The organism is Veillonella denticariosi JCM 15641 (genome assembly GCF_002959855.1).
In the GTDB taxonomy this organism is placed as follows: Bacteria; Bacillota; Negativicutes; order Veillonellales; family Veillonellaceae; genus Veillonella; species Veillonella denticariosi.
Genome location: NZ_PPDB01000003.1, coordinates 285,918 through 343,588, shown reverse-complemented (window position 1 = coordinate 343,588; position 57,671 = coordinate 285,918). Strand labels below are relative to the sequence as shown.

Below are 57,671 nucleotides of genomic sequence, written 5' to 3'. Positions count from 1 at the left end.
CGTCAAAGAAGCGGCCCTCAAGGCTGAGGAACAGCGTATTCTCTATGTTGCGTTGACGCGGGCTCGGGATAAACTCTTCATGACGGGCTTTATTAAAGGTCTGTCGAGTGAAAAGGGCCTGACCGCTGCGGGAAAACTGGTGAAAGCCGGTGCCTCGGTAGATACGCAGACATTGCCGAAGGACCTCATTACACAGGCGAACTCCTACTTGGATTGGGTCCTCATGGGGACAGCGCGACATCTGGACGGAGGGAATCCGTTGCGGGCAGGCATTGAATATGAAGGCTCTACATGCTTTGATTTAAAGGATAAACAATGTCGTATCAAGGTTGAAATACATGACGGTGCGGCGTATGGCGATTTGGATTACAAAGCCGATATAGACGAAACGACAATCGGCAAGGTGCGCGAATTGGCGGCGGTCAATGAGGTAGCATTGCCGCAAGTTATCGTCGATCGGTTCAACTATACCTATCCCTACGAAGATGCCTGTCGCAGAACCGCTAAAATATCCGTCAGCGAGTTGAAGCGACGCTTTCAGGAACGGGAGGAAGAAGCGGGCGATATCGATTCTCTGCCGCGGTCAGAACCTGTCGAAAGAACGTCTGAGAGGATTGGAGCGCCATGTAACGTTCAGTCAGAGCCTAATAGTGAGGTCGCTGACAGTGGTGATATAGATTCTAGTGTTGAGGCGGTATCTAAGACCGATACCATTATGGCCTTACAGCCTTCTGTTGTAGTAGATGACGATGCATTAGCAAATTCCGTGTTCGGCAGAAAACCGCGGGTGTTACAGTCCGAAGAGGACGTGTTGACCGGAGCTCAATGGGGGACCCTCATGCACGAGGCCATGCAGTGGCTGCCGATTGATGCCTATACGCAGGACTCCCTGTCAAAACGGTTGGATGAACTGGTATTGAAGGGGACTTTCACGGCGGAAGAACGGAATTTACTGAACGATTCGGGCCTGTATCGATTCTTCACATCGGATCTGGGTAAGCGTTTAATCGCATCAAAGCGCGTGGAACGGGAGTTGCCGTTCAGTATGCTCTTTGAAGGAAAACGCGTGTACGATACTCTTGAAGAGGGCGAGAATCTGTTCCTTCAAGGGATTATCGACACCGCCTTTGAAGAGGACGGCGCATGGGTTCTCGTGGATTACAAGACCGACCGCGTTCAATCCGGCGATGAACTCATCAGGCGCTATAAAATACAAATGGACCTCTATAAAGAGGCCCTCTGTCGGCTCACCGATATGCCGGTGAAAGCATGTTATATTTACAGTTTCAGATTGCATGATGCAATTATAGTATAAGCGAAAATCCTTACGTTATCTTAAATACGGGGAATATTCGCCAATAACGGTTTTTTCTTTTTGTGCTTGATCGGTGCGAATACCTTGAGCACCTGCGGTAATACCTCGATGTCTACCGGCATGTATGGACCTTGATCGCCGTCCATATTTGTCGGTAAGTTATCGACTTGCGATAAGAGTTCGATGTGCGCTTTTTTTACGGTCAATGTCGTCGTATACCGTGAATTATATATGGCACCGCTCAGGATGAGCGGTAATACGCTTAGAATGTCCAGGATGAAATATTCCTTGAATATGATAATGCGCATATAGCCGTCATCGACGGATGCTTCCGGCATGAACCGTTCAAAGCTGGATACTACATTTGTAAGCAACGCCAGAACGAGCGGCGACTTACAGATAAAGTCGTCATCTTCCGTCTGGATGCGGTATGTGTAGTCTTTCGTAGTGAAGAGCGCCTGACCGGCTCGCAAGAAGTAGGCGAGAGGACCTAAAATGCGCTTTTCCTTCGGCGTTACCTCTTCGATAACCTTCGGAATGACACCGGCGGCGATGTTATTGCAAAAATATTTATCATTACAACGACCGATATCGATGCTGCGCGTCTGGTTGATGTCGAGACGGCGTATAGCCAGCATCGGATTTTGCGGCATGCCCAATGCGCGGGACATGTCGTTGACCGTTCCTACGGGGATGAATCCGAACGTACAGGTGAAGCCCCCTTGGGCTATGCCGTTTACGGTTTCGTTTACCGTTCCGTCCCCACCCATGCAGAATACGGCGTCGAAGCCGCGATCGCAGGCGTTCTTTGCGAATCTGGTGGCATCGCCTTCACCGGTGGTGAATTTGACTTCGATCGTATCGAATAAGGTACTCAATTTCCATTGTAAATCGAGGGCGTAACGGCGTGCCGCACCGCCCCCGGATACGGGGTTGATGATAACCAGACAACGGCTCATGGTGTAACTTCCTTACTTTCAAAAAATGATAAATCTCTTGGCTATTGCTAAATTGACAGGCTTATAAGCGAGTTTTATAATTATAGTGTATACAACGATTATATATACAAATTATTTTATAGAGTAATTTGTCTTATACTTTATTATACTCATTTTATGCGTTCTTTGAAAGTGTGAAAGCTGAGGAACGCGTGAGGGGATGACTATGGGCAAGAGTGAATCAAAAGGGAAATATAAATTATCGTCCGTGGACGCCATCGAGCGATTGCCGCTGAGCGAGCAGGTATATTTAACACTGAAAACGGCTATTTTAACAGGAGAACTGATGCCTGAGGAAAAGCTGAATGAAGTGAGAATTGCGGCGCAGCTGCGGGTCAGCGCGACGCCGGTACGCGAGGCGTTCCGTAAATTGGCAAAGGATAATCTCGTCGTTATCGTTCCGTGGAAAGGTGTTACGGTAAAATCCGATACGCCGGAGGAAATCATAGCGCTCTACCAATGCCGGGAGGTTATGGAAGGCCTTGGGGCACGCCTTTGTGCACGTAACGCGACAAAGGCACAAATTAAAGAACTAAAGGCTTTATGCAAAGAAATGCATGCCATTGAAGATGCGACCGAACGCGTTGATGTGAACAGCCGCTTCCACTCCATGATCGCTCAATGTTCCGGCAACGAGCGCGTTGTGGAATATTTGGAAAGCTTTCGGGAGCGGGTCAACCGCGATATGTATCTGAGTTCTTTTAATGCCGTGAGAACCCATGACTGTGATGATGAACACGATCAGATCGTAGATGCCATCGAACGCCATGATGAACTGGCCGCGGAAGAAGCCATGCGTAAACATATAACAAATGCATTCATCTTCAAAAAAGCGAATGCGGAAGTACAAGATAAAAAAATCAATGAAGTATAGAAAGAGCCCCGCAGCTGATGAACTGCGGGGCTTTTTATAAGATTTTTCTTTTCCGTTGTAGAATGGCAATGCATATTTGAGGTCCTACTCTTTATGCCGATTAAGAAACTCCATCCTCTTATAATGCGCTGTCAGGTGTGCATTGCATGTTTTGTAGTCTTTTATGCGCAGATGCATCAGTTTTCCGATGTTGATTTGCAGCGATTGAGCGATTTTAAATAAAATTTCCACGGAGACGCCTGATATGCCGATGCCGCATTCGAGCTTGCTCAGATAACTGCGGCTGATTCCTACAAGATGAGCCAGCTCTTTCTGAGACATGTTCATGGACAGGCGGATGATGGCGATTTTATGACCCAAACACACATATTGATGCTGTAAAAACGGGTCTTCGTAATTGTTGATTTTCAGGTCGGTCAGTTTAACGGGGCTGGCTTTCATGACGACTCCTTTTCTTTTCCATGCTCTCTAAATATAGTATACTGAGATTATCAGGCTTTTGCTAATACGGGAAACTTGATAATTATCGGGTATTACCGATAATTACACGAATTGTGAAAGCAAATGGATGGAGGCATTATGGAAAAATATATAGCGGTGGCTCTCGGCGGAGCCTTAGGGGCGCTATTTCGCCTGGCTGTAGGTGAATGGGTGATGGGGAAGGTCGAGTCATTTCCGTACGGTACCATTGTGGTGAACCTCGTCGGCTGTTTGATTATAGGGCTCATTTTGGGGCTGTATATGCAGAAACCCGACATTCCGCAATGGTTGCGGTTTTTTCTCGTTGTGGGCGGCCTCGGGGCTTTCACCACATTTTCTACATTTGCCTTTGAGATGCTGCAGCTTGTGATGGCGGAATCCTATGTACAGGCGCTTTGGTATGGTGGATTGCAGGTTATAGGCGGCCTTATCCTGTGCTGGGCAGGTCTCGTAGTGGCTCGCATATTTTAAGTTGTATATACTATAATTTGTATTGCTTATTTTAAATTGATAATAACTTGAATTGAGGAGAACATATGAAGTCCATTAGAACGCAGGATGCCGTAGGGCATGCATTATTACACGATCTTGTGAGAATTGTCATCGGTGAGGTGAAAGACACGCCGTTCCGTCGTGGGCACGTGATTACGGAGGAGGATATTCCTAAACTCCTGGATCTCGGCAAGGAACATGTATTTGTGATGGAGTCGGAGGATGAGGGCTTCCTGCATGAAGAGGATGTGGCTCGTGCTCTTTATGATATGGCCGGCGGGAATTATATGCATGCGGGTCCTATGGCACAGGGGAAAATCGAGGCGATTGCGGACGCGGACGGTCTCTTCAAGGTGGATGTGGGACGTTTGCATGCCATTAATAGCGTCGGAGAGCTGACGATTGTTACGAAATTTAATAATACTCCGGTGAAAGTAGGCGATAAACTGGCGGGGATGCGCTGTATTCCGTTGCTTCTGGACGAAAAACAGGTTGAGGCGGCGCGAGATATCGCAAAGGACGAACCGCTTTTACATGTAAAACCGTTTGTACGTAAGACGATGGGCATCGTTACGACCGGATCCGAAGTGTTTGAGGGACGTATTAAGGACGCTTTCACTCCGATTATTGAGGAACGTTGTGGTGAATACAGTGTTACCAAAATTGTCCATGAGATTGTGCCGGATAATACCGATGATATCGTGGCGGCTATCGATAAGGTGAAAGCGGCCGGCGCCGATATTATTTTCTGTACCGGCGGAATGAGCGTCGACCCTGATGATCTTACACCGGGGGCGATTAAACGCTATGCGGACCGCGTTGTTACCTATGGTCTGCCCGTGTTGCCGGGTTCCATGGTATGCATCGCGTACTGTGCGGACGGCACACCGATTCTCGGCGTACCGGGAGGCGTACTGTTCAGCAGACCTACGGCATTTGACGAAATCGTGCCGCGCCTCGTTGCGGACGATGAAATTACCAAGGAAGACTGTATCCGTATGGGACACGGCGGATTTTTGGGATAGCCCGACGGGGACGTAAGCTATATTTTATATTCATAAGACTTATTAATCTATATATCTGAGATAAGTTCTGTAAAAATTGTTAATCCATAAAAATAGATATCTTCATCTGGTTTTTAAAAAACTCTTTACTTCATCTAAATTTTAAAGTACAATAATCGCAGGTAATGATAATAGATTGCCTGCGATTAAGTATATTTTATGAGGATTTTTTATCCTATATATACTACAAATGATAATAGTTGCATAAAATATTTATAATTTTAGATATGATGTAGGGAGGAATTTAGAATATATGAAAAGAAAACAGATGGCGTTATCATTGGCAATTGTGCTAGCATTAGGAACGGGAACCGTATTTGGTGCGGAAAAGGAGATGTCCGGTGCATCTCTTAATGCATCTACGGATGCAACATATGATAATAAGGTGTCGGTGACAAAGGTGGACGGACCCGGCAATGTGGCCGTAGGGCAGCAGAATATTGTCACGAGTCAATACGGAAGTTCTGGTGCTTTCGGCAATCAGAACTATGTGAACGGCAAGGATTCCGATGCATTCGGGGAAGGTAATGATGTATACGGGACATTGACATCTGTTGATGAAACGGGTGATAATCCGGCTGTTACGAAGAACGGTGACGGACAGGCTATGGCATTCGGCGACAACAACGCCGTGTATGGTGCGCAGGTAAGCGGATATGGCAGTAATAATATAGTGGGTGAATTTAAGCAGCATCCTAAACATGGAAAGTATGATGTGGAGGATAAACTGCCTGTAAAATCAGCGGATTATTCCAGTGCTTTCGGTACGGGTAATACCATTACCGCCGATCACGGATTGGCGGCAGGATTTAATAATAAGGTATCCGGTTCCTATTCAACCGCATTGGGGCAGTTGTCTGTTGCATCGGGAGAGCGTTCTGTTGCTGTCGGTTACAGCACAAAAGCTCAGGCGGGCGCTGTCGCTATTGGCAATAATGCTGATGCGGGTGCGGTAAATGCCGTGACTGTAGGTACAGGCAGCAAAATTTCCGCACAGGGGGCGATCGGAATCGGTAGCGGCAATACTGTTTCCGGCAAGGATTCGGGCGCTTTCGGTGTAAGAAATACCATAGCGCAGGCTAATACATATGTATTGGGCGGTAATGTGACGACTACACAGGAAAACAGTGTCGTGCTGGGCAATGCTTCTGCCGATAGAGCGGCGACGACGGAAACATCGGCTATAGTAAACGGTATCACTTATTCCGGATTTGCCGGGCAAGGATCGGCTGCGAATGGCGTTGTCAGTGCAGGTGCGGCAGGTAAAGAACGTCAGTTGATTAATGTGGCGGCAGGAAAGGTGTCTTCGGATAGTACAGATGCCGTAAATGGCAGTCAATTATATGCAGTGGCTGATACAGTGGGACATATAGCGGGCTCCGTAAAGAATATTTTAGGCGGTAACGCCACAGTCGGCAGCGATGGGACGATTACTATGTCCAATATTGGCGAAACAGGGGCATCCACCGTGCATGATGCTATAAAATCCGCTTATGATAAAGAAGCTTCTGTAAAGGCGGGCAGCTCCAACATTACGGTAACGAATTCGAATCGTAATGCTACAGGCGGCACGGAATATGTCGTGGATGTTTCCAAAAATTTATCGGTGGACAGTGTGACGACAGGAGGTACCGTTATTAATAATGGCGGTGTTACCGTAGGTGGCAATACTTATGTTACCGGTGACGGTTTGAATGCGAATAATCAGAAAATCACGAATGTCGGCGCCGGTGACATATCTCCTACGTCAACGGATGCGATTAACGGCAGTCAGCTGTATCAGGCGACTAACGGTATCAGCAGTAATATGGATCGGTTGAATCATAAAATCGGAAAAGTCGGTGCCGGTGCAGCTGCGCTGGCGGCAATTCATCCGTTGGATTTTGATCCTGATGATAAATGGAACTTTGCAGCAGGTTACGGTAACTATGCCGGCGAAAATGCTATGGCATTAGGTGCTTTCTACAGACCAAATGAAGATACCATGTTCAGTGTAGCAGGTTCCATGGGTAACGGTGAAAATATGGTTAATGCCGGTGTAACAGTGAAATTAGGTCAGAAAAATGGAGTGTCCACATCTCGAGTAGCTTTGGCTAAAGAGGTTCAGGACTTAAAAGCTATTGTAAAAGCTCAAAACGCTGAAATTCAGCAAATGAAGGGAGCCATGGGAATGGCACCTCAGCATGAAATGAAGGATGTGAACTTCCCTGATGTACCGGCTAATCATTGGGCTTATGAATATGTAAAATCTTTGGCGGACAGAGGTCTTGTTGAAGGTTATCCTGATGGCGAATTTAAAGGTGATCGTGCGTTGACTCGTTATGAATATGCTGCGATTATTTACCGCGCTTTACAATTGGGGGCACCTATTGACGGCAGAATGGGACGTGCTATTAACGAATTTAATCCTGAATTATCCCGTATTCGTGACTTGGATCGTACTCGTGTAGATCGAATCTCGGGTAAAGACAATGACCGTCATAAGGTAGAACGACTTCGTGTCAATAATAAGGACAATAAGCAAAATAATGATTACAGAGACGTTTACGGCAGTCATATTGAGCGAAATGCAAAGTAGGAATACTTGTTATGAAATAACTTTTTAGATTAAAAGATGATAATAAAATAGTTCTTTTATAAAATAATGGGAAAATAAAGGGGCGGTGATAAACAGCCTCTTTGTATCAAAATAGCGGATAGCTGATTTAATATACTAATCTGCACGTTCAGAAATTATATCCAATTTCTGAAGTGCGGATTATAATCAACTATCCGCTATTTTATTATTTGGGGGTCAATCAATTATGTAATTAAAATGATTTCTTACCCAATTTAGGGTGCGTGCAGCGCTTTAGTGAAAGCGTATCAATCATGTGCACCGCCTCATCCAGTGTGAGGTCCTCGCGCTTTGTAGGCGTTTCCAGGACTGCCAGAGGATGGTCCGTGCCGACTTCTCCGGACGGCAAGTAGATGTATTCTCCATTGACGGTATCGCCGAAGATATAGCCGGCTTGTAAATGCTCCTTGTGAATGCGACTCATCGTGTCTCCTTGATGATTAATAGGTTATTAATACTTGTTTGATATTTATGTTATTGAACACTTTATATCGAGAAATTTATAGGGCATATTTTATACAGTGCGTTTTATAGTGTGTATCTATATCGAGAAATTTATAGCGCACATTTTATAGTGTGTCTTTCAGTATTTTATAGAATGCATTGTAATGTAAATCCCATGTAGTCTGCCGATACGAGTTCCAGTTTTGTAGTGCCGAACTCCTTTGGAATCCGTTTAAATGAAATCTGGTCGTGTAAATGACCGAATATGCATATATCGACGTCATATCGAGCCATCAACTCCGTAAAGCCGGACGGTTCATTGCTGTCGTTAAACGGCGGGTAATGGATCAGTAATATTTTGGTTATCGGCAAATCGGGTAGCTGTTGTATGGCGGCATCCATTTCCTGTAAAGCCGATTCGGTTCGCATCAGTTCACGACTATAAATGGATTGGTCCGTATCGGGTACGAAGTGGGAATCCCCCGGGCAGAGATAGCCGCGCGTGCCGCCGAAGGCTATGATTTGAGGGCCTTCGGCGGTGTCGATGATTTCCGCTGTGCCGTGCCCCTGAATAAAGGTAATGGCGTCACTCATAAGCTGTTTCATTTTGTTGGCAGAGGCCCACCAGTAATCGTGATTGCCGCGAATCATATATTTTCTCCCCCGCATGGAGGCGATTTCCCGTAAATCATGAGCCGCTTCGTCAAGCCTTAAGGCCCAGCTCATGTCGCCTACGAGAAAGACGATGTCCTCATCGCTGACGTTGGCATTCCAATCCTCTTTTATGCGATTCCAATGGTTTGCCCAGTGAGGCCCAAAAATATCCATCGGCTTTGCAGGAGGTGTGCCCGATAGATGGAGGTCGCCGATGGCAAATACTTTCATATAGTTCCTTTCAAATTATATATTTCTGATTAATTATATTTACTGAATTCGGTATAGCTGTAAGCCCTGTTTCAATTATTGGGCGACTGTCATTAAGCATTATTTTGATTTAACTGTTACCGAAATAATATTTTTGTGATGATCTGATGTTCAAAAATGAAATTATTTTTTGTTCCCTTGCAGATAAGGCGCGATGTCCTGTATGATCTTGGCCGCTCTGTCATCGTCGCAGGTTTGGGGGATTTTATAGCCGATGTACAGCGGTGTCGTTACATATCTTGCTACAACCTTTATGTAATTGTAGCCGTCCTTTAAGTCGTAAAAGAAATAATTATAGGACTGCGTAAAGTTGGCAATGGTATGTAACAGATAGCGTAAAACCTGTTGTAATCGAAGCGCCACGGAGCGTGCCGGAGCATCCGGTTTAAAGCGTATATTATATTCGAAGAACCCGATGATCGGCTGTGTCGACAGGGTGATGCGCATATCCTGATCTTCATGCAGTAACCAGCCGTTCATGCTCTCTACGGGGATATCTTCGCAGTAATCGTAGTTTTTGAGCCCGATTATCTGACTGTGCGGATGTCGGATGGATCCGCCCGACATGGGACCGTGATTCTTGAAAAATAAAACGGACGCGAATTCGTTTGTGTGTATCGTTTCACGCCATTTATCGAGGCCGAACTGCATGATGCGGGTCGCTTCGTCGAGGGGTAACGTGGAAAATTCGCCGTCGTCCGTTTCCGTTTCGATGATGACCGTAGGCCATGTATCGTGCAACACGGGATATTTATTCATGAGCCAGATGATATGGCCGGATGTATCTAGGATATCCGTTAATTGCGATCTGTCGCAGAAGGGACACCGAACTTGTTCGTTGCGCATATTGACGGGCTTTGTGCGACCCAATGCGATGTCAAAAATGAGCGGTCTGTTCATGGTGCGCCTCCTTTCTTATCACAAAATCTATACTTTTAATCATACCACAACTAGTCCATTCGTACATAAAATAATGATATAATAATGTAATGTCATCAAATGGCCGTACGACGATCGTTTGAAATAGTTGTACGGCAAGTCATTTAGTTGATGCAATATTTAATTTATTAGAAATCAGCGTGTCAGTTCATTGCCGGGGAGGATATATGAGACCTACAACATTGGTGTTTCCCATCGATGAGGACAATCGCATATTGTTGGGACGTAAAAAACGCGGCTTCGGTGCCGATAAATATAACGGTTTCGGTGGCAAGCTCAATTCCGGTGAAAGCTTCCGCGCCTGTGCCGTTCGTGAATTGTTTGAGGAATCCGGCCTTTCAGCCCGTGAGGAGGATTTTGAATGCGTGGCTCTTTTCGACTTTCAGTTTCCCTTTGATGAAAGTTTAACCCATGTGAGTTATGTTTATTTTCTGCGTACTTTCACAGGCATTGTAGAGGAAACGGATGAGATGGAGCCGCACTGGTTCAAGCCGGAGGATGTGCCGTATGCGCATATGTGGGACGGCGATCGGCGTTGGTTGCCGCTGCTGCTGGAGAATAAAAAGTTGAAAGGGCCTATAGTGTTCGGCCGTGATAACAGTACGGTGGACAAGATGGATTTGACCGCGGTGGAATCCGTTATGGAAAGCGAACATCCGGCCAGAATTGATTTATACATTAATGAGTAGAGGTAGTATGACAGAGGTGAAGAACCCCAAGTGGGTACCACAGTTATTGGCGTGGTATGACGTGCATAAGCGTGAATTGCCGTGGCGCGATTGCGGAGATCCGTATAAAATCTGGGTGTCCGAAGTGATGAGCCAGCAGACGCGCATCGAAGCGATGAAGCCATATTATGACAACTGGATGCGTCTGTTTCCGACCTTGCAGGACCTGGCAAATGCATCCGAGGATGAAGTCGTTCATGCCTGGCAGGGGCTCGGGTATTACAGTCGGGCTCGCAACCTGCGGTTCGGCGTGCAGGACGTCGTTGAAAATTACGGCGGCGTCGTGCCTCATGACAGAAAGACGATGGAATCCTTAAAGGGCGTAGGCTCTTACACGGCGGGGGCTATCCTGTCCATGGCTTATAATGAGCCGGAGGCGGCCGTCGACGGCAACGTATTGCGCATTTACGCACGGTTGTATCGTATATTTGAGGATATCCTGAGCACGAAGGGTCGGAAGACGATCACCGCCATCGTGGAGGAAACCTTGCCTCACGACAGGCCGGGCGACTTTAATCAGGCCTTGATGGATTTTGGATCCGCCGTATGCATTCCCAAGACGCCACGCTGCGGTGAATGTCCAATTGCAAATCTTTGCGATGCTTATCAGCAGGGGGATACGGACAAACTGCCGGTGCGCATCAAGAAAACTAAGGTCGTCGATGTTCCCGTGTTCGTAGGCATTTTGCAATATGAGGATTACTATTTACTGCACAAGCGTCCGAACCGTGGACTGTTGCGGTCCATGTGGGAATTCCCGTCCGTTGAGGGTGTATCCGCTTTTGATGACGGTAAACAGGCTCTATCGGAACTGGTAGCGGACTTAGGCTTTGAATTGTCCCTGCAGCCCGTTCTCGTAAAGGAACTGACCCATGTATTTTCTCATAGAAAATGGTTTATGAAAGCCTTTCGCGGAACTTTGACGAAATCTATAGACAGCGATTTGCCGAAGGACTGGATGCTCATCAAACGCGAAGAGTTTTCCGATTACGCATGGGCGGGCCCGCACGGTAAACTGACGGAGCTTGCAAGATAAACTGCCTTGCAGTTGGGCATGAATATATTCTTGCATCATAGATATTAGATTGCATTGATAAATTGCGATATAATTAGATGAAATCGATGGTATTTTATCGGTATGTATGGCTGTATATGGAATATACGGCGCTGGATTGGCCGGTTTTGAATCGGCATAGTTGGAGAACGTATGAGACTACTATTTAATATAATCGTTTTCACCATCCTTTCTGTAGGATTGGTGGGCTTTTGGATTCTATTTCTCAATTTGTGGAAACCTAAAAAGAAGTGGCCTGCATGGATAGGCTATATTCTCATAATCGGTGGATGGCTTGCGGCGGTTGTATACTATATGATGTATCAGGCGGACCTGTTCGGCACGCAGTACTATCCGTTAATGAATCTGTTTAGAACTGAAAGCTACGGTTTTTTGATGGGCTTATTCCTGGCTATTCCCGTATTTATACTCTTAGGCATATTGTATTGGATTGTTAATAAGATATTTGACAAAACACCTGAAGAGAATCGAACGGGGCGCCGAGCCTTTTTCAGAACGGCGGCGACATTGGTGCCGTTGGCGACGGTGGGCGGCTCGAGTTATGCGGCCTTTGCTGGGCAGCATGAGGTAGTTGTTACCCATGAGTCTTTCGGTTATACGAATTTACCTGAGGGACTTAAGAACTATAAAATTGTACAGCTCAGCGATATTCATATCGGTCCATGCATCGACCTCGATGATTTCGATGAAATACTGAAAATGGCGCTCATAGAAAAACCGAATCGCGTCGTAATCACCGGTGATCTGATCGACAGATTGGATTGGTTGCCTCAGGTTTGTGAAAGACTGACGACTTTCACAAAACAAATCCCTGACGGTGTCGATTATATTCTGGGCAATCATGAATATCATCACGACGTGAATAAGGTGCTGGACGAGTTGAAGATGAACACGCCTATGAATGTTCTCGTGAACAGCAATATTCAAATCATGGGCGGCAGACAGCCGGTCTATATCGCGGGTGTTGCGTACGATAATAAACGCGAAAAGGAGGAACGGGAGCGGTTCATGGAAAAGGCCTTGTCCGGTATTCCCGACTACGCCTTTGTCATCCTGTTGGCGCACCATCCTGAGTTCTTTGAAGAAGCCATTGAACGTAATATACCGCTTACGTTGTCGGGGCATACGCACGGCGGACAGATTGTTCTCTTCGGTATGCCTATGGTGCCGATCGGAACACCGTACGTCAAGGGCCGCTATGTGGAAAAAAATAGCGTGTGCTATGTAAACAATGGATCCGGCCATTGGTTCCCGATTCGTATAAACTGCCCGCGAGAAATTACGGTCATTACATTCTTTGACGGGCTAGCGTAGAAATAATAGAACCCCGATACGGATTTGCCGTAGCGGGGTTCTTATACGTTCATTTGAGGTATGAGAGGATCTTATAGTTATGTCAAAGTAGAGAGGAGGTTATTTCATGCGAACTGCTTCGGCAAATTCGTCTTCGGTCATGAGTTTTTCTTCCAAGATGATTTCTTTAATAGAGCAGCCGCGTTTGTATGCTTCTTTTACGACCTTGGCGCTCTTATCGTAGCCGATGTACGGCGTTAAGGATGTAGCAATCATGAGGGACTGTTCAACGAAGAATTTGAGTTTTTCCGGTACGAACTCAACGCCGTCGATACAGTGGGTTGTGAAAGAATTCATTGCATCCGCCAGTAGACGACAGCTTTCAACAAAGTCATAGATCATGATAGGCATGTATACGTTCAACTGGAAGGCACCGCTGCCTGCACAGAGCGTCATCGTCGTGTTATGGCCGAATACTTGAGCGCATACCATGGCGAGGGCTTCGCATTGTGTCGGATTAACCTTGCCTGGCATGATGGAGGAGCCCGGTTCGTTTTCAGGTAGATGCCATTCGCCGTAACCGCAGCGAGGTCCGGAGCCTAGGAACCGCACATCGTTGGCGATTTTAAATAAGGTTGTCGCCAACGTATTGAGTGCGCCGTGGGCCATCATGAAAGCATCCTTCAGGGACAATCCTTGGAATTTGTTGTTTTTCACGCGGAATGGAGCGCCTGTTACCTCAGGTAACACGGTTTCCATAACGTCCAAATAGCCTTTCGGCGTGTTTACACCCGTACCGACCGCGGTGCCGCCGAGGGCCACATCGAGCAGGTAATCGGCATTTTGAACGAGCATAGTTTTGGCCGTTTTGAGACCGTCCACAAAGGCGCTGATTTCCTGATCCACCATGATGAAAGTCGCATCTTGCAGATGTGTACGACCTACCTTTTGGAGACCTTTACCTTTTTTCTGTAGTTTCTCAAATGATTTGATCAGGCCGTCCAATGCAGGGATAACGCGTTTAGTGATTTCAAAATACGCACAGATATGCATTGCCGTAGGGAAGGTATCGTTTGTACTTTGACCGCGGTTTACATCGTCATTCGGATGGAGCGGGTTGCTTTCATCCAATTGTTTAGCCCGGTGAGCGATAACCTCGTTCACGTTCATATTAGTCTGCGTGCCGGAACCGGTCTGGAATACGGTTAGCGGGAATTCTTCATCCCATTTGCCGTCCACGATTTCATCAACTACCTGAGCGATGAGTTTCGCTTTTTCTTCCGTTACGGCGCCACATTTCGCATTAGTTAAAGCACATGCTTTTTTGACAAGCGCAAGCGCTTTGATCTGTTCAATAGGGATGCGGTGGTCACCGATCTTAAAGTTATTGAACGAGCGTTGCGTTTGAGGTCCGTAAATTCGTCTAGCGTCGACTTCGACTGGTCCCATTGAATCGTATTCAATTCTTGTTTCCATAATGTTTACAACCTCCTTAAAAGACATGCCGACCCTACTGTCGGTACTTTAATTATATAAAATCCTGTATATTTGTACAGAATAAAAGAGAATGATTTCTGTTTTCATATAATTGATAGGTGTATATGCATAATGTGCATATAAGAAAGGGAAAGTATATTGCGCTTTCCTTCTCCCCATACCTTTATGATTTCAATCTATATGTAAGATTGATAATGCGTTATATGTAGAAAAATTATAAATTAAATATTTCATTTGGTGAATAATGAAAGGTCTATTCTTAGTGTAAACGATTAGGTATATATTAGCGTGGTGGTCCTCCAAAACTGACTTAGCGACCCTGCGAAGCAGGGTGGGTGGCTTTGGAGGCTTTTGGAGGGCTACCACGCTTAATAAAGTGTTTTGGATACAGAATAGACCTTTCAAGATATTTGTGGGAAAACTTAAATTTATAATTTTCATATGTATACATTATAAATACCGCATATATATTGAAATCATCGCTTTAACACGATAAAATGGAAGTAGCTTAGTATATTGTTTTAAGTTTATGGTTTCACAGAGGAGGTAAGTACTTATGAAACATGACTTTATGAGCCATGACCTTCATCTGCCGGAACTGACATTGCGTGGGATGCTACTTGGTGCATTGATTACTGTTATTTTTACAGCATCTAACGTATATCTCGGTTTGAAGGTAGGTTTGACATTCTCGTCATCCATTCCGGCTGCCATTATTTCTATGGCGATTTTGCGTTTTTTCAAGGACTCAAACGTTCTTGAAAATAATATGGTACAAACTCAGGCTTCTGCAGCTGGGACCTTGTCCGCTATTATCTTTATTTTACCCGGTCTGCTTATGCTTGGGTATTGGAACGGTTTTCCGTTCTGGCAGACATTCCTGCTCTGCGCCTGCGGCGGTTCTCTAGGTGTGTTATTCACCATTCCGTTGCGTCGTGCCATGGTGGTGAACAGTGATCTGCCGTATCCGGAAGGCCGTGCGGCGGCGGAAATCTTGAAGGTCGGCTCTCATAACGGAGATGAAGGTCCACAATCTAATTCCGGTATGAAGGATATCGTATCCGGCGGTTTTGTAGCCGGACTTATCAGCCTTTGTGCGAACGGTTTCAAAGTACTTGGCGACAGCATGAGCTTCTGGATTCCTGCTGGTAGTAAAGGTATTACTCAAATTCCATTGGGTTTCTCTACAGCATTACTGGGTGCCGGTTATCTTATCGGTATCGCATCCGGTATCGCTATCCTGGTCGGTGTTCTCGTCGCATGGGCCGGTTTCGTACCGTATTTAACGAATCTGTATGCTCCGGATGGCGGTGCAACTGCTAAATTCGCTATGGGCATCTGGAAAGAAAAGGTTCGCTTTATCGGTGCCGGTGCCATCGGTATCGCGGCGATTTGGACTTTGATCACATTAATTAAGCCTATCATCGAAGGTATGAAAATCTCCGTAAAATCCATGAACAGCAGTGCTGAAGAACGCGAAACACATCGCATGGATACGGATATGAATACTAAATCTGTTCTGATCGTGTTCGCAATCATCCTTGTCGGTTTAGTGTTCACATTCTGGGACTTCGTATCCGCTGTACCTATCAGCACAAGCTTGATGTGGACACTTGTTGTCGTAGGGATTATTGTAGCATTGCTTATCGGTTTCTTCGTAGCTGCTGCATGTGGTTACATGGCCGGTCTTATCGGTACATCTGCATCTCCGATCTCCGGTATCGGTATTTTGGCGACGATTATTTCCTCCCTTGTTGTATACTTCATCGCATCGGAGAATAATTTGTTCGCTACCGAAGCAGGTGTTCAATTTGCTACCGCTATGGCCATCTTCATGACGTCCGTAGTTATCGCGATTGCATCTATCTCCAATGATAACTTGCAGGATTTGAAAACAGGTCAGCTCGTCGGTGCAACACCTTGGCGTCAACAGATTGCTTTGTTGCTCGGTTCCGTAGCCGGCGCCGTTACGATTGCTCCGGTACTTAATTTGCTTTACCAGGCATACGGCTTCACAGGTGCGTTGCCACGTGCCGAAATGGATCCGAGCGCTGCATTATCCGCTCCGCAGGCGACATTGATGACTACCATTGCGCAAGGTATCTTCAACTCCAGCATGGACTGGGATTACATCCTGATCGGCGTTGGCGTCGGTGTTGTGGCGATTATCGTTAACTTGATCCTAAAGAGCACAACCGCTACTTTAACATTGTCTCCATTGGCTGTCGGTATGGGTATTTATTTACCGCCTACTTTAGAAGTACCGCTTATTATTGGTTCTTTCATCAGCTATTTCGTAGGCCGTTATCTTGTGGCTCGTGCTAAAATGCGTGCCGGCGAGCTTGCCGAGTACGATGTGGAGCAATCGAACCGCCGTGGTGTTCTCTTCGCATCCGGCCTGATTGTCGGTGAAAGCTTGATTGGCGTCCTCATAGCTGTTATTATTGTATTGTCAGTTACAACCGGTGGTGGAGAATCTCCACTTCAATTAGTCGGTCCTGAATTTGAAAGTAATGCAGGTTGGTTAGGGTTGCTTGCTTTCATCTTTGCAGGTCTATATCTGGTTCGTCGTGTTGTAACACACAAATTCAATAAAGAAGAAGCTCTCGCTATGAAAGCTGAACAGGAACTAGAAAAATAAGAGGTTATTGCAATGAAACTAAAACAGACTGTACTCATCATGATGACGGCGGCGTTGCCGCTCACATCCTTGGCGGCAGGCGATGTTATTCCTGTTACGAAGGATAACGGAACGGTGCAAGCCGAACAACAAGTCGACACATCCGCTCGCAAGGTGAATCGTAATGATTTGACGTATCGCATTTCCAGTACCGCTACACCGGAACAAAATCGTGCATTACGTACCGTAGCCGGTAAAGTTGACCGCGGAACTGTAGAAGTGGTAGCTCCTAATGCGGACCGCTATATGGACCGCAAGGAAGTCGGCGTATCTCCGATTGAATCCACAACGGATCACTTGGATCTCGTATTCCCTGAGGTAAAATCCGTCAGCCCTGTCGTGGAAAAAGCGATTAATACGACCATCAAGAAGTACGTTTCCAAGGTACAAAATGATGTGGAAAAATTAAATGCTAAGGAATCCGATAAGACAAATGTAGTAATGTACTACGATGTAAAAACGGATAAGAACGGCATCCTCAGCGTGTTGATTCACACCTATACGATGCGTGACAATGATGCAAACGGTGTGAACTTTGTAAAAGGCTTTACTTTCAACACCACGACAGGTCGCCAGATTTCCTTATATGACCTTGGCGGTATCAACAAGAAAGAGTTGGTAAATGCCATTAACAATAATCAGGATGTGAAGAACAAGCTCGGCAATGACTTTAAAATTGACAAATTGCCTAGCGAATTCTATACAACCGACGATTATTCCGTTGTGATGATTCTGCAACAAGATGTGGACTCCGCTCATAGTGCCGGTACCGTATATGTTCCGGTCGGCAATTTGCGGGATCATGAAAATGATGTAACAAAAAAATGATCTAACCTTGTGTGTCGGTTAGATTCATTGCGTGTATAGACAGTACTGTTTTATTGTGAAAGTTTATTATGAAAGCGGTCGTACCCGATGGAGTGCGACCGCTTTTATGTGGCTTTTATGTGTCCGTTATATAAATGTTAGGTTATAGGGTATCTGTGTTGTATGAAAATCATATGGGGGATAGAAAATGGAGCTAGTAATACTAGCTCCATCGCTGTTTTAAGACTTATTTTTTGTGTTGCGCTGCGGCAATGGGAAGTGAATGTTCTCGTCCGAGCCGCCTGTAAGAGGTTCAGGCGGCAACTGCAAGAAGACATTATCATGGAATTTCTTTTTAAATGCTTTCATCGTCGATTTTTGGATGGAATCAACGGTAATGATGAGTGCACTCGTGTCCGTGTTCGGATAGATGGAGATGATCTTTCCTTTCGGTTCTTTCTCCTGATAGAGGGCGATGGCATCGGACTGATAATCTTCCAGTTGCGCCTGTGTCAATTTACCTTTCGATACGACTACGGTTTTATCTAATTGTAAATCGTGAGCATCGGCAATCGCCTTGGCAACGAGGTCTACTTTCTTTTGATCCGTCAAGGAGGCATATAGTTGACCTGCTTCCCAGAAGAGGGCCCCGTCATTGCGGAATTTCGTAAAGTCATTGCCGTAATTTAATGCATTGTCGATGATACGGACCGTTTTGTTTTCCACCTGTTGTCTGAATAATGTATTGTGGAACGCTAAGGCTTGCTCCGTCTGTGTCATGCGATAGGTGATTTCCGCCGCTTCTGCACGGGTGATGTATTTTTCCGGATTAAATAAGGTGCCCGGTGCATAGTTTGTAAAGCCTAAGTATGCTAACTCGCGTACGGCGTCTTGCGCCCAAGGAGCGACGAATTTCTGGTCACCGTATGCGACCGTATCGAGAACGGTAGGGTCCTCAGTGGTATAACCTAGATAATGTATATAATTATCCGCTACTACGGCAAATTCCTGGCGGGACATGTATTTTTCCGGCTTGTAAGTGTCATCGCCGTAGCCGCTGATGATATTTTTTCGTGCCACCGATTCGATTGCGAGGGCGGACCAGCGGTCAGACGTGATATCCTTGAATTTGCTCGATAAAAAGGCGGCTTGTCCGTCATTTGTAATGTTATTGAAAAGACTCGCCACTTCTTCGCGTGTCATCGGTTGATTCGGTCTGAAAGTACCGTCCGAATAGCCTTTCATGAGATTCGCTCTTGTAACGGTGCTGATGGAGTTAGCGGCCCAGAAATCGCTCGGCACGTCGGAGAAAATATAAGGGCGTACATTCTGGATATTAGCAGGACCGCCGACAGGTAACTGCTTATTTACAACTGTGGTTTGTGTTCCCGTGGATAAATCGTTATTGGTCGGTCTCTGTGGATTACTTTCCGTTCTTGATTCCCTTGTTTCTAAAGCTGTTTGTGAATTGGTTGCAACTGATGGCAAAGGGGATTTAGCATTTGTTATAGCTGATTTATCAGTTGTCGCATCCGCGTGTGCCGACTGTGTAGCCGCACGAGCTGTTGATGGAACCGTATTGGCAGTTGCCGCAGTGGATGTTGTATTAGCTGCCGTCAGGCCGGTAGTCGCTACCAAGGCCCCTAAAACGAGAGCGTGCAATGTATACTTAGTATTCTTGTTCATAAAAATCCTTCCTGATCTTTGGATACTAGGATATACCAAAGCAGCGTAATACTTACATGGTATACGCTGCTTTAGGTGATTGAGTATAGATGTGATTAGCGTTTAACTGTCATTTTTACTTTGGAACCGAACAATTTGGCGATGCCTTGTTGCGTTTCTTTCGATGCGGTAGATACTACTGCATAGAGTTGATTGTTTTCCACATCAGGGAAGGTCGCCAGAATATTGCCGGCTTTTTCGTTTTTGCTGTAGTAGTTGCGAAAGTTCGCATCGATTGCATCGTATTCGGCCTGGCTGTATTGAGACGGTTCCACCACAACGTAGTTGTTTATAGTGGAATCACCACGGGCTGCAAGGTTCGCTTTTACAGTAGGAATGTCGCTGTCCGTTTTTAATGCCACATGTAATTGGTTGTCGCGCCAATACATAACACCATAATCTTGGAAAGCATCATCGGTTTTGTATGTTTTATTCAATTCCGTGAATACTTTGTTCTCCAAAGCGGCTTGTTGCTTCTGATCCAATGCTTTTAATGTGCTGCGACGAACGGGGCGTACGTTGTAAACCGGTTCGGTTTTAGTTTCCTTAACCTCTTTTGCAGCCTTAACGTCCTTCATTTCTTTCTTTGCTTTTTTAGCATCTTCTTTAGCGGCCTTTTCAGATTTTTCTACATCCGATTTCATGTCTTTATGTTTTTTTGATGCATCTACTGTTTTATCGGATTTGGACATGTCTCCCGCTACAGTATCGGCATCCATTCCGGCTGCTTCTGTTGTACCTTGTTTAGCTGTTGCCAGACCGGCGCCGTTAAGTAGACGATGTAAAATCGTTGCCGCCTGTGCACGTGTTACAGGTTGTTTCGGGTTAAAACTTTCTGTCGCACCGGAGGATACGATGCCGCGTTGCGCCATGTATTGTACATCGGCTAAATATTCTTTAGAGATGCTTGCTTCATCTTTGAAAGCCACTTTCTCGGTTTTTACAGCAGGGGAGATGTTGAGTTTTTTCGCTAAGCTGGCAGCAGATGCGACGAATTCTTCTCGATTCATTGCCTTTGTAGGATTGAATGCCGTTTTAGACGTACCTTCCATAACACCTGCGGCACTTACCAATTTGATAGCGGAGTTAGACCAACGGTCAGCGGCTACATCGGAGTACGTAGTCGCTTCTTCCTTTGCTGTAAGAGCGGTCAAATCTTGAGCATTTAAATTGCTCTGTAACACTTTGCCGTAAATTGCGGCCGCTTGTTCACGTGTGATTTGTTGACTCGGTTTAAATGTGTTATCCGAGTAACCCGATAAATATCCGGCCTGTGTCATCGCTTGAATTGCATCACGTGCCCAGCTGTCTTTCGTATCGGAATATACGCCGACCGGTAAATTTTCTTTTACCGCTTTATGTGCCGTTGCGGTTTCCGTCGTTTTTGCACCGGTTACAGGTTTAGCCTCGGCCTTGGTTGCAGCCGCGGTGTGAGTTGCCGCCTTAGTACCTGCCGCTGATTTTGTCGCGGCAGCTGCTTTGGTTTCAGTATCCGCATTTTTTTCAGCGGTCATTTTGTCTGTAGAGGCAGCCTTCTGCGCGGTCGCTTTTGGAGCGGTTTTTGCAGTTGTTGCTTTTACAGGGAGTGGTTTAACCGTTGTGTTTGTCACTGTTGTCGTTTTGTTTTGCGTTGCGGTTGTTTCAGCGTGAGCCATGCCGAATGTGGATCCCAAGGCCAATGTAATTGCCAAGGATAAGGATAATTTATTTAGTTTCATGAAAAGGCTCCTTTCAAACTATACTTATATAAGTAAAATTATAGCACTTTTTAAATTGATGGACTACTATAAGAAAATGTAATATATGAGCATAAAAATTACATGAATTTAAGCATGTCGTCGGAGTTATATAAATATATGATGAAAGTTCGGAAATAATGCAGCATGAACTTTAAATGGAATTATATGACGAACTTTGAAATCTATTAATTAAATGAATTCTATTTAATAAAAATGAATGGTGAATATTAAAACATAAATGTTTAGAACCGGGACTAAATATTTAGATCTATCTGCATCTATCTGCAAATATTAATGTCCGAAAATAAAATGCAAAAAAACAAAAGAATGGATGTTTAAAAGTAAAAGGATGGATGTTAAAAAAGGTGTAGACCGTTGCTGGTATGCCAAATGATAAATATTTGCAAAATACAGGTTTTACAAGGCTTTTACAGAAAAAATTAATGGCATTTACAATATATGTGATAAAATTCAATGTTTCCTATGAGAAAAACGCATAACGATAGTTTAAATAAATGGGTTCATACTAATATAGCAATCCTTTGGACATTTCATGCATTATTAATTTATAATTATAACGATAAAGCTTTCGAATAGATATTTGAAAGCATAAGTAATGTTCAGGGCAGGTTTTTTGTGGGTTGCTTTTACAAGAGATCTTGTCATCATACATACATATCAAAATTTTTTATTAGGTTAAGTACTAGAAAAGACGAGGACGATAATATGAAAATTCATCTTTTCCAACAGTGTTTGATTGACATGTTCTACCCTCATGTGGGGATGGCCGGGGTAGAAGTACTTGAAAGATTGGGCTGCGAACTCGTGGTTCCTAAGAAGCAAGTATGTTGTGGACAAATGTTTACAAATTCCGGTTATAATGATGCGGCTATGGATGCCATCAAGAACACGATCGAATGCTTTGAAAACGCTGAATATGTAGTCAGCATGTCCGGCTCTTGCGCATTTGCAATTCGCGATGAATACCAGCATTTCTTGGAAGGTCAGCCTGAATGGCAAGCGCGAGCTGAAAAATTAAGCTCTAAAATCTATGAATTTACGGAATTCATTACGGATGTACTAGGTGTAGAGGATGTAGGGGCTCGTTTTAACGAAACCGTTACATATCATACATCTTGCCATGTTACCCGTTTGATGGGCGTTAAAGAGCCTCCTTTCAAACTCCTTCGCAATGTAAAAGATATGACATTGATCGAATTACCTCGTGCGGACCGTTGCTGTGGCTTCGGCGGTACTTTCTCGGTTAAAAATCCTGAAATCAGCGAAGTGATGACACGTGAAAAAGCATTGGAAATCGCCGGTACCGGTGCCAACGTTATTTCCGGTTCCGACCAGGCGTGTCTGATGAACATCGCCGGTATGCTTGATCGCCTTCATAAAGAAGGGGAAATCGACCGCCGTATTAAGGTAATGCATATTGCTGAAATCTTGAACTGCCGTTAAGGAGGAGACGACATGGCACTTATATATGACAATCGCCCCTATAAAACACGCATAAAAGAATGTTTGGCTGATGACTTCAAAGTTGCAGCCATCAAAAAAGCACAAGACGTGTTTTATGATAAACGTAATACCGTAGTTGCGGATGTTCCTGAATGGTTGGATTTTCGCGCTGAAGCAGCGCGTATACGCGACCATGTATTGAACAATCTTGACTATTATACAAACCAGTTTGCTGAAAATGCCGAAAAAGCGGGCTCCAAAGTTCACTTTGCTTTTGATGACAAAGAAGCGACTCAAATTGCATTGGATATTCTTCGTCAACGCGAAGCGAAGATGATCGTAAAATCCAAAACAATCCTGACGGAAGAAATTGGTTTGAACGAAGTGTTGGAAGAAGCTGGTATCGAAGTTAACGAAACTGACTTGGCTGAATTTATCTTGCAAACTGCTGTAAGTCCTCCATCTCATATCGTTGTTCCCGGCCTTCACTTTGAACGTAATAAAATTCGTGAAATTTTCGCTGAAAAATTAGGCTATACAGGCACGGAAAATCCTACAGAAATGACGCATTTCGTACGTGGTTATGTGCGTGAACGCTTCCTCAAAGCCGATGTAGGGGTTAACGGCTGTAACTTTGCCGTTGCTTCCTCCGGTACATGTACTATCGTTTCCAACGAAGGTAACGGTCGTATGGCCAGTTCCATTCCTAAGACTCAATTGATTTTCTTGGGGACTGAACGTATCGTTCCTGATTTCAAAGCACTTGACATTATGATGGAAATGTTGAACCGCTCCGCAGTAGGTTCCAAGATTTCCAACTACTTCTCCATGATGACCGGTCCTGCTCGTGAAGGTGAAGCGGATGGTCCTGAAGAAACACATATCATCATCATTGATAACGGTCGTTCCGGCATCTTGGGCGGTACATTCCAGGATATGCTTCGTTGTATCCGCTGCGGTGCATGTATGAACATCTGTCCTGTATATCGCCATGTGTCCGGTCACGGTTACGGTTCCGTATATCCGGGTCCGATGGGTGCCGTATTGACTCCATTGTTTAAAGGATATGATGTAGCGGGCGATCTTCCATATGCATCCACATTGTGCGGCGCATGTACGGAAAACTGTCCGGTAGCGATTCCGTTGCATGAATTATTGATGGAACATCGTCATATTATGGCTGATATTGAAAAGACTCGTCCGAAAGCGGAAGAAGCTATCTTTACTGCTGCCGCGAAAATGTTCGGTAATGCTACATTATTCGACCTCGGTACAAAAGCAGGCGCTATCGGTATGAACTTAATCAGCAACAGCGAAGGTAACATGCCTAAATGGACACAAGCTGTGCCTGTAATGAACGGCTGGACCAAGTCTAAAGAATTGGGCTCCTTGAAGTTCAAGAAATTCCGTGATTTATATGCTGAACATGAAAAGAATAAAAAGAAGGAGAATAAATAATGGATGAAGCTAAACGTAAACAATTTATTGCACGTTTATCTCGTGCATTAGGCCGTGATCAGGAAATGTGCCCAGCTTTTGTGGAAGATTTTGATTACAGCCATGGTCCTCAAGAAACTATGTTCAAGGATTTATCTCGTGAACAAGTTATCACTATGTTCAAGGAACAATGTGACCGTGTAGGTACAAAATACGTAAATACTACGCCTGATAAATTGGGCGAAACTATATTGGCGGCTATTGAGGATTGGGGTAACGGTAAGGTTGTATTCCCAAGCTCTCCTGAGGTTGAACAATATAAACTAAAAGAATTGTTTGAACAGGATGAGGCTTCTAACGGCGGTAAACGTACGTATTTCCAATGGGATGCATCTAAAGGCCGTGAAGAAAATATTTCTAATACCGCTAATGCTGATATCGGTATTACATTCCCGTATTGCGGTATCGCTGAAACCGCTACTGTAGTACAGGCTTCCGGCGTTGAATCCGGACGTGCCATCAGCTTGTTGCCGACAACGCATATTGCCGTTTTATACACTAACAGTATCAACCCTCGTATGACGCAGACTATGGAACATTTGACGGAACGTTATAACAATGATCCTGCTAATTTCCCTACAAATATCTGCTTGATCTCCGGCCCGTCCCGTACAGCTGACATTGAGCTGGTTACTGTAGATGGTGCGCATGGTCCTATTCAAGTAACATATATCTTAGTGGATTAATTTCCTATAAAACCTATTTGAACTGGTCTGTTCGGATAGTAAATCCTCCTGTGAAAGAATTTCTTCTCAGGAGGATTTTTTTGTTGCAATTTTTTCGATATATGCTATACTTTTCTTATAACCTATTATTAAGATATGAATTAAAGGAGAGCGATTATGAATATTCCATTTTTTCAAGATTACCTGATGCTCAGTAATCCGTTGAGTCTGGGAATCATTGCCGTATTTATATTGGTATTATTCGGCATATACAGATTGCAGCGCAAGGGCACGTCTTTTGGTAATCTAGTTATTATCGGTACTATCGCCGGTGCTATTATCGGTGTGGCCATTCAAATTATTGCGGGATTCCCGGATGATCCTTCACAGGTCGTATATATTAAAGAAAGTACAAAATGGTTCTCTCTTGTGGGGGGCGGATTTATTGATTTGATCCGTATGCTTGTTATTCCTATCGTATTTATCTCTATTGTTCATGTAATTCTGCACATGGAGGCCGGTGCTAATCTTAAAAAACTGGTAGTGGCTATGGTGAGTACAAATCTCGGCATGGTGGCGGTGGCTGCTATAGTAGGTCTCGTCCTCGGCAATGCGTTCGGATTGGGTCAAGGTTTTGATATCGTGGAACAAGGTAAAAAGATTCGTGATATCAAACCGATGGTGGATACATTCCGCGCCTTGATCCCAAGCAATCCGATTCAGGCGGCGGCAGAGACGAATGTCATCGGCATCGTTGTGTTTGCCATCATCCTCGGCAGCGTTGCCCGTCTTTTGAAGCAGACGGGTACAAATTCCATGGAAATATTCACGAAATTGTTTGATGAATTACATCAATTGATTTCGTGGGTAGCTGATTTTATCATCGGCTTGATGCCGTACGGTGTGGTGGCGCTCTTGGCATCCACATTGGCTACGCGCGGTTTACAGGCGATTCTGGACATGGGACTTTTTGTAGTTCTTCTCTATGCAGGTCTTTTGATCATGTTCGTTATCCAGGCCATTTTGATTACAAGCTTCGGGTATAATCCGATTACATATTTCAAGAAGGCTAAAGCACCGTTATTGTTGGCGTTTACATCCCGTTCTTCCATGGGCGTATTGCCGCTTACGGTGGAAACCTTGACGAAACGTCTCGGCGTTAATCCTACGACGGCGAATACAGTGGCATCTTTCGGTACAACGGCGGGCATGCAGGGTTGTGCGGGCGTATTCCCTGCATTAGTGGTTGTATATATCTCCAACGTGGCAAATATTCCTTTTGATTTGACTATGTACATCATGAGTGTTATCGTTATCGCTATCGGTTCCGTCGGCATCGCCGGCGTACCGGGAACGGCAACGATGGCGGCCTCTGTATCTCTTAGCGGTACAGGACTTGGTGCATACTTCACATCCATCAGTCCGATTCTCGCTATCGATCCGTTGATCGATATGGGGCGTACATGCCTTAATGTATCCGGCTCTTTGACGAATGCATTGGTAGTGGATAAAATCATGGGCACCATCGATAAGGAGGCGTATAATAATCTAAATCAAGAAAATGTATAAAGGGAAAGAACAGCTTTCGGGCTGTTCTTTTTTCTTTCACAAAAATAAGTAATAATTATTACAAATTGTAAATCGATATATTTCTAATCGATATGAGAAAAGTGTCATCGATAATACTATAATAGGTATGAGTATATGATATAAAAATCGATACAAAGTTGTTTATTATGCTTAATAGATATAAGCCAAGAGGATAAGTATTATGATTACACAAGAAGTGAAAGAGCGCTTGATTGCGGATTATCCTAAGTTTGAGGATATGACGCGCAAGTTTTATAAAAAGGAAATGTCCATTGTTGATTATAAAGGACAGTCCGGTGCATTCGGCAGTTATGCGGAGCGCGGTGCCGAGACGGGTATGAGTCGCTGGCGGTTTAACGGAGGCCGTATAACTCGTGACCAGATGCAGTTTCTGGCGGGTGCCATTCGTAAATATAATTTAAAACATGTGCATTTTACGACGGGCCAGTGTCTGCAAATGCATGGCCTTGACGGGGAGACGATTCTCAGCCTTTTTAAAGAATGTTATGAACACGGTATTTACAATCGCGGTGCAGGCGGAGATAATCCGTCTAATTTGGTGGCCAGTATTTTGCGGGGCATTGATCCTCGCGAAACATTTGATATTACGCCGTATGCAACGGCTATCGGGGAATATATTTTGGAGCAGATGTTCTTCATCAAGATTCCCCGTAAATTCAAGATGGGCATCGATAACGGTTTTGACAGCACGCCTCATGCGACATTTAAGGATCTGGGTTTCAATTTAAATAAACACAATACCTTTGATGTATATGCCTGCGGAGGCATCGGGCCCAATCCTCGCATCGGTATTCCTGTGGCTCGCGATGTGGCGCCTGAGGATGTTTTGTATCATGTGAAAGCTATGCTCATGGTCTTTGCAAATCACGGGAACTTCAAGAATCGCGGCAAGGCTCGTACGCGATATATGCCGGCTGACATGGGCGGTGCGGAGCCTTTCATCAAGGTCTATGAAGAAACATTGAACATGGTGAAAGAGGTAGAAAATCTGACCGTTGATCCGGCTCGATATGCTTATGAAATCACGAAGTCCGGCAAGCGTGACGATTCTGTTCTGAATCATCGTATTCATCGACAAAAACAAGAAGGGCTGTATTATGTGGAATATCATCCGGTCGGTGGCGATGCCGATGTAGAACATCTGCTGGCGGCATTGGATTATGCGGTTACCTTGGATCAGGTAGAGGCTCGCATTGCACCGGATGAAGCGATATTTTTCATCAATCTTACCGCGGACGAAGCTCGAAAAATTGCTTCTCTCACGGATGATAGTGCGGTGAATGATTTCCGCAGATCCGTGTCCTGCGTAGGGGCGACGGTGTGTCAAATCGGTATGCAGGATTCCAACGGCCTTTTGAAAGCTATCTTTACCCATTTAGATGAAAAGGGTATCGATACGAAAAAGTTGCCGCGTCTGCACATCTCAGGATGTCCTCACTCCTGCGGAACACATCAGATCGGAGAAATAGGCTTTCACGGGTCCGTAAAACTGGTGGACAAGAAACCGCAACCGGCGTTTATCCTTGTGGACGGGGGATCGGAACATATGGGCTCTGAAAACTTCGGCAAGATGGCCGGTAATATCGTATCTACGAAAATTCCTGAATTTATGGAAGCGTTGGCAAATATTCTGAATGAAGCGCCGGAACCTGATTTCGGTTCCTGGCGATTGACGCATAAATCGGAGTATATGAATCTTATTAAATCATTTGAATAGAATTTTATAGATTATTATATGACCGAAATGTACGACTATATATCTGGAATATACGACAAAAAATACGGATAAAAATATATAAGCTATATAAATAAAATATACCCTCATACTCGTACCTGAATTTAATGAATCATGGCGCAGGCGAGTATAAGGGGTATTTTTATTTGTGATACAGTTAGCTGATGGCGTTAAATAGAGATAACGCTGGTTGTATGGTTGTTATATGGCTATGGAAAAGTCAAAATCTAGAGATAACGTCTGTACGGATGCTGTATTGATATGGGGAAATTTAAGTCCAGATATAACGCCGGTTATATGGCCGCTATATAGCTATGGAAAAATCAAAATCTAGATATAATTTGATTGTATGTGATATAATAGGCGGTATAGTATGTGTTTGGAGGATTAATCAGATGTTATTTACAGTAAATACAGAAGTCTGTACTCGATGTGGCCTCTGCGTAGCTGACTGTCCTACAGGACTGCTAGTGATGACCGAGGATGGGCCGGTAACGGGTAAGGGTGGCTGTATTTCTTGCGGTCATTGTGTTTCCGTATGTCCTACACTTGCTTTAGACAGTGATATGACACCGAGAAATGAACAAGTTGACATTACAAAAGAGCAAAAGCTGACGCCACAACAGGCGGAGCTGTTTTTGCGCAGTCGTCGATCTATCCGAAATTATCAGAATAAACCGGTGCCTGTGGAGCTGATTCGTCAGGTTTTAAACGTGGCGCGTATGGCACCAACGGCAACAAATACACAGGGCATTTCATATATTGTAATCCGCGACAAACAGACGTTGCATCGTATTTCGGACCTTGTTCTTGAGTGGATGCATTTTGCGGCAAAAACAGTGCCTATTATGCGTCTGTACGCTCGAGCGGCCCAAGCCGAAGTGGATAAGGGTAAGGATTATATCCTGCGAGATGCTCCGGCATTGGTGGTGGCTATAGGCTCGAAAAAAGATGTACACCGAACTCATGATAGCGGGCATTCTTGTTTATCTTATGCGGAATTATATGCGCCGACTGTCGGGCTCGGAACGTGCTGGGCGGGGTTCTTTGAACACGCCGGTGAAGCGGAATACGAGCCGTTGCTAGAATTGATAGGTGTACCGGATGATAAGGTCATTGCCGGCGCCGTTTTGATGGGATATCCTAAAGTGCGATATCGCAATATTGTTGAACGACAACCTTTAGAAGTCACATTCGATACAGAAGAATAAAGATTATAGATAATAGATGTTTAGTGCTGATTTTGTCTATAATCCGGAATGAATCCGGAATTTATAATAAAGAGGGCTGCACGCTCGATATGATGAAAACATATTGAACGTACAGCCCTCTTCGTATATAGTATTAGTGTTTTGGAGTATGCTTAGTTGGCGGATGTAATGGATCCTTTGAATGTATCTTTGATGAACTGTTTAATTGCATCGGACTTATAGATATCCGCAATTTTCTTGTAAGTTTCATTATCCTTGTCCTGTTCGCGAACGGCGAGAACTATAATTGTTAACAGCTCGTCCTTCCCTTCCCAGAAGAAGCCCTGTTTATCTACATTGAGACCTGCGCTTTGAACGTAGTTCATCGGAATAGCGGCGATTGTGACGTCATCGAGACTGCGTGGCAATTGGGCTGCTTCAAGTTCCTGGATTTGAAGTTTCTTAGGATTTGAGGTGATGTCCGCTACGGTCGCTTTAAAGCCGACGCCGTCTTTCAATGTAATGAGCCCCGCTTTAGCGAGTAATGCAAGACCGCGGCCGCTGTTGGTCGGATCATTTGGAATCGCTACGATGGCACCTTCCGGTACATCCGCTACGCCGTGTACGGAATTACTGTATAGACCCATTGGCAGTGACACCGTTTTGCCGATAGGAACCAGGTTGGTATTGTTTTGCTTATTGAAGTTTTCCAGATACGGTTGATGCTGGTATGCATTGAGTTGAATATCTCCGTCCGCAAGTGCCTTATCCGGTGTTACGTAATCGGAGAATTCGACTACCTTGAGATCAATACCCTGTTTCTTTGCTTCCTTTGCTACCGCCTCAGCTACCTGCGCATGCGGACCGGCTGTAGCTCCGATCTTGATCTCTTTAGGAGTATTTGATTGTTCGTTGCTGCCGCATCCCGCAATGGCGAATGCTAAAATGCCGATGAGGACAGGAGCGAGTAATTTTTTGATTTTCATATACACATATCCCTTTCTGTAATAGATTATTTTTTTATATCCTATCATTGAAATGGGTTCTTGTACATAGACTAAAATATACCGGTTTGCTATAGATTTTAGTTATGACATGATGCATAGTAGTCTTATTGGACTATGATATACTGAAAGTTATAGAGCATTATATACTATATAATATAATGCGTATTAAATATTTTTATTGGCTTGGAGCAATAATATTTAATCTTACTTATGTAACGATTTTTATACGATGTTTAGGAGGGCCTATGTTTAATTTTGATTTCTACAATCCTACACATATTGTTTTTGGTAAAGATAGATTGGATGAATTGGATATATTAGTGCCGAAGGATGCCAAGGTTCTAATTACTTACGGCGGCGGTTCTGCAGTGCGCAGCGGTCTTATCGATCGAATCACAAAGGCACTTGGTAATCGCAAGGTGGAACAGTTCGGCGGTATTGAGCCGAATCCGTCGCTTGAGACGTGTGAACGGGCGGTTGCTTTCATCAAAGAAAACAACATCGATTTTGTTCTTGCCGTAGGGGGCGGATCCGTTGTGGATGCGACGAAGCTCATCGTGTTGGGCGCCAAGTATGACGGACCTGTTCTGGATGTATTGAAAGCAGGGGTTCCTGCAGTACCGACGTCTATGGTGCCTGAAGCGGTTCCGTTCGGAACGGTTATGACACTGCCTGCAACGGGGTCTGAAATGAATAATGGTGCTGTTATCACTCATGGGGACGGTAAGTTCCCGGTATTCAGTGATTTGGTGTTTCCGAAATTCTCCATGCTTGATCCGACACTTACTTTCACATTGCCGGAGAAACAGGTGAAAAACGGTGTTATTGATACGTTTGTACATACGACGGAACAATATTTGACATATCCCGTGGACGGGCGCATTCAGGACCGATTTGCGGAAGGTATTTTGCAAACCATGATTGAAATCGGACGTCAAACCGTCGAAGAGCCGGAAAATTACGATGTTCGAGCGAATCATGTGTGGGCGTCGACCTTGGCGCTGAACAGCCTCATCGGTGCCGGTGTGCCGCAAGATTGGGCGACACATCTCATCGGACATGAATTGACCGCCGCATATCATTTGGACCACGGTATAACACTGGCAATCGTGTTGCCTGCACTGTTAACGGTGAAAAAGGCGGACAAGCTCGATAAATTGGTTCAATATGCGGAGCGTGTATGGCATATCGACGAGGGGTCGAAGGATGAAAAGGCTGATGCGGCTATTGCGAAGACCCGCGAGTTCTTTGAATTGCTCGGTGTGTCTACACATTTGAAAGATTACGATTTGGACGAAACGTCCATTGAACGCATCGTTAAGCAACTGGAAGAGCATGGAATGGTAGCCCTTGGCGAACATGGTGACATTACGTCGGATGTAACGCGGGAAATTTTGAAACGTGCTTTGTAATAATATTTTATGTTAAAAAATGGAGTCGAGACGATGAATATATCTCAGCCCGATGAACATCATGAGGCGACTGTGAAAAAACGCAGTTCCTTTTCCTTTGCACTGCCCATTATGATTCCCATGGGTATCAGCTTTTTCTTTATCGGGCTCGGCTTCGGTCTGTATGCGACGAGTCAAGGTTTTCCGTGGTGGGTTCCACCCGTTATGGCGGCAACTATTTTTGCAGGATCGATGGAATTTGTTACCATCGGAATGCTCATGGCCGGCTTTGATCCGTTTAATGCATTTCTGTTGACCATGTTTGTGAATGGTCGTCACTTTTTCTACGGCCTGTCGATGTTACAGCGCTATACCGATATGGGGTGGAAATGGTTTCCTACGGTGGCCTGGATGTGTGATGAAAGCTTCGCTATCAATGCGACCACAACATTACCTGATGATGTGGATAAAAAGTGGTTTTACTTTCACGTGTCCTGGTTGAATTATGTGTTTTGGGTGTTCAGCACCTTTGTCGGTGGACTTTTTGGGAACTTATTGTCCACCGTTGACTTGCGCGGTATCGACTTCGTGCTGCCCGGACTGTTTATCGTGGTCTTTTTAGAAATGCTGTTAAACGCTAAAAACAGGACCATTAAAATCTTTGGATTGTGTGGTGCCGTGGTAGCTACCGTAATGCTGATCCTCTTTGGCAAATCGGCATTTATGCTGTTATCGATGACCGCGATGCTCATCGCCTGCTATGTGGCGTATAAGTGGGGAGGTGTACGCCTTGACTGATATGGAAATGGTTATGACCGTCGCCATCGTCGTGGCGGGTACCTTATTGACCCGCTTCGGCGCTTTTCTCATATTTCCGTCCGGCAAGACGGCGCCACCGTTTGTTCTGTTTTTGGGACGGGCATTGCCGTCTGCCGTAATGGGTATGCTTGTGGTTTATACCGTGAAAGAAACCAAAGTACTTTCCTATCCATACGGCATACCGGAACTTATCACTGTTATGATTACGGTGGGGCTGCACCTGTGGAAACGTAATATGTTCCTCTCCATCGCGGCGGGTACCATTGTTTATATGGTGCTCGTGCAACTCGTATTTAATGTGCCGAAATAAAGTAAAAAGAACCGATTGATTTTCAAAGTTATGTGCTTCTCGGAGTCGAAGTATTTTGAATATCAGTCGGTTCTTTTTTCTATTAATAGGATTAGCGGATATTTTTAGATAATGATGTATGAAAGCATATTGGACACCGAGCGGACTTTAAGGCATATAGTTTGAACAATAATGATGACCTGCTTTCATGTGGGAAAAGTATTTTATAAAAATGAAATCCCCCTTTTCGTCAAACGACTTGGCGCGGCTTCGCAACGCGAAGCCGGTGGCCTTGGAGGCTTGACGGAGGGGGGAGTTTATTAGTTTTGTAATAGTGTTCGGATAGGAAAGCAGGTCATCATAAGTAACAATCTATTTAAGCTTCAAAATGCGCTCAAGCCCTTCTGCGGTATGATGATTTTCTAAAAATGACCGCTGATCCAACAGCTCCATTACATCCATGTCGATATTTGTGAGCTTGAAATCGAACACGTCGAAGTTTGATTCCATATGACTTAACGTGCTTGCCTTAGGTAATGGAATGATGCCGCGCTGGATATGCCAGCGGAGGATGACCTGGTGTTTTGTGACATTATATTTTTCAGCGAGGCTTTTGATAATCGGATGGTCAAAAATCGGTTGCCTGTCTCTTGTGAACGGAGACCATGCCATACCGACAACTTGATGTTTTCTCATGACCTGTAAGAGGGATTGGCGTTGATTAAACGGATGACATTCAATCTGATTTACAACCGGCTTTATATTGCAGTGATAGAGTAGATCGATGAGGCGGTCTTCGTAGAAATTGGAAAGACCGAGTCCGCGCAATACGTTTTGATCGTATAATTCCTCCATGGCGCGCCATGATCCGTAGTAATCGCCGATCGGTTGATGGATGAGCATGATGTCGATATAGTTGGTGTCCAGTTTCTTCAGAGAGCTTTCAACGGCACGCATCGTATTGTCATAGCCCGCATCGGAGTGCCATATCTTGGTCGTGATGATAATATCGGTGCGCTTAATATCGGATGCTTTGATGGCTTTGCCGACGGCTTCTTCGTTGTCGTAGTAGGCCGCCGTATCGAGCAGGCGATATCCTGCGGAGAGTGCATTCGTCACGGCCTGTTCCGTTTCATCGACAGTTCCCGTCCTGTACGTGCCGAAGCCGATAGACGGGATGAAGCTGCCGTTATTTAAAATTCTGAAATCCATGCGTTCTTCCATGGGAGCCTCCTCTATATTGAGTATATGAATGGTATAGTCTTTGATATTGATATTTTAGATTCTATTACTATTATAACAAATTAATTCCAGATGATGCTGTGAAGGGAAAGTGACCGGACCTTCATATAATTCTAATCGAATTTGTGATATACTAAGATATTGATAAAAATCAATATTAGACAGGATGTGACAGAATGAAACGAAATCGTATATATTCTGTACTGGCTATTTTATGTGTTGTATGTATGGCTCTTGCCATTGCCGGTTGCGGTGCAAAAAATGTATCCGTTGCGGATGTGACATATAAGGATATGCCTTTACAGATCCATAATGACGCGAATGTAACGGCCCTGAACAAGGCGACGGTAACGCCGACTTTAACGGGGCAGGTCGTATATGCCGTGAAAGTAGGCGACCACGTCGAGCAGGGGCAGACCTTGGCGACCGTGGATACATCGTCACTGCAGCAATCGTTAGCGGCCCTTCAGGAACAACTGGTACAAGCTCAGTCATATGCGCCGGCTGTAACGACAACGACGACGGCTCCATCCGTTGGGAGTGAACAATTGGCGCAGGCACAGCGCATGCGTGAAGCGGGCGTGATTACACAGAAGGAATATGACCGTATTGTAGAGCGGTCTCAACCACAGACGACTGTTACTTCGTCCGGCGGTGGCGGAGGTGCCAATACGGCCGCTATAGAGGCGCAGATCGCACAGGTATCCGCTCAAATCGGGGCTTCTACAATTGTGGCACCGATGGAGGGAACCGTAACGGCTATTTATAATGAAGATCGTCAGATGGCAATCGCGGACCGTCCGTTTATGATGATTCAGCAAACGACTCCGATGGTGGCGTCCCTCAGCATTCCGCGCGACGCGGCGATGAAATTGTCCGGTGCGGACGCGAAAAACGGTATGAAGGTATTCTTAAAGGTGAGCGACCAGGAAATACCCGGCGAGCTCACGTATATAGATACGAATCAGCCGGAATCGGTACCGAGTGTGCTGGTAAAAGCTACTTTCAACAATGATAAGGGTCTCATTAAAGCCGGTGAATTCTATACATTGGTGATAGAATCCGATGTGAAAGCGAAAATGCTCACAGTGCCGGCTGCGGCGATTCGAGAGAATCAGGACGGCAAATATGTCTATGTGGTGACGGAAAACAACACCGTTGACGTTCGTGTCGTTGAGGTCGGTATCACTGAAGATGATACAGTCGCTATCGTTTCGGGGCTCAATGAGGGGGATCGGGTTATTACAACCGGCGGAACCTTTGAATTGGGCGAATCTGTAAAAATATAACATGAAGTCTGTGGTCATTATGTAATTGAATTATTACATAAGCCGCGGGCGCTATTTGACGGGAGGGATTATTATTTTAGAATTTAAACGTTTTGAATTGAGTGATAAGCCGCTGATTGACTCATACTTTGAGCAACATCATTATGAAGCGTCGGATAATTGTTTTACCACATTATATATGTGGCAGGATCCGTACGGGATTCGTTGGGCTGAAGAAAAAGGTGTGTTGTATATTCAGGGCGGCGGGAAGCGCGAACCGTTTCTGTTGCCTCCGTTCGCCGGCAAGGACGCTAAATTTTTAGACGGATTATTGCGTGCTAAAGAGTGGTTTGTAGAAAACAATTTGCCGTTCCGTTTTAAGGGTATCAGCAAGATTATGAAAGAACGGATGGAGGAACTCTGTCCGGGGCGATATGAATTTACACCGGACCGCGATAATTACGAATATATTTATAAAACGGAAGACCTCATCAATTTATCGGGTAAGAAATTCCGACAGAAGAAAAATCATTTGAATCAGTTCCGCATGCAATATTCTAATTATGAGTATGTGCCGATTACGGAAGATATCATTCCATTATGCCGTGAAACGGCGGAATCCTGGGTAGAAACTCATCATGAAGAAGGTATCGAAGACGAATTGGCAGCGATCAATCTGCTTTTCGACAATTGGGATGTATTAGGCCTAAAAGGCGGTGCCATCAAATTATTCGGACGTGTTGAAGCTTTCAGCATCGGCGAATTATTGAATGAAAAAATCGCGCTTATTCATATTGAAAAGGCAAATCCGGATATTCGAGGTCTATATCAGGCGATTAATAACGAGTTCATTCGTCATGAATTCAGCGATACCGAATTTATTAATCGTGAAGAGGATATGGGCTTGCCGGGTTTACGTCAGGCCAAAGAGTCTTATAATCCGGATCACTTTGCGGAAAAGTATGATGCGGTATATGCGAATGAAGCGGACAATGCGACAGGCGGTAAATAATTATGGAGTTTAGAATTGCTACGGTTCAGGATACGTCCCATGTAGAGAATTTGTGGGCGTACTGCTTTGAACCGAAGGAAGATCCTTTTTTTCAATATTATTTTTCTAATTGCTATGAACCGGAGAATACGGTTATCGGTGTTGAGCAGGGGCAACTGCTCAGCACGGTTCACTTGCGACAATACAATCTCAATGTTCGCGGCGCCGTATTGCCGACGAGTTATATGGTGGGGGTGGCGACACATCCCGCTGCTCGCAGGGGCGGTGTAGGCGGTGCTTTGTTGACCGCAGCCCTTGAAGAGTTGCGCAAACGCGGTCAGGCGATGACCATTCTGATGCCGTCGAAAGCGTCCTTCTATCAACAGTACGGCTGGGAATTGTACGCTCATCAGTGGGTACAGACCATGCCGCTTGAAGAGTTGCGTCCTTTGACGGACAAATCATTGCAATTCGGATTGCTCAACAGTGTTGATCAATGGACTTTGCTCGACCCCGTATACAAAGCGTATACTAAGGGGCTTTGCGGCTATGCGGAGCGCGGTGAAAAGGAATGGACGCGTCTGTTGGGCAGTTTCTTTGCGGAAGGTGTCAATGTGGCCGTCGTTCATAATGATGAAGGTGTCGTTGAAGGGTATGCGGTGTATCGTTTGGGCCAGCCTGAGATTCCCGTAACGGAATTTGTATACACTACGCGTCGTGCTCAACGGGCATTGCTGAATTATTTTTATAACCATCGCTCTCAGGGGACGACGATTCGCTGGAATGAAGGCCTGCATGATACGTATTACCGGTTCTATCCGGATGGTAAAACGGGTCATACGACGATGCCGTACATGATGAGCCGTATCGTCGATGTGAAAACGGCGCTTGAGGCGATCCCTGTCAACCTTGATGCGGTGATGATGCCTATTTCTCTCACCTTTGCCGTGAAAGATTCCCTCTGTCCTTGGAACAAAGGGCTGTATGAGGTTCAGTTCGGGGCGTCGTTGACTCCGTCTGTGAAAAAACTTAGCAAAGTAGTCGATGAAAAAGGTGATATCACCATAGAGGTCGGCGCTTTGAGTCAATTACTTATGGGCACATTGAGCGCCCGCGATCTCGCCTTTGAAGGCAAACTGGAAGGCGGAGCGGAATGGCTCGATTATTTCGATATTCTCTATCCGATACAAAAAACATATATCAACGAATGGTGGTAATATGCAGTAATGCACATAATATATCTGATATATTATGTGCATTATTCTCTGTACGGTGTAAATTAATTGCTATATGGAGTCTATATGAGTTGGAAAACCTATACGGTAAAAGAACCGACGGAACTGACCGTATCTAAATATGTGAAAGAGCGCTTTTCTCTGTCGTCCCGTGATATTCAGATGCTGTTTCGCAAGAAACGGGTGAAAGTTAACAGTCGTGTGGCTCATTCGCAGCGTTTGTTGAAAAAGGGCGATGTCCTTACGCTTGAACTGCCGCAGGACAGGGATTACGGTGTAGAGGCTGAAAACGGTCCTCTCACTGTACTCTTTGAGGATGAGCATACTCTTGTAGTCGATAAGCCTCCATTCATGCTTGTTCACCCGACGAGACAGACAAAGTCCTCCACATTGAGCAATTATGTGGCGGGATATTATGCTAAAAAAGGTGTGGTTCATAAGGTGCGGCCCGTCCATCGCCTCGATCGTGATACATCGGGATGTATTCTGTTCGGCAAGACGAAGACAGCTCAGCAATATTATGCTGATGAACTGAAAGCGGGACGTATTGACCGTATATATACGGGTCTTGTGGAGAGGCAAATTGATACATCCGGTACTGTGGATGCGCCCATAGGTGTAGACCCTGTATTTGATAATCGCCGTATTATCGATGAATTCGGGCAGCCTGCTCAAACGGAATATACCGTATTGGGTTATGAAGAGAATCATACCTTGTTGCGATTTAAATTGTTCACCGGTCGAACCCATCAGATTCGCGTTCATATGGCTTATATGGGTCATCCCATCGTGGGGGATGCTATGTATGGCACCCGTACTAAACCTTATACGAGACAATGTTTACATGCATCGGAATTAACGTTTGTGCCGTATGGCAGGAATGAGGCGGTAACGATTTTCAGTGATGTGCCTGAGAACTTCGGACGTGAGTAAGCTTTTACACAGTTAATGCTGTTTAAGACGCTGTTATTAACTCGCTATTATTTTGAAGGTACATATTATATTGAAATAGCGGCATTATTTTGAATGAAGTGCCTTTGTATACAAAAAACAACCTTGATAAAAAGTCATGGTCTATGCGTTCAATGCATAGACCATGTTTTTTTTATATTATCATTTCCCAATGGACAGTGGTATACTGTGCATAGACAAAAAATTCTATAGAATTTTAATTTACAGAATGGTTTGTAGTTTTACTTTCACCAAGACCGAACGGAACGATGCCGCAGTGCTTGGGATCAATCAAGTGATATACGAAGGGGTGCACGTTATGGATATGAAACAGAGCACAATTGAACAGCAGCGATTAGAGCAGGCGAACATGGAAGCCAACGGCATGTACAGCAGCCGATTTGAAAAGGATGCATGCGGCATGGGTTTCGTCGTTAATATAAAGGGTAAGAAATCCCATGATATTATCGATGACGGACTGCGGATTTTGGAGAGACTCGAACATCGCGGCGGCGCCGGTGCGGACAAAGATACCGGCGACGGTGCCGGTATTCTGCTGCAGATCCCTCATGAATTCTTCAAACGCGAATGTGAAGTGCTGGGGATTAATCTGCCGCCGGCCGGTTCCTATGGCGTAGGGATGGTTTTTGCCCATAAATATGAAAGTCTTCGTAACGAGCAAAAGCGTATTTTTGAAGAGGTTGTACGAGAAGAGGGTCAAATCGTTCTCGGCTGGCGTGAAGTTCCTGTAGATTCCTCCGCAGTCGGTCAGGAGGCGGCACTCATCCGTCCGTGGATGATTCAAATCCTCATCGGCAAAGGCCCGGATGTAATGAATGATAAAGAGTTTGAACGCAAACTGTACGTTATCCGTAAGGTGGCCGAAAAGCGTATCATTCCGTTGAGTAAGGAGTTATCCAGCGACTTCTATATTGCGTCCCTGTCGTCCAAGACAATCGTATATAAAGGGATGTTGACGCCGGGACAGTTACGGGATTTCTACCTTGATTTGAGCGACCTCGATTTCACATCGGCGTTGGCGATGGTTCACTCCCGTTTCAGTACGAATACATTTCCAAGCTGGGCCCGGGCGCATCCTAACCGGTTCCTCGTGCATAATGGCGAAATTAATACGATTCGCGGTAATGTAAACTGGATCAACGCCCGCGAAGGCAAGGCGGAATCTCCGTTGTTCCCGGATATTAAAAAGGTGTTTCCTGTTGTAGATGACAGCGGTTCCGATTCGGCCATGTTCGATAATACATTGGAGTTCCTTCATATGACGGGGCGCTCCTTGCCTCATGCGATTATGATGATGATCCCTGAACCTTGGGAACGCAATAATCTCATGAGCCAGGAAAAACACGATTTCTACGAGTTCAACAGCTTTATGATGGAGCCGTGGGACGGCCCTGCGGCGATAGGCTTTACGGACGGCACCGTTATCGGCGGTGTCCTTGACCGTAACGGCTTGCGTCCTGCTCGATACTATGTGACCACCGATGACCGTGTAATCATGGCATCCGAGGTCGGTGTCGTAAACGAAAATGCTGGAAATATCCGTGCAAAAGGGCGTTTGGAACCGGGGAAAATGCTCCTTATCGATACGGAGGAACAACGCATTATTTCCGATGAAGAAATTAAACAGCGTGTTGCCACTGAACTTCCATATCATGAATTGGTAAAGGAACATGTTATTCATCTGTCTGAAATTACTCAGGCCGATGAAAGCGCTATTCCTACCGTACATGACTTGTTTAAGGAACAACAGGCTTTCGGTTATACACAGGAAGACCTTGTACGCATGATCGCACCTATGGCGAAGGACGGCAAGGATCCTGTAGGCGCTATGGGTGCCGATGCGCCGCTTGCGATTCTGTCCGATAAACCGCAATTGTTGTATAGCTACTTCAAGCAGATGTTCGCGCAAGTAACGAACCCTCCGATTGACTCCATCCGGGAGGAAATGGTTACGTCTACGCGCGTGATGCTCGGTAATTCGGGGAACTTAACGGATCCTAATAAGACGGGCACCTATGCGTTATCGATGCGCACGCCGATTCTTACGAATCAGGAACTGGCATCGATTAAGGCCCTTGATTGCCGTCGTATGAAATCCGTGACCTTGTCGATTCTATTCGACCCGTCCAAGGGCGCGGAAGGCCTCCGCGATGCATTGCTGGAATTATGCGAAAAGGCGGAAGAGGCGGCGCGTACGGATCAGAATGTATTGATTTTGTCCGACCGCGGCGTTGATGAAAATCATGCTCCGATTCCCGCTTTGCTGGCGGTAGCGGCCGTTCACAATCACTTGATCCGCAAGGTGTTGCGCACGGAGATGGGGCTTATCCTCGAATCCGGTGAACCTCGTGAAGTACATCATTTCTGTACATTGATCGGTTACGGCGTAACGGCTGTCAATCCGTATTTGGCGCTTGAAACGGTTCGTGATTTACAGGCCCGTAAACGCCTCGGCAATATTACGGCTGAAGAGGCTGAAAAGAACTATATCAAAGCGGCCGTGGGCGGTATCATGAAGGTTATGTCCAAAATGGGGATTTCCACGGTCCGTTCCTATCACGGGGCGCAAATCTTTGAAGCCCTCGGCTTGAATTCGGACTTTATCAACAGATTCTTCGTGAATACGCCGACCCGCATCGGCGGTATCGGTCTCGGCGGGGTGGCGCACGAAGCCTTGGAGCGCTTTAACCGTGCTTTCAAATCGGAAGAAAAAGTGCTCGAACCGGGCGGCTGGTATGGTCCTGTGAAAGACGGGGAAGAGCATTTGTTCAATCCTAAGACTATCGATTTGTTGCAGGAATCCCTTATCAACAACGATTATGCGAAATATAAGGAATATTCCAATGCGATTCGGAACGATTACCACGTTACATTGCGGTCCCTGATGGAATTGAATTATCCTGTAGGCGGCGGTATTCCTCTTGAAGAGGTTGAGTCCGAAGAATCCATCGTTAAGCGCTTTAAAGCGGGGGCGATGAGTTACGGTGCCATCAGTAAGGAAGCGCATGAAACGATTGCGATCGCCATGAATCGTCTAGGTTCCACCTCGAACTCCGGTGAAGGCGGCGAAGATGTGGCGCGATTTAAACCGTTGCCGAACGGCGACAGCATGAACTCCGAAGTAAAACAGATCGCATCGGGACGTTTCGGGGTAACGGCGAATTATTTAATCCATGCAAAAGAATTGCAAATCAAATGCGCCCAGGGGGCGAAACCGGGCGAGGGCGGTCAGTTGCCGGGCAAGAAGGTATATCCTGAAATTGCGAAGGCTCGTCACTCCACACCGGGCGTTGAACTCGTATCTCCGCCTCCGCATCACGATATTTACTCTATCGAAGATCTGGCTGAACTGATTTATGACTTGAAATGCATCAATAAAGATGCCCGTATCTCCGTTAAATTGACATCCGAAGCCGGTGTCGGCACTATTGCCGCCGGTGTGGCGAAGGCAAAAGCGGATAACATCCTGATCTCCGGTTATGACGGCGGTACCGGTGCGGCAGGTCGTACGTCCGTGAAGCATGCCGGCGTGCCTTGGGAGTTGGGCCTTTCAGAAACCCATCAGACACTGATGCTCAACCGTTTGCGCGACCGTGTTCAATTGGAGGTTGACTCTAAATTGATGACCGGCTTCGATGTGGCCGTAGCGGCTATGCTCGGGGCGGAGCTCTTCGGATTCGGTACGTTGCCGCTCGTAGCCGTGGGATGTAAAATGGCTCGTGTATGTAATCTCAATACGTGCCCTTACGGCGTAGCGACACAGGATGAAAAATTGCGTGCCCGCTTTACGGGTAAACCTGAGTATGTCGAGAATCTGATGCTTTTCATCGCGCGCGAACTGCGTGAAATCATGGCACGCTTGGGTATTCGCTCTGTACGCGAACTCGTCGGTCGTATCGACCTCGTACGCCAGAAATCGCAAGGCGATAATTTTAAATTGTCCCGCGTTGATTTAAAGCGCATCCTGTTCCGTCCGTACATTGATGCATCGGTAGGACATATGCATATGATCGACCAGGATCATGAATTGAAACGCACCTTGGATATGTCCAAGCTCTTGCGTATGTGTCGTCCTGCCATTGAGGAACAGAAACCGATTCGCGCAAAATTGGCCATCACCAATATCAATCGCGTCGTAGGCACGTTGGTGGGGTCCGAGGTGACTCGTAAATATGGTGAAAGCGGACTTCCGGACAACACTATCAAATTGAATTTCGAAGGCTCTGCGGGGCAGTCGTTCGGTGCTTTCATTCCGAAAGGCATGACCCTTGAACTTGAAGGGGATGCGAATGATTATCTCGGCAAGGGCTTGTCCGGCGGTACGATTACGGTTTATCCGCCTAAAAATTCAATCTTTGAAGCGGATGAAAATATCCTTATCGGCAATGTCTCCTTTTATGGCGCTACGTCGGGTACCGCATATATCAACGGTGTGGCCGGTGAACGCTTTGCCGTTCGTAACAGCGGTATTACCGCCGTTGTAGAAGGTCTTGGTGACCACGGTTGTGAATACATGACCGGCGGTGAAGTCCTCGTGCTCGGTAACATCGGCCGTAACTTCGGTGCCGGCATGTCCGGCGGCTATGCGTATATCCTCGATTGCGATGAACGCTATGTCAATACCGGCCTTGTAGAATTACGTTCTGCCAATAATGATGATCTAAAACGCATCAAGGAACTGGTGGAACAACATGTGTTGCATACGGGCTCCACAAAAGGCCGTCATATTCTGGAAAACTGGAATACCTATACCGGTCGCTTTACGAAGGTCGTACCTGTAGCATATGAAGAAATGCATGCGGCGATTGAACGCTTCTTGAGCCAAGGATTGTCCCTTGAAGAAGCACAATTACAGGCATTTAAAGAGAAATATGCGAAGTAGTTAAAAATGGGTGATTTGATATTACTTATTTAACTATTGTAATTTTGCGATTATATTGAGTATGTGTTACTATATAAATATAAAGAGAGCCATTAACGTGTGGTGGCGTTAGGCTCATCTGAATTCAGAAAACATGATTTCGCCTAACGTGTAAGCACTGCGAATGCTTTTACGTTAGGCGTTTTCATTACTCTATTTAGAAAGAGTAATGATGGATACTACTAATGACAATAGAGAAATTAAAATCATAGAAATTTCATAATTGTTCATAGTATCACCACCTTTCGGTGATGAACCTAACTCACGTCGATGACTCTCAAATATAGTATAGCTGAATTGATTTTTCTCAAAAAGCGATATATAAAGGTTTATGAAAAGTAGATAGAGGTTAATGTGTCTTACTGGACTTCCTGTATTGCGTAATGTATAATATTTATATTGCAATATTGGATCATGGCAGTTCTCGGGCCCGTGCAATGGAGGCCTGTGAATCGTGTCAGGACTGAGAGGTAGCAGCACTAAGCGGTAACTTTCATGTGCCACGGGGCCCCCGGGGGCTGTCGTGATCGAATATTGCAGGGGCGACCGAAAGGTCGCTTTTTTATATGTCGCTATATAGAATCAATCATATTGGCATATTGGAAATCGATGAATAAATCATTGATAGACTTATGACATCTAACTCAGGCGAGTGACATCTAACTCAGGCGAGTCGTTTGAAAACGGCCCGCCTTTTATATTTATATGGTATAATAAAGTATTGTTTTTTATATTATTTTGATGTTTTTTGTATGTTATTTTTATGTTTTTTCACATTATACGAAAGGAGGTGTTCTCATGGCGTATATCGCATTATACCGCAAGTACCGTCCGCAGACGTTTACCGATGTAGTGGGACAAAATCAGGTGTCGGATACGTTGATGCGCGCTATCCGCGAGGATAAGGTGGCCCATGCGTATCTGTTTGCCGGTCCGCGTGGGACAGGTAAGACGAGTATGGCGAAGATTTTTGCACGTGCTATTAACTGCGAACATGGTCCGACGGATCACCCCTGTAATGAATGCAGTGTCTGCAAGTCAATTTTGAGCGGTCAGTCCATGGATGTCCTTGAAATCGATGCCGCATCGAATCGTGGTATCGATGAGGTTCGTGCTCTTCGTGAAAGCGTCAAATTTATGCCTGTTGAGGGGCGCAAAAAGGTATTCATCATCGACGAAGCCCATATGCTCACGACGGAGGCATGGAATGCGTTGTTAAAAACCATTGAGGAACCTCCGGCACATGTGATGTTTATCTTTGCCACTACGGAAATTGAAAAATTGCCGGTTACTATCGTATCCCGTTGTCAACGGTATACATTCAGACGAATTACGTCCGATGATATCGCACAGCGCTTATCCTATGTGGCGGATAAAGAAGGCTTCGGCCTTGAACCGGCGGCGGCACAGCTTATTGCGGTGCATGCGGACGGCGGTTTGCGTGATGCGTTGAGCATCCTGGATCAATGTGCAGGTATGGCGACCGGTGACATTACACCGAAAGTTGTAGAGGAGCTCATCGGTCTCGTCAGCAAGGAATGGATTATTCGCTTCCTCGATGCCCTGCAGAATGGTGACGGGCCTAAGTTGTTGTCCTATATTCAGGACGCGATTTCGGAAGGTCGCGATGCAACGCAGATTATGGAGGCTTTAATTCAGCATGTGCGAGCCCTGCTCGTGGGCAAGGTGGCTCCTGATGCGGATGAATTAAAGGTATATGATGCGTTCAAGGGTGAATTTTCGGCACAGGCCGAGTCCATAGATTTTAATCGGCTCAATCGATATATCCGCAGCGCTCAGTCCATCATGAATGACGCAAAACAGGTGGATAATCCGCGAACCATCATTGAGATGGGGCTTCTTGCTCTTTGTGCGCAGCTAGGCGGTGCCGATGAAAGCTTAGAGGAGCGCGTGTATGCTCTTGAATCGGCGGAACGAACCGAGCGTGAAGACTTACTTAACAGAATAGCCCGGTTGGAGCAGAGGGGGCCTGCGGTCCCCGTTATGCCGACATATGGAAGTTCCGATTCTGTAGCGCCTCAGGTCCCTATGGGTAAAGATTTTTTGCAAGAACCTGTAGAGGCTTATCATAGTGATAATGGTATGTCTGCATCCGCTATGGATCCGGTGACTACACCTGATGTAGGGCGGACGCCACCTCCACAAGGCCGAGTCGGTGCTGTTCCGCCACCTTCGAATGGTAGAGCAGGGGCTGCATTGCCACCTCGCAGTACAGTGGGGATGACTCCTCCACCTCATGGAGCGGTGGGCATGACTCCGCCTCCTGGGATGGTGCCTCCGACGGGGAGCCCGATAGCGGCAAGTAAGAGTCAGACGACGGGACGGAAAAATAGTTCCGGTATCAGTACGGAGGCGGTTATTGGCGATAATATCCTGTCCGCTAAGGAGTATCGGAATGTACAGGCCAATGTTATCAAGTATTTAAAGGACAGCAATCGCAATATGACTTCAACCGTGTTGGGTCAAGGTCAGCTGGTCTATGTGGATTCGACGAAAGCGGTTATGGCCTTTAAAAATAAATTGCATCTCAATGTATTGAGCAATGAAAACAATCTTGCCGAGGTGGCCGATGCATTTGCGTATATGCTGGGATATGCCGTTCGCGTCGAGGTTGTAGATGCACTCACACAGGCCTATAAAGATTATAAAAGGGCCGGCAGTGCACAAGGAAAGCAAAGTGTCGGCAGCACACGAGGACAGCAAAGGGCCGGCAGTGCACAACAACAGCAAAGTGCCGGCAGCGCACAACAACAGCAAAGTGCCGATAGCGCACAACAGCAGCAAAGTGCAAGCAGTGTGCAACAACAGCCGAAGGCAGTACTGCAGGAAGCCGCTGATTCATCATCGGCGACAGAGCCGGCTTCGTTACGGCATGTAGATGTAACAGGGGTTGATGAAAAAGTTCAATCCGATGGTTCGGGTAAAGCTGAAAAGGTTGATAATTCCAACGGTAGTAACACTGATGGATATTCTCAGAGACCGGAAAGTTCTGAGGACGATATACCTGTCAGTTCCTTTGATGGTATCCCCATTGAATCTCTGGATGAGGAGTATATACCGTCCTTAGATGATGTGCCGCCTCATGACTTGGCCGGTGTCACCGTTATCAGTGATGACGGTGAAGTGCTGGAACGGCCTATGGACAGCGGTGCACATATCGAGGTGGAAGCTGTCCCAAAGCCTGAGCGCGGCAGCCGTGTAACGGAAGCCGCAAACGGTAACAGGTCGTCTGGTTCCGCCGGGGATAAAATGCTATCGGCGAACGGTGAAAACATTCAGCTTTCACAAAAGACCGTAGAGGTGGAGCCTATTGACAGTGTAGAGGTGGCGCGGGAATATCCGTGGGACCCGGAGCATATGACCGATGAGGAAAAAAGGAATCCCTTATTGGCGGAAACATTAGGTAAGTTATCAGAAGACCACGACATCATCGTCGAGGTCATTGAAGAATAGTATAGATAAGACCGGTTCGACTGGATAGGAATGCTTTCACGGTATTCCGACGAGCGAATCCGATTGTAATGAGGACGATGAAGTCCGGAAGGAGGAACATAATGTTTGGTAAAGGTATGGGCAATATGGCGGGCATGATGAAGAAGGTCCAAAAGATGCAGGACGATATGAAGAAGATGCAGGAAGAGCTAAAGACCCGCACTGTAGAAGCGACTGTAGGCGGTGGTGCCGTTACGGTTGTCATGAATGGTGAAAAGATCATCGAATCCTTGAAATTGAATCCGTCCGCCGTAGATCCGGAGGATGTGGAAATGCTTGAGGATTTGGTGATGGCCGCCGTAAATGAAGCCGGTAAAAAGGTTGATGATCTCTTGGCGCAGGAAATGGGCAAAGTAACGGGCGGTCTTAACTTGCCTACAGGTTTATTCTAAATGACAAATGCGTTGGAACGGCTTGTAGAACAGTTGCGCCGTTTGCCGGGCATCGGCTCGAAGTCGGCGAGACGCTTGGCTTATCACCTGGTGGAGATGCCTCAGGAGGAGGTGAATCGTCTTGTGGAAACCATCGTCGAAGCGAAGGGCGCTACGCGACACTGTTCTATATGCTTTAATTTATCTGCACAGGATCCGTGCGAGTTCTGCAGCAATCCGAATCGGGACCGGACGACGATTATGGTGGTGGAAACATCTCGTGACGTCATCGCCATTGAGCGCAGCGGTGATTACAAGGGCCTTTATCACGTGCTGGAAGGCGCCTTGTCCCCTATGGAGGGCATCGGTGCCGATGATATTCGCGTGAAAGAACTTATTGCCCGCTTGCGGGATGGCGTGGTGCAAGAGGTGATTCTCGCTACGGATCCCGATGTGGAAGGGGAAGCGACAGCTCTCTATCTGGCGCGTCTCTTGGCGCCGAGCGGTATCAAGGTAACGCGTATCGCACGCGGTGTTCCTGTGGGCGGCGATATTGAGTATGCCGATGAGTTAACTCTTGGCGGTGCCGTTGTAAACCGTCAGGAAATGAAAGGATAATATGGAAGTGCTATTAGCATCGCCGATTATATCTGTGGTAATTTCAATCGTTGTGGCCTATATTCTTTTTAAGGTGGCATTTTTTACGATTAAGAGTGTCGCTTTCAACGTGATAGCAGGCTTTGCTACCTATTGGGTATGCGTTAATGTCCTACACATCCCGATGGATATCGGTTGGGGCGTATGGGTGTTGACGGCTATTTTAGGACCTATACCGATGGTTATTGCCGCTTTATGGTACGGCTTATTATAAGATGGGGAGGAGTCTATGATTATCAATCGTGAGCAGCAACGCGTTATTGATGAGGTAGAACGGAATATCCTCCTGTTGGCGTCCGCCGGGACGGGAAAAACGAATACACTTGCCTATCGGGTGGCGCATCTTATCGAAGGTGGCTTTGCAGAGGCGGATAACATCTTGTGCATGACCTTTACAAATAAGGCGGCCAATGAGATGAAGGACCGCATCCGATCCCTTGTAGGCAGCCCCGCAAAGGCTGTGGAAATTAGTACATTCCACAGCTTTTGCTTTTTCGTGTTGCAGCAGGAAGGAAAGCGGAACGAGTCCTTATATACGGATGTGACCATATTTGATGAAGAGGACTGCAAGGAATTATACGGGCCGTACAAGCCGAAACAGCTGCGGGATATTAATTTCGCTAATGTAATCGCTATGGTGAAAGAATACCGCTCGCTGTACGGATTTTATACGGATGATACGGCGGCGGATTACAAGAATACGATTTATCGCCTCCGCATGGAGAATTATAAGGCCGTAGAGGCGCAGTTCAGCAGCTTTAATAAGGTTCTCTACGATGAGTTGTCGCTATTCTGGGCCGAAGGTCATCAATGGTTGAGTGCTTATGATGAAAGTTTACGTGCCGTTCACGGTGTGGATTTTACGGACCTTATCTGCGGCGTACATCGCCTCTTTCAGGAGCCTGTGGTGCGCGAGCGATGGCGCAGTCGTTATAGCTATATTTCGGTTGATGAAATGCAGGATACGGGACTTTTGGAGTATAAGGTTCTTGAAATGCTGTGGCAAGGCAATCACGTGCTGTTATGCGGCGATTACTTTCAGACTATTTACGAATGGCGCGGTTCAGACCCGTTTCGCCTGTTAAAGCGGTTCGATGAAGATTTTAAGCCTTTGAAAATCATATTCTACGAGAATTACCGGTCGAATCGGACGCTCTTTATGATGGCCTTCAGGACATTACAGGCCATGTTCCCCGATTTAGTGGACTCCGTCTATAATGTGCTGCCGCGTGCCAATAGTGAAAGCACGGGTAAACCTGTGCTCATCAAGGGTTGTAAAAATGAGTATCAGGAGGGGCGATATATTTACGAGTCCATCTGCACGTTGCCGAAGGATGCGAATATCGGTGTCCTCGTGCGGGATAATAAGACGGCGCAACGCCTCAGCTCGTCCTTTGAAAGGCTCAATGCGGAGAGGCCGGAAGCGGAACGACGTCATTTTATGATTATCGACGAGTATAAATTCTTCCGCAGACAGGAAATTAAAGATGTGATGGCCTATTTCAAGCTTCTTATGAATCCTAATGATTCGGTCAGCGCCAAGCGCATTATCAAGCGATATGTGGCGGGCATCGGCGATAATCGTATCGCCGCTATTGAAAGCCCTGAAACAAGGCAGGTAGGCTTAAAGTTAACGGATTTTATGGATATGCCTATTTTCGAAGATGAACCGTACGCCAAGCTCGTACAAGGTTTAGAGCGCCGAGAAGTAATCGTGTATGATGTTGAAAGTACCGGTACGGATACGACGCAGGACCGTATCATACAGATCGCGGCGATTCGCATTGACGAGGAGGGGCATGTATTAGAGACATTTGAGCGCTTTATCAATCCGGGACGGCCGGTAGGGCAGTCCGAAGAGGTTCACGGCTTTTCCGATGTGTATTTGGCGGAGAATGGCGAAGATCCTGTAACCGTTCTTGGCGCATTTAAGGAGTTTTCCAGAAATGCCGTTATCGTGGGACATAATGTGAATTACGATATCAGCATTTTTACGAATGAACTGGCCCGCCATAATTTAGGTCAGCCCGAGTTCAAGGCCGTGTATGATACATTGGATATATTCCGGCGCTTCTATCCGAATCTTCCGAATCATAAGCTGGGGTTTCTGGCATCTCATTTTCCTATTCATCATGAGCCGACACATAATGCGATGGATGATATTCTGGCGACGGCTCAGCTTTTAATCTATGCGGTGAAAGAAAACATCATGCCTACCACGACGGGACGTATGGTGGCAATCAATAAGTATAAGGCGGCTTTCACCAATATCGCCTCGCAAATGGCGACATTGCGCCGTAAGGCGTTGACGGAGATCCCCACACAACTCTTGGCGTATATCATGAATCATATGGGCGTTCTTGAATATTATAAATCTCATGGAGAAGCGGCCAAGGTGGAGCATATTCGAGATTTATACCGCATCATGGAAAAGCTGGACGCCGATTATGACGGACCGCCCGGATTGGCGCGATTGAATCAGATCCTGCAGATGGCGGCTCTTACGGCCGGTGAACCGGCTCAACAGGTGAGAAATGATGAGCGGATTCCGATTATCACGGTTCATCAGGCAAAGGGCAGCGAGTTTGATTACGTATTCCTGGCGGGGATGAATCAAGGTGTATTCCCGAGTCCTTTTGCTGTTGACGAAGGTCGTGAAGATGAGGAGAAACGCCTGTTCTATGTAGCGATTACGCGACCGAAACGGGAATTGGTCATCACCTATAAACATGAAAATGAGCGGGGTCGTGGCGTTCAACCGAGCATATTGCTGAATTATATGCCGACAGATGCGGATCTCGTGGAAAGGAGCAGTTAATGGCGCGAAAAACTCATCGTCCCGATGATATATTATGGACTGTCAGTACAGCGGATATACAGGCATCGTCCTATGGTGACAGAGACAATTTACATCATGCTGTAAATGATGCCGGTATTGTTGGTAATAATAAGACAGATGTTATAGATACTGTTACTCTAGGTCGTCTGCTGGATACGAAATACCCGCGTAAGTCCATCGTGAAACTTTTTGAAGAAAAGCTCATTCACATCAACGGACATAAAGCTACGCCCCGGGATGAGGTTGCTGCAGGTGATGAAATCCGGATTGCCATGGCGAAGGAGAAAATCGATTACGAGCCGGTTCCTATGGAACTAGTGATCTTGTATGAAGACGATGATTTGCTCGTTGTGGACAAGCCCGCAGAGATGACGGTGAATTCAAAGGGGCAGGTATCACTTGCGAATGGGGTAGCTCATTATTTCAAAGCGCACGGTATCAAACGAAAAGTACGTTTTTTAAATCGTCTTGACCGGGATACGACGGGATGTATCGTCATCGCTAAGAGCGGTCTGGCGCAAAGCTTATATCAACAGCAGATGGATAGTGATGTATTTGAAAAATGGTATGTTGCCACTGTGGAAGGTATTATAGCCGATGATTCCGGCTCTCTTGAATTTCCTATGGATAAATCCTCTGACGGCATTCATTATGAAGTCAGTCCGAACGGAAAGAATACGCGCACCGATTTTATCGTTCTGCACAGATGTGCGTCACAATTTGTGGATAACTCTGTGAATAACCGTCAAGAACCTGTGGATAGAGTAGATGAAAATGTGGATATAGCACACCGAAATGTGGATAAAACAGGTTCAATTGTGGATAATGTGGTGGATAACTGTTTGCCGGATGCATATACGGAGGTATCTGTGCGCTTATATACGGGAAAAACACATCAGATTCGCGTGGCTTTCAGTCATATAGGACACCCTCTTGCAGGGGATACGCTGTACGGTGCAACGTCGACAGGAACTGCTTTCAAGTTGCGTGCCGAGAAAATTGTATTTACACATATGCGGACCGGAGAACGAATTACCGTGACCGCTTAGTTTGTAAGTATAGTCTCAAAATATATTCATCAATCATCTAATTGATAAATGAGAATTATTGATAATTCAGTAAAATCAAGTAATTTTTAAAATATTCTTACTAAAAATGAGTGACAAATGATAATCGATAAGATATAATGTATATAGAAATACATCTATATTGTTAGATTTCATTTGGGATTATATATAAAATGTAAGGAGTATAGTTATGATTTTACAGGAAAATGCCGGTGCGGCACGTAATCGGGGGATTACGCTGGCCAGCATCAAAGGGATTATAGGCAATGTTATTCTCGTTATTTTTAAGATGATAGTCGGACTCGCATCGAACTCCATTGCGATTATACTTGATGCGGTTAATAATTTGACGGATGTCCTTTCGTCGGTATTGACGATTATCGGTACGAAATTGGCTTCGAAGGAAGCGGATAAGGAGCATCCGTTCGGTCACGGTCGTATTGAATATATGACGACGATGGCCATCGCGTTTATCATCCTCGGTGCCGGTATCGGATCACTTAAGGAATCGATAGAAAAAATAATTCATCCTGCAGTGTCGACCTTCGATATTCCCGGCTTGGCGATTATCGCCGCCGCAATCGTTGTGAAGATCGTAATGGGGTATTACATCAAGGGGCAAGGTAAGAAATATCAGTCCGGTGCGCTCATAGCATCCGGCGTGGATGCCCTTTTTGATGCGGTGATTACCTTTGCAACCTTGGTGTCCGCCGGTCTCGTATTTTTCTTAAATATCGATATTCAGGGATACGTGGGGGCGATTATCTCTCTTTTCATTTTGAAAGCGGCCTTTGATATTTTGCGGGACATGTATAACCATCTTCTCGGTGTTCGTGCCGATGATGAGCTGATTCGTGAAATTAAGGAAACCATTGCGCAACATCCTCAAGTGGGCGGCGTATACGATTTGGTGCTCAACAGTTACGGCCCGGGGGAAACAATCGGGTCTGTACATATTTCTTTGCCGGAGAATTTGACGGTAGGTGAGATTCATCCTTTAACAAAAGGGATTGCAGTTCATTTATATAATAAATTCGGCATCGCCATGACCGTCGGTGTGTATGCTGAAAATGAACCGAGTGTAGAGGTTCTGGAAATTAAAAAAGAACTGGATAAGGTATTGAGTCTCTATACGAATGTTGTGCAGGTTCACGCTTTTTACGTACAGCAGGAAAAGAAAGTTATTTATTATGACGTTATCTTCAACTTTGATGAAGAAGATCCTCATGGTACATTAGAGAAAATTAAAGAAGAATTACATAAGAGATACCCTGACTATACGCAATTCGCTGTTGTGGATGCGGATTTCAGTAATTAAAATATTTATAGACCGTATGGAATACTACGAAGGTATTCTGTACGGTCTCTTTTCGACTGGTCGGAATTTAATCATATATGGATATTGTATGTGTACAAAGCGATTATACATGTTTTCTTAGATTAGGGGTTGATTTATGAATATAAAATGAATATAATATATTTTGTAAAATATAATTTAGTTCCGTATTATGTATAAGGAGCCTATAATGAAGAAGTTAGTTGTAACATCATTAGCAGTGTTGGCCGTTGTCGGTACTGTATGTGTTCAACCGGCAGATGCGAAAAAGGTACAGCAGGAAGAGCCTGTTATGGCGACGATTGAAGTTCCTCTTAATGATGAGATCCGTCAGAATAACGGGGCCTCCAGAGAGTTTAATAAAAAAACACAGAAGTTAGTCGCTAAATTAGCGGAGTCCACACAGTTGATGATCAAGAAAGACTGGAAAACCATTTATATAAAGGCTGTTCTATCAGCGGATAAGGGTGCTGTCCGTTTCTATTTTACGGACAGAACAGGTCAGCTTTATAGCGGTCAAACACTTAAGAATACGGGCCTATCGAAAAACAATTATCTGACAGGAGCCTCACGTCAAGTGCAGGATCTTCAGAATCTATATACGCATTTAAAAAAGGGCGGTCAGGAATTGCCGTCCTCAATCGATATTACCGTTACTCAAAGTGGTCAACGGACTAAAACGCGGTTAAATTACGGTGAAGATACTACAAATGTTATGCTGTACTACCAACAATATGAATCAGAGACCTTTCCTGATGTAAAGTAAAAAAACAGATTAAAGGAGCCTCCATACATTCGCTTCGTGTCTATTCGGCATAATTGCGATTTATGGAGGCTCCTTTTCAGATTACATAATCGTCGTGATCATCATTCGATGTTTTTCTATAATGTTCTTTGACGCCTGCCATGTCGATTAATTCCTCTTCGAGAGAGTCCTTATCATCCGTATTGAGCATGGAGTAGAATGCCCAGAGGATGATAAACCAAATCGGTGTAAAGAGCAGTGCCACCCGTGTATCTTCGTTGAGGGCGAGGATAACGAGAATGAATGCAAAGAAGATGAGAATCAGATAGTTAATAAACGGATATAACGGCATCTTGAATTTAGATTGTGCCGCCAGTTTAGGATTTTTCTGACGATATTTGAGATGACAGATGACCATCATGGACCAGATAAAGATGAAGCAGAATGTAGAAATCGATGTAATCATAACGAATACCGCTTCAGGCATTACGTAATTCAATACGACTGTAATGAGCAATACCGATGCGGAAAAGATCGTCGCCTGGTAGGGAACGCTGCTATGTGTGAGACGGCGCATGGAACGCGGTGCGTGCCCGCGTTTTGCGAGGGCATAAATCATACGGCCCGTGCTGAAAATGCCGGAATTCGTCGCCGATGCGGCGGATGTGAGAACTACGAAATTGACAATCCCTGCAGCGGCCGTAATCCCTACCGCCGTAAATACGGCTACAAATGGGCTGGAAGCGGGATTAACGGCGGTCCATGGGTAAATACTCATGATGATAGCTAGAGAGCCGATATAGAACAGAATAATGCGCAACGGAATATTGTTGATGGCCATGGGGATGACTTTTTCAGGATTTTCCGTTTCGCCTGCCGTTAGGCCGACCAGCTCAATACCTGTGAAAGCAAATACGACCATCTGGAATGACAGGATAAAGCCCATGGTTCCGTTCGGGAACCATCCTCCGTAGTTCCACATATTGCTGAATGCGGAAACACCTGCATCGGTCGAGAAATCTGTGGCGATCATGATGATGCCGATTATGATGAGCGATACGATAGCAATGACCTTGATCATGGCGAACCAGAACTCCATTTCGCCGAAATGTCTTACGGCTGTTAAATTCATTAACAGCAGTGCGATTAAGACGATCAGTGCCGGTATCCATTGAGGCATCCAAGGTATCCAGTACTGCATATAAAGACCGACCGCAGTTAAATCCGCCATGGCCAGAGACAGCCAGCAGAACCAGTAAGTCCATCCTGTAATAAATGCTGCGCGATCACCTAAATATTCCTCGACAAAGTCGATAAAGGAATGATGATTTAGGTTGGACAACAGTAATTCGCCGAGGGCTCTCATGACAAAGAAACAGATGATACCCGTGATGAGATAGGCGAATACGATGGAGGGACCCGCCAGATGAATGGCGCGGCCGGAGCCCAAGAATAGACCTGTACCGATGGCGCCGCCGATGGCGAGCAACTGTACATGTCGATTCTTAAGACCCCGTTTTAACTGGTGCGTATCAGACATAATAAGACCTCTTTTCTAAACTACCCATAAATGGAAAAAGCCATGGAGGGCCATAGCTTTCACAATGTATGGGACATATCAAACTATTGTTTTATCATACAGTATCTATTGTAAGATGTCAAATGTATTTTTACAGTAGACAAATCAAGGCGATATTTTTGTGATGAAAGTATACTATTCATTTATAAAATCAAAAGAATAATCCTCCAAAATGAAAATATATTGACGAATATTATAAAATAAATTATAATAAGTACACTTATAATAAAAGGAGGAAATAAAATGGAATTCAGTTTCAGTTTGAAAATAAAAGCAGCAAAAGAAAAGGTTTGGGAGTACTATGCAAATATTGAAAAATGGTATGATTGGGAAGAAGATTTAAAAAATATTACATTAAATGGTAAATTTGAGACCGGATCACATGGAACTATGGAGCTTGAAGGGATGCCGCCAATGGAATATCAACTTACCCTTGTCAAATCGTTTGAAGAGTTTTGGGATAAGACTGAAACTCCGTTTGGCGATATCGTTTTCGGACATCAAATAATTGATAATCATGACGGAAGTGTAACTGTAAAACATACTGTAAGTTTAGAAAGTGAAGATAAGCAACATTTGGAATTTTTAAGTCAAGTTTTTTCAGATGTTCCTCAATCTATATTCATTCTAAAAAATTGTTTAGAAAGATAAGGTGACTGCTGTTTGTTTGTATCAAAGTATAAAGATAACTCAGAAAAGTCAACAGGATTGTTGTTCATGAGGGTGTACAATAAATGGCATTTTATGATAAAAAAAGAGTTAAAAAATTTGAATTTAACACATCCTCAATTTGTTGTTCTAACATCTCTTGCTTATCTATCGCAACATGATAACGAAGTTACACAAGTCATGATTTCAAAACTTTCAGGGATAGATGTTATGACGGTATCTCAAATATTGAGTTTATTGGAAAAACGTGGTTTTGTAGAGCGAAAAGAACACGCTAGAGATACACGTGCGAAAGCGGTTCTTTTAAATGAAGAGGGCGGTGCAATATTACAAAAGGCAGTCCCATTAGTTGAAGAAATTGATGAAATCTTTTTCGGAAAGCTAAAGGGTGATGAAGCTCAATTTAAACATCTTCTTGGCAGATTACATGAAGCGTAAGGTGTATAAATTCATCAATTCTTGTGGAGGTTGAAATGAGACGGCAAGATCGTATGGTTACAAATGCAGATGAAATTAAAGATATTTTAAACAGCACGCGTATCATTCACCTAGGCATGATGGATGGTGATTACCCTTATGTAGTACCTTTACATTTTGGTTATGAAATTGTAGATGATATACTCTACATCTATGTACATGGCCATCATGAGGGGAAGAAGTTTAGTTTGATTCAAGAGAACCCTCATGTATTTATTGAAATTGACGGCAATGATGAGGCTCTCGTTTCAGGTGGAGATATTCCTTGTAAATATAGTTCAGTCTATTCCAGTGTAATGGGACGAGGAGAGGCCGTTTATTTAGCGAATATTGATGAAAAAGCTCATGGTTTACAGGTGTTGATGAAGCAGCAGACTGGTCGAGAATTTACCTTTACTGATGCCATGGTAAACTCTGTGGGTGTCGTTCA

Annotated in this window: 46 protein-coding genes and 1 other RNA gene (2 of these 47 cut by a window edge); 36 read left to right on the top strand and 11 right to left on the bottom strand. The window is 45.2% G+C overall.

Features of this window, described 5'->3' with window-relative positions:
- Window positions 1-1,315: the final stretch of a helicase-exonuclease AddAB subunit AddA gene (gene addA, locus VEHSUH05_RS04015; RefSeq protein ID WP_105090800.1), read on the top strand. It extends 2,576 nt beyond the left edge of the window; only the last 1,315 of its 3,891 coding nucleotides appear in the window; its start codon lies off the left edge, out of view; it ends in the stop codon at window positions 1,313-1,315.
- Between the two features lie 20 nt (window positions 1,316-1,335).
- Here the strand turns inward: addA and VEHSUH05_RS04010 are convergent, their stop codons facing one another.
- Window positions 1,336-2,274, bottom strand: coding sequence for a diacylglycerol/lipid kinase family protein (locus VEHSUH05_RS04010; RefSeq protein ID WP_095066553.1), 939 nt, complete (start codon window positions 2,272-2,274; stop codon window positions 1,336-1,338).
- Window positions 2,275-2,479: 205 nt separating this feature from the next.
- Here VEHSUH05_RS04010 and VEHSUH05_RS04005 point away from each other — a divergent pair, with 205 nt between their 5' ends.
- Entirely contained in the window at window positions 2,480-3,187 is a 708-nt protein-coding gene (locus VEHSUH05_RS04005; protein WP_105090799.1) for a GntR family transcriptional regulator, read from the top strand.
- An 84-nt stretch (window positions 3,188-3,271) separates the two neighbouring features.
- Here the strand turns inward: VEHSUH05_RS04005 and VEHSUH05_RS04000 are convergent, their stop codons facing one another.
- Window positions 3,272-3,628, bottom strand: a complete 357-nt coding sequence (locus tag VEHSUH05_RS04000) for a helix-turn-helix domain-containing protein (RefSeq protein WP_105090798.1) — start codon at window positions 3,626-3,628, stop codon at window positions 3,272-3,274.
- Window positions 3,629-3,766: 138 nt separating this feature from the next.
- Between VEHSUH05_RS04000 and crcB the strand changes: the two genes are divergently transcribed.
- The 3 genes from crcB to VEHSUH05_RS03985 all read left to right on the top strand — a co-directional run bounded on the left by crcB (window position 3,767) and on the right by VEHSUH05_RS03985 (window position 7,801).
- Window positions 3,767-4,138, top strand: a complete 372-nt coding sequence (crcB, locus tag VEHSUH05_RS03995; protein ID WP_105090797.1) for a fluoride efflux transporter CrcB — start codon at window positions 3,767-3,769, stop codon at window positions 4,136-4,138.
- A 65-nt stretch (window positions 4,139-4,203) separates the two neighbouring features.
- Window positions 4,204-5,184 carry a molybdopterin-binding protein gene (locus tag VEHSUH05_RS03990; RefSeq protein WP_105090796.1) on the top strand — a complete coding sequence of 327 codons (981 nt, stop codon included), beginning with the start codon at window positions 4,204-4,206 and terminating at the stop codon, window positions 5,182-5,184.
- 292 nt (window positions 5,185-5,476) lie between these two features.
- On the top strand, window positions 5,477-7,801 hold the full coding sequence (locus tag VEHSUH05_RS03985) for an S-layer homology domain-containing protein (protein WP_105090795.1): 2,325 nt from the start codon (window positions 5,477-5,479) through the stop codon (window positions 7,799-7,801).
- A gap of 232 nt (window positions 7,802-8,033) precedes the next feature.
- On the opposite strand, the gene VEHSUH05_RS03980 is transcribed toward VEHSUH05_RS03985, so the two are convergent.
- The 3 genes from VEHSUH05_RS03980 to VEHSUH05_RS03970 form a co-directional block, all read right to left on the bottom strand.
- A complete protein-coding gene (locus tag VEHSUH05_RS03980) occupies window positions 8,034-8,264 on the bottom strand; it encodes a hypothetical protein (protein WP_054674221.1) in 231 nt (76 codons plus the stop codon).
- A gap of 167 nt (window positions 8,265-8,431) precedes the next feature.
- On the bottom strand, window positions 8,432-9,169 hold the full coding sequence (locus VEHSUH05_RS03975) for a metallophosphoesterase (RefSeq protein ID WP_105090794.1): 738 nt from the start codon (window positions 9,167-9,169) through the stop codon (window positions 8,432-8,434).
- Between the two features lie 162 nt (window positions 9,170-9,331).
- Window positions 9,332-10,108 (bottom strand): DUF4931 domain-containing protein, encoded by a 777-nt coding sequence (locus tag VEHSUH05_RS03970; RefSeq protein WP_105090793.1) that lies wholly within the window; start codon window positions 10,106-10,108, stop codon window positions 9,332-9,334.
- 206 nt (window positions 10,109-10,314) lie between these two features.
- Between VEHSUH05_RS03970 and VEHSUH05_RS03965 the strand changes: the two genes are divergently transcribed.
- From VEHSUH05_RS03965 to VEHSUH05_RS03955, 3 genes are all read left to right on the top strand, one after another.
- A complete protein-coding gene (locus tag VEHSUH05_RS03965; protein WP_054674227.1) occupies window positions 10,315-10,836 on the top strand; it encodes an 8-oxo-dGTP diphosphatase in 522 nt (173 codons plus the stop codon).
- Window positions 10,837-10,843: 7 nt separating this feature from the next.
- Window positions 10,844-11,911, top strand: coding sequence for an A/G-specific adenine glycosylase (gene mutY, locus VEHSUH05_RS03960; RefSeq protein ID WP_105090792.1), 1,068 nt, complete (start codon window positions 10,844-10,846; stop codon window positions 11,909-11,911).
- A gap of 171 nt (window positions 11,912-12,082) precedes the next feature.
- Window positions 12,083-13,264: a metallophosphoesterase gene (locus VEHSUH05_RS03955; RefSeq protein ID WP_054674232.1), complete on the top strand. Its 1,182-nt coding sequence runs from the start codon at window positions 12,083-12,085 to the stop codon at window positions 13,262-13,264.
- Between the two features lie 99 nt (window positions 13,265-13,363).
- On the opposite strand, the gene VEHSUH05_RS03950 is transcribed toward VEHSUH05_RS03955, so the two are convergent.
- Window positions 13,364-14,719, bottom strand: coding sequence for a class II fumarate hydratase (locus VEHSUH05_RS03950; protein ID WP_105090791.1), 1,356 nt, complete (start codon window positions 14,717-14,719; stop codon window positions 13,364-13,366).
- A gap of 577 nt (window positions 14,720-15,296) precedes the next feature.
- On the opposite strand from VEHSUH05_RS03950, the gene VEHSUH05_RS03945 reads away from it, so the two are divergent.
- The gene (locus tag VEHSUH05_RS03945) at window positions 15,297-17,381 is read left to right on the top strand and encodes an OPT family oligopeptide transporter (RefSeq protein WP_054674234.1); all 2,085 of its coding nucleotides are present in this window, start codon (window positions 15,297-15,299) and stop codon (window positions 17,379-17,381) included.
- A 12-nt stretch (window positions 17,382-17,393) separates the two neighbouring features.
- Window positions 17,394-18,248 carry a polysaccharide deacetylase family protein gene (locus VEHSUH05_RS03940; RefSeq protein WP_105090790.1) on the top strand — a complete coding sequence of 285 codons (855 nt, stop codon included), beginning with the start codon at window positions 17,394-17,396 and terminating at the stop codon, window positions 18,246-18,248.
- A gap of 219 nt (window positions 18,249-18,467) precedes the next feature.
- On the opposite strand, the gene VEHSUH05_RS03935 is transcribed toward VEHSUH05_RS03940, so the two are convergent.
- Both VEHSUH05_RS03935 and VEHSUH05_RS03930 read right to left on the bottom strand, forming a co-directional pair.
- A complete protein-coding gene (locus VEHSUH05_RS03935) occupies window positions 18,468-19,913 on the bottom strand; it encodes an S-layer homology domain-containing protein (protein ID WP_105090789.1) in 1,446 nt (481 codons plus the stop codon).
- A gap of 95 nt (window positions 19,914-20,008) precedes the next feature.
- On the bottom strand, window positions 20,009-21,670 hold the full coding sequence (locus VEHSUH05_RS03930; protein WP_105090788.1) for an S-layer homology domain-containing protein: 1,662 nt from the start codon (window positions 21,668-21,670) through the stop codon (window positions 20,009-20,011).
- A gap of 747 nt (window positions 21,671-22,417) precedes the next feature.
- On the opposite strand from VEHSUH05_RS03930, the gene VEHSUH05_RS03925 reads away from it, so the two are divergent.
- The 6 genes from VEHSUH05_RS03925 (at window position 22,418) to VEHSUH05_RS03900 (ending at window position 29,874) form a co-directional block, all read left to right on the top strand.
- Window positions 22,418-23,155: a (Fe-S)-binding protein gene (locus tag VEHSUH05_RS03925; protein WP_038117313.1), complete on the top strand. Its 738-nt coding sequence runs from the start codon at window positions 22,418-22,420 to the stop codon at window positions 23,153-23,155.
- A 12-nt stretch (window positions 23,156-23,167) separates the two neighbouring features.
- On the top strand, window positions 23,168-24,613 hold the full coding sequence (locus tag VEHSUH05_RS03920; protein ID WP_095066538.1) for a LutB/LldF family L-lactate oxidation iron-sulfur protein: 1,446 nt from the start codon (window positions 23,168-23,170) through the stop codon (window positions 24,611-24,613).
- Window positions 24,613-25,338 (top strand): LutC/YkgG family protein, encoded by a 726-nt coding sequence (locus VEHSUH05_RS03915; RefSeq protein ID WP_038117310.1) that lies wholly within the window; start codon window positions 24,613-24,615, stop codon window positions 25,336-25,338. The genes VEHSUH05_RS03920 and VEHSUH05_RS03915 overlap by 1 nt, the downstream gene beginning before the upstream one ends.
- A gap of 156 nt (window positions 25,339-25,494) precedes the next feature.
- A complete protein-coding gene (locus VEHSUH05_RS03910) occupies window positions 25,495-26,886 on the top strand; it encodes a cation:dicarboxylate symporter family transporter (protein WP_105090787.1) in 1,392 nt (463 codons plus the stop codon).
- Window positions 26,887-27,088: 202 nt separating this feature from the next.
- The gene (locus tag VEHSUH05_RS03905) at window positions 27,089-28,645 is read left to right on the top strand and encodes a nitrite/sulfite reductase (RefSeq protein WP_105090786.1); all 1,557 of its coding nucleotides are present in this window, start codon (window positions 27,089-27,091) and stop codon (window positions 28,643-28,645) included.
- Window positions 28,646-29,058: 413 nt separating this feature from the next.
- The gene (locus tag VEHSUH05_RS03900; protein WP_105090785.1) at window positions 29,059-29,874 is read left to right on the top strand and encodes a nitroreductase family protein; all 816 of its coding nucleotides are present in this window, start codon (window positions 29,059-29,061) and stop codon (window positions 29,872-29,874) included.
- Window positions 29,875-30,026: 152 nt separating this feature from the next.
- Here the strand turns inward: VEHSUH05_RS03900 and VEHSUH05_RS03895 are convergent, their stop codons facing one another.
- The gene (locus VEHSUH05_RS03895) at window positions 30,027-30,839 is read right to left on the bottom strand and encodes a MetQ/NlpA family ABC transporter substrate-binding protein (protein ID WP_105090784.1); all 813 of its coding nucleotides are present in this window, start codon (window positions 30,837-30,839) and stop codon (window positions 30,027-30,029) included.
- Window positions 30,840-31,105: 266 nt separating this feature from the next.
- Between VEHSUH05_RS03895 and VEHSUH05_RS03890 the strand changes: the two genes are divergently transcribed.
- The 3 genes from VEHSUH05_RS03890 to VEHSUH05_RS03880 all read left to right on the top strand — a co-directional run bounded on the left by VEHSUH05_RS03890 (window position 31,106) and on the right by VEHSUH05_RS03880 (window position 33,380).
- Window positions 31,106-32,272 carry an iron-containing alcohol dehydrogenase gene (locus VEHSUH05_RS03890; protein ID WP_105090783.1) on the top strand — a complete coding sequence of 389 codons (1,167 nt, stop codon included), beginning with the start codon at window positions 31,106-31,108 and terminating at the stop codon, window positions 32,270-32,272.
- A gap of 111 nt (window positions 32,273-32,383) precedes the next feature.
- Window positions 32,384-33,049, top strand: coding sequence for an AzlC family ABC transporter permease (locus VEHSUH05_RS03885; protein WP_095066728.1), 666 nt, complete (start codon window positions 32,384-32,386; stop codon window positions 33,047-33,049).
- Window positions 33,042-33,380, top strand: a complete 339-nt coding sequence (locus VEHSUH05_RS03880; RefSeq protein ID WP_105090782.1) for a branched-chain amino acid transporter permease — start codon at window positions 33,042-33,044, stop codon at window positions 33,378-33,380. The genes VEHSUH05_RS03885 and VEHSUH05_RS03880 overlap by 8 nt, the downstream gene beginning before the upstream one ends.
- Before the next feature lie 351 nt (window positions 33,381-33,731).
- Here VEHSUH05_RS03880 and VEHSUH05_RS03875 read toward each other — a convergent pair whose 3' ends face one another.
- A complete protein-coding gene (locus VEHSUH05_RS03875) occupies window positions 33,732-34,583 on the bottom strand; it encodes an aldo/keto reductase (RefSeq protein WP_105090781.1) in 852 nt (283 codons plus the stop codon).
- A gap of 194 nt (window positions 34,584-34,777) precedes the next feature.
- Between VEHSUH05_RS03875 and VEHSUH05_RS03870 the strand changes: the two genes are divergently transcribed.
- The 14 genes from VEHSUH05_RS03870 to VEHSUH05_RS03805 all read left to right on the top strand — a co-directional run bounded on the left by VEHSUH05_RS03870 (window position 34,778) and on the right by VEHSUH05_RS03805 (window position 54,537).
- Window positions 34,778-35,890, top strand: a complete 1,113-nt coding sequence (locus tag VEHSUH05_RS03870) for an efflux RND transporter periplasmic adaptor subunit (protein ID WP_105090780.1) — start codon at window positions 34,778-34,780, stop codon at window positions 35,888-35,890.
- Between the two features lie 55 nt (window positions 35,891-35,945).
- Window positions 35,946-36,881 carry a DUF2156 domain-containing protein gene (locus VEHSUH05_RS03865; protein ID WP_342748927.1) on the top strand — a complete coding sequence of 312 codons (936 nt, stop codon included), beginning with the start codon at window positions 35,946-35,948 and terminating at the stop codon, window positions 36,879-36,881.
- Between the two features lie 2 nt (window positions 36,882-36,883).
- The gene (locus VEHSUH05_RS03860; RefSeq protein WP_105090779.1) at window positions 36,884-38,077 is read left to right on the top strand and encodes a GNAT family N-acetyltransferase; all 1,194 of its coding nucleotides are present in this window, start codon (window positions 36,884-36,886) and stop codon (window positions 38,075-38,077) included.
- 84 nt (window positions 38,078-38,161) lie between these two features.
- A complete protein-coding gene (locus tag VEHSUH05_RS03855; protein WP_105090778.1) occupies window positions 38,162-39,028 on the top strand; it encodes an RluA family pseudouridine synthase in 867 nt (288 codons plus the stop codon).
- A gap of 337 nt (window positions 39,029-39,365) precedes the next feature.
- Window positions 39,366-43,949, top strand: coding sequence for a glutamate synthase large subunit (gene gltB / locus VEHSUH05_RS03850; protein ID WP_105090777.1), 4,584 nt, complete (start codon window positions 39,366-39,368; stop codon window positions 43,947-43,949).
- Between the two features lie 460 nt (window positions 43,950-44,409).
- Window positions 44,410-44,509: signal recognition particle sRNA small type (gene ffs / locus VEHSUH05_RS03845), an RNA gene on the top strand.
- A 277-nt stretch (window positions 44,510-44,786) separates the two neighbouring features.
- Window positions 44,787-47,462: a DNA polymerase III subunit gamma/tau gene (dnaX, locus tag VEHSUH05_RS03840; protein WP_105090776.1), complete on the top strand. Its 2,676-nt coding sequence runs from the start codon at window positions 44,787-44,789 to the stop codon at window positions 47,460-47,462.
- A 101-nt stretch (window positions 47,463-47,563) separates the two neighbouring features.
- Window positions 47,564-47,893 (top strand): YbaB/EbfC family nucleoid-associated protein, encoded by a 330-nt coding sequence (locus tag VEHSUH05_RS03835; RefSeq protein ID WP_038117282.1) that lies wholly within the window; start codon window positions 47,564-47,566, stop codon window positions 47,891-47,893.
- Window positions 47,894-48,490, top strand: coding sequence for a recombination mediator RecR (recR, locus tag VEHSUH05_RS03830; protein ID WP_105090775.1), 597 nt, complete (start codon window positions 47,894-47,896; stop codon window positions 48,488-48,490). It begins immediately after the preceding gene.
- Between the two features lies 1 nt (window position 48,491).
- Entirely contained in the window at window positions 48,492-48,743 is a 252-nt protein-coding gene (locus tag VEHSUH05_RS03825; protein ID WP_038117279.1) for a hypothetical protein, read from the top strand.
- A gap of 15 nt (window positions 48,744-48,758) precedes the next feature.
- Complete coding sequence (locus tag VEHSUH05_RS03820) at window positions 48,759-51,347, top strand: 3'-5' exonuclease (RefSeq protein WP_105090774.1); 2,589 nt, start codon at window positions 48,759-48,761, stop codon at window positions 51,345-51,347.
- Window positions 51,347-52,417 (top strand): RluA family pseudouridine synthase, encoded by a 1,071-nt coding sequence (locus VEHSUH05_RS03815; RefSeq protein WP_105090773.1) that lies wholly within the window; start codon window positions 51,347-51,349, stop codon window positions 52,415-52,417. The genes VEHSUH05_RS03820 and VEHSUH05_RS03815 overlap by 1 nt, the downstream gene beginning before the upstream one ends.
- 208 nt (window positions 52,418-52,625) lie before the next feature.
- Window positions 52,626-53,753 carry a cation diffusion facilitator family transporter gene (locus VEHSUH05_RS03810; protein ID WP_105090772.1) on the top strand — a complete coding sequence of 376 codons (1,128 nt, stop codon included), beginning with the start codon at window positions 52,626-52,628 and terminating at the stop codon, window positions 53,751-53,753.
- A 208-nt stretch (window positions 53,754-53,961) separates the two neighbouring features.
- Window positions 53,962-54,537 carry an immunity protein YezG family protein gene (locus tag VEHSUH05_RS03805; protein WP_105090771.1) on the top strand — a complete coding sequence of 192 codons (576 nt, stop codon included), beginning with the start codon at window positions 53,962-53,964 and terminating at the stop codon, window positions 54,535-54,537.
- Window positions 54,538-54,613: 76 nt separating this feature from the next.
- Here the strand turns inward: VEHSUH05_RS03805 and VEHSUH05_RS03800 are convergent, their stop codons facing one another.
- Window positions 54,614-56,056 carry an amino acid permease gene (locus VEHSUH05_RS03800; protein ID WP_105090770.1) on the bottom strand — a complete coding sequence of 481 codons (1,443 nt, stop codon included), beginning with the start codon at window positions 56,054-56,056 and terminating at the stop codon, window positions 54,614-54,616.
- A 282-nt stretch (window positions 56,057-56,338) separates the two neighbouring features.
- On the opposite strand from VEHSUH05_RS03800, the gene VEHSUH05_RS03795 reads away from it, so the two are divergent.
- The 3 genes in view from VEHSUH05_RS03795 to VEHSUH05_RS03785 are tightly spaced (at most 35 nt apart) and all read left to right on the top strand, a layout consistent with a single transcriptional unit that may run on beyond the window.
- Window positions 56,339-56,746 carry an SRPBCC family protein gene (locus VEHSUH05_RS03795; protein WP_054674248.1) on the top strand — a complete coding sequence of 136 codons (408 nt, stop codon included), beginning with the start codon at window positions 56,339-56,341 and terminating at the stop codon, window positions 56,744-56,746.
- 12 nt (window positions 56,747-56,758) lie between these two features.
- Window positions 56,759-57,202, top strand: a complete 444-nt coding sequence (locus VEHSUH05_RS03790) for a MarR family winged helix-turn-helix transcriptional regulator (protein WP_054674250.1) — start codon at window positions 56,759-56,761, stop codon at window positions 57,200-57,202.
- A gap of 35 nt (window positions 57,203-57,237) precedes the next feature.
- Window positions 57,238-57,671: the 5' portion of a pyridoxamine 5'-phosphate oxidase family protein gene (locus VEHSUH05_RS03785; RefSeq protein ID WP_105090769.1), read on the top strand. Its footprint extends 79 nt past the window's final position; 434 of the gene's 513 nt are visible here — the first part of the coding sequence; it begins with the start codon at window positions 57,238-57,240; its stop codon lies off the right edge, out of view.

What these genes read in the sequence shown, in the direction of transcription:
- VEHSUH05_RS03985 (WP_105090795.1), top strand. Translation starts at nt 5,477, where the DNA reads ATGAAAAGAAAACAGATGGCGTTATCATTGGCAATTGTGCTAGCATTA.
- VEHSUH05_RS03980 (WP_054674221.1), bottom strand. Translation starts at nt 8,264, where the DNA reads ATGAGTCGCATTCACAAGGAGCATTTACAAGCCGGCTATATCTTCGGC.
- dnaX (WP_105090776.1), top strand. Translation starts at nt 44,787, where the DNA reads ATGGCGTATATCGCATTATACCGCAAGTACCGTCCGCAGACGTTTACC.
- VEHSUH05_RS03945 (WP_054674234.1), top strand. Translation starts at nt 15,297, where the DNA reads ATGAAACATGACTTTATGAGCCATGACCTTCATCTGCCGGAACTGACA.
- VEHSUH05_RS03975 (WP_105090794.1), bottom strand. Translation starts at nt 9,169, where the DNA reads ATGAAAGTATTTGCCATCGGCGACCTCCATCTATCGGGCACACCTCCT.
- VEHSUH05_RS03910 (WP_105090787.1), top strand. Translation starts at nt 25,495, where the DNA reads ATGAATATTCCATTTTTTCAAGATTACCTGATGCTCAGTAATCCGTTG.
- VEHSUH05_RS03925 (WP_038117313.1), top strand. Translation starts at nt 22,418, where the DNA reads ATGAAAATTCATCTTTTCCAACAGTGTTTGATTGACATGTTCTACCCT.
- VEHSUH05_RS03940 (WP_105090790.1), top strand. Translation starts at nt 17,394, where the DNA reads ATGAAACTAAAACAGACTGTACTCATCATGATGACGGCGGCGTTGCCG.
- VEHSUH05_RS03970 (WP_105090793.1), bottom strand. Translation starts at nt 10,108, where the DNA reads ATGAACAGACCGCTCATTTTTGACATCGCATTGGGTCGCACAAAGCCC.
- VEHSUH05_RS03795 (WP_054674248.1), top strand. Translation starts at nt 56,339, where the DNA reads ATGGAATTCAGTTTCAGTTTGAAAATAAAAGCAGCAAAAGAAAAGGTT.
- VEHSUH05_RS03810 (WP_105090772.1), top strand. Translation starts at nt 52,626, where the DNA reads ATGATTTTACAGGAAAATGCCGGTGCGGCACGTAATCGGGGGATTACG.
- VEHSUH05_RS03990 (WP_105090796.1), top strand. Translation starts at nt 4,204, where the DNA reads ATGAAGTCCATTAGAACGCAGGATGCCGTAGGGCATGCATTATTACAC.
- mutY (WP_105090792.1), top strand. Translation starts at nt 10,844, where the DNA reads ATGACAGAGGTGAAGAACCCCAAGTGGGTACCACAGTTATTGGCGTGG.
- VEHSUH05_RS03855 (WP_105090778.1), top strand. Translation starts at nt 38,162, where the DNA reads ATGAGTTGGAAAACCTATACGGTAAAAGAACCGACGGAACTGACCGTA.
- gltB (WP_105090777.1), top strand. Translation starts at nt 39,366, where the DNA reads ATGGATATGAAACAGAGCACAATTGAACAGCAGCGATTAGAGCAGGCG.
- VEHSUH05_RS04005 (WP_105090799.1), top strand. Translation starts at nt 2,480, where the DNA reads ATGGGCAAGAGTGAATCAAAAGGGAAATATAAATTATCGTCCGTGGAC.
- VEHSUH05_RS04010 (WP_095066553.1), bottom strand. Translation starts at nt 2,274, where the DNA reads ATGAGCCGTTGTCTGGTTATCATCAACCCCGTATCCGGGGGCGGTGCG.
- VEHSUH05_RS03955 (WP_054674232.1), top strand. Translation starts at nt 12,083, where the DNA reads ATGAGACTACTATTTAATATAATCGTTTTCACCATCCTTTCTGTAGGA.
- VEHSUH05_RS03930 (WP_105090788.1), bottom strand. Translation starts at nt 21,670, where the DNA reads ATGAAACTAAATAAATTATCCTTATCCTTGGCAATTACATTGGCCTTG.
- VEHSUH05_RS03805 (WP_105090771.1), top strand. Translation starts at nt 53,962, where the DNA reads ATGAAGAAGTTAGTTGTAACATCATTAGCAGTGTTGGCCGTTGTCGGT.
- VEHSUH05_RS03950 (WP_105090791.1), bottom strand. Translation starts at nt 14,719, where the DNA reads ATGGAAACAAGAATTGAATACGATTCAATGGGACCAGTCGAAGTCGAC.
- VEHSUH05_RS03920 (WP_095066538.1), top strand. Translation starts at nt 23,168, where the DNA reads ATGGCACTTATATATGACAATCGCCCCTATAAAACACGCATAAAAGAA.
- VEHSUH05_RS03815 (WP_105090773.1), top strand. Translation starts at nt 51,347, where the DNA reads ATGGCGCGAAAAACTCATCGTCCCGATGATATATTATGGACTGTCAGT.
- VEHSUH05_RS03890 (WP_105090783.1), top strand. Translation starts at nt 31,106, where the DNA reads ATGTTTAATTTTGATTTCTACAATCCTACACATATTGTTTTTGGTAAA.
- VEHSUH05_RS03905 (WP_105090786.1), top strand. Translation starts at nt 27,089, where the DNA reads ATGATTACACAAGAAGTGAAAGAGCGCTTGATTGCGGATTATCCTAAG.
- VEHSUH05_RS03870 (WP_105090780.1), top strand. Translation starts at nt 34,778, where the DNA reads ATGAAACGAAATCGTATATATTCTGTACTGGCTATTTTATGTGTTGTA.
- VEHSUH05_RS03825 (WP_038117279.1), top strand. Translation starts at nt 48,492, where the DNA reads ATGGAAGTGCTATTAGCATCGCCGATTATATCTGTGGTAATTTCAATC.
- VEHSUH05_RS03915 (WP_038117310.1), top strand. Translation starts at nt 24,613, where the DNA reads ATGGATGAAGCTAAACGTAAACAATTTATTGCACGTTTATCTCGTGCA.
- VEHSUH05_RS03820 (WP_105090774.1), top strand. Translation starts at nt 48,759, where the DNA reads ATGATTATCAATCGTGAGCAGCAACGCGTTATTGATGAGGTAGAACGG.
- VEHSUH05_RS03935 (WP_105090789.1), bottom strand. Translation starts at nt 19,913, where the DNA reads ATGAACAAGAATACTAAGTATACATTGCACGCTCTCGTTTTAGGGGCC.
- VEHSUH05_RS03875 (WP_105090781.1), bottom strand. Translation starts at nt 34,583, where the DNA reads ATGGAAGAACGCATGGATTTCAGAATTTTAAATAACGGCAGCTTCATC.
- VEHSUH05_RS03800 (WP_105090770.1), bottom strand. Translation starts at nt 56,056, where the DNA reads ATGTCTGATACGCACCAGTTAAAACGGGGTCTTAAGAATCGACATGTA.
- VEHSUH05_RS03900 (WP_105090785.1), top strand. Translation starts at nt 29,059, where the DNA reads ATGTTATTTACAGTAAATACAGAAGTCTGTACTCGATGTGGCCTCTGC.
- VEHSUH05_RS03835 (WP_038117282.1), top strand. Translation starts at nt 47,564, where the DNA reads ATGTTTGGTAAAGGTATGGGCAATATGGCGGGCATGATGAAGAAGGTC.
- VEHSUH05_RS03965 (WP_054674227.1), top strand. Translation starts at nt 10,315, where the DNA reads ATGAGACCTACAACATTGGTGTTTCCCATCGATGAGGACAATCGCATA.
- VEHSUH05_RS03895 (WP_105090784.1), bottom strand. Translation starts at nt 30,839, where the DNA reads ATGAAAATCAAAAAATTACTCGCTCCTGTCCTCATCGGCATTTTAGCA.
- VEHSUH05_RS03860 (WP_105090779.1), top strand. Translation starts at nt 36,884, where the DNA reads ATGGAGTTTAGAATTGCTACGGTTCAGGATACGTCCCATGTAGAGAAT.
- VEHSUH05_RS03885 (WP_095066728.1), top strand. Translation starts at nt 32,384, where the DNA reads ATGATTCCCATGGGTATCAGCTTTTTCTTTATCGGGCTCGGCTTCGGT.
- recR (WP_105090775.1), top strand. Translation starts at nt 47,894, where the DNA reads ATGACAAATGCGTTGGAACGGCTTGTAGAACAGTTGCGCCGTTTGCCG.
- VEHSUH05_RS04000 (WP_105090798.1), bottom strand. Translation starts at nt 3,628, where the DNA reads ATGAAAGCCAGCCCCGTTAAACTGACCGACCTGAAAATCAACAATTAC.
- crcB (WP_105090797.1), top strand. Translation starts at nt 3,767, where the DNA reads ATGGAAAAATATATAGCGGTGGCTCTCGGCGGAGCCTTAGGGGCGCTA.